The sequence below is a fragment of the Photobacterium panuliri genome, assembly GCF_059920555.1.
Genome location: NZ_CP197192.1, coordinates 228,217 through 285,189 on the forward strand (window position 1 = coordinate 228,217; position 56,973 = coordinate 285,189).

Annotated in this window: 57 protein-coding genes (2 of these 57 cut by a window edge); 21 read left to right on the plus strand and 36 right to left on the minus strand. The window is 56.8% G+C overall.

All coding sequences use genetic code 11. The features are described from left to right. The 4 genes from ACSF8X_RS01180 to waaA form a co-directional block, all read left to right on the plus strand. Positions 1-688: the 3' portion of an O-antigen ligase family protein gene (locus ACSF8X_RS01180; RefSeq protein ID WP_500850514.1), read on the plus strand. Its footprint begins 563 nt before the window's first position; only the last 688 of its 1,251 coding nucleotides appear in the window; its start codon lies off the left edge, out of view; it ends in the stop codon at positions 686-688. After that, positions 685-1,713 (plus strand): lipopolysaccharide heptosyltransferase II, encoded by a 1,029-nt coding sequence (gene waaF, locus ACSF8X_RS01185; protein WP_500850515.1) that lies wholly within the window; start codon positions 685-687, stop codon positions 1,711-1,713. The genes ACSF8X_RS01180 and waaF overlap by 4 nt, the downstream gene beginning before the upstream one ends. A 4-nt stretch (positions 1,714-1,717) precedes the next feature. Further along, the gene (locus tag ACSF8X_RS01190) at positions 1,718-2,755 is read left to right on the plus strand and encodes a glycosyltransferase family 9 protein (RefSeq protein ID WP_500850516.1); all 1,038 of its coding nucleotides are present in this window, start codon (positions 1,718-1,720) and stop codon (positions 2,753-2,755) included. 111 nt (positions 2,756-2,866) lie between these two features. Next, positions 2,867-4,138, plus strand: a complete 1,272-nt coding sequence (gene waaA, locus ACSF8X_RS01195) for a lipid IV(A) 3-deoxy-D-manno-octulosonic acid transferase (protein ID WP_500850517.1) — start codon at positions 2,867-2,869, stop codon at positions 4,136-4,138. An 89-nt stretch (positions 4,139-4,227) separates the two neighbouring features. On the opposite strand, the gene ACSF8X_RS01200 is transcribed toward waaA, so the two are convergent. Continuing rightward, positions 4,228-5,289 (minus strand): polysaccharide pyruvyl transferase family protein, encoded by a 1,062-nt coding sequence (locus tag ACSF8X_RS01200; protein WP_500850518.1) that lies wholly within the window; start codon positions 5,287-5,289, stop codon positions 4,228-4,230. Between the two features lie 23 nt (positions 5,290-5,312). Further along, positions 5,313-6,341 (minus strand): glycosyltransferase family 9 protein, encoded by a 1,029-nt coding sequence (locus ACSF8X_RS01205; protein WP_500850519.1) that lies wholly within the window; start codon positions 6,339-6,341, stop codon positions 5,313-5,315. Positions 6,342-6,775: 434 nt separating this feature from the next. Here ACSF8X_RS01205 and gmk point away from each other — a divergent pair, with 434 nt between their 5' ends. The 6 genes from gmk (at position 6,776) to ACSF8X_RS01235 (ending at position 14,374) form a co-directional block, all read left to right on the plus strand. Then, a complete protein-coding gene (gene gmk, locus ACSF8X_RS01210; RefSeq protein WP_047877764.1) occupies positions 6,776-7,399 on the plus strand; it encodes a guanylate kinase in 624 nt (207 codons plus the stop codon). A gap of 57 nt (positions 7,400-7,456) precedes the next feature. Continuing rightward, positions 7,457-7,732, plus strand: a complete 276-nt coding sequence (rpoZ, locus tag ACSF8X_RS01215) for a DNA-directed RNA polymerase subunit omega (protein ID WP_007469460.1) — start codon at positions 7,457-7,459, stop codon at positions 7,730-7,732. A gap of 18 nt (positions 7,733-7,750) precedes the next feature. Next, the gene (gene spoT / locus ACSF8X_RS01220; RefSeq protein WP_500850520.1) at positions 7,751-9,856 is read left to right on the plus strand and encodes a bifunctional GTP diphosphokinase/guanosine-3',5'-bis pyrophosphate 3'-pyrophosphohydrolase; all 2,106 of its coding nucleotides are present in this window, start codon (positions 7,751-7,753) and stop codon (positions 9,854-9,856) included. A gap of 78 nt (positions 9,857-9,934) precedes the next feature. Next, positions 9,935-10,639, plus strand: a complete 705-nt coding sequence (gene trmH / locus ACSF8X_RS01225) for a tRNA (guanosine(18)-2'-O)-methyltransferase TrmH (protein ID WP_500850521.1) — start codon at positions 9,935-9,937, stop codon at positions 10,637-10,639. A 21-nt stretch (positions 10,640-10,660) separates the two neighbouring features. Beyond that, a complete protein-coding gene (recG, locus tag ACSF8X_RS01230; RefSeq protein WP_500850522.1) occupies positions 10,661-12,742 on the plus strand; it encodes an ATP-dependent DNA helicase RecG in 2,082 nt (693 codons plus the stop codon). A gap of 261 nt (positions 12,743-13,003) precedes the next feature. Beyond that, entirely contained in the window at positions 13,004-14,374 is a 1,371-nt protein-coding gene (locus tag ACSF8X_RS01235) for a uracil-xanthine permease family protein (protein ID WP_500850523.1), read from the plus strand. A 73-nt stretch (positions 14,375-14,447) separates the two neighbouring features. On the opposite strand, the gene envZ is transcribed toward ACSF8X_RS01235, so the two are convergent. Beyond that, entirely contained in the window at positions 14,448-15,797 is a 1,350-nt protein-coding gene (gene envZ, locus ACSF8X_RS01240) for a two-component system sensor histidine kinase EnvZ (protein ID WP_047877759.1), read from the minus strand. 3 nt (positions 15,798-15,800) lie between these two features. Continuing rightward, a complete protein-coding gene (gene ompR, locus ACSF8X_RS01245) occupies positions 15,801-16,520 on the minus strand; it encodes an osmolarity response regulator transcription factor OmpR (RefSeq protein WP_047877758.1) in 720 nt (239 codons plus the stop codon). 359 nt (positions 16,521-16,879) lie between these two features. On the opposite strand from ompR, the gene greB reads away from it, so the two are divergent. Then, the gene (gene greB / locus ACSF8X_RS01250) at positions 16,880-17,350 is read left to right on the plus strand and encodes a transcription elongation factor GreB (protein WP_047877757.1); all 471 of its coding nucleotides are present in this window, start codon (positions 16,880-16,882) and stop codon (positions 17,348-17,350) included. 83 nt (positions 17,351-17,433) lie between these two features. Then, positions 17,434-19,764 carry a Tex family protein gene (locus ACSF8X_RS01255; protein ID WP_500850524.1) on the plus strand — a complete coding sequence of 777 codons (2,331 nt, stop codon included), beginning with the start codon at positions 17,434-17,436 and terminating at the stop codon, positions 19,762-19,764. A 78-nt stretch (positions 19,765-19,842) separates the two neighbouring features. Here the strand turns inward: ACSF8X_RS01255 and ACSF8X_RS01260 are convergent, their stop codons facing one another. Together ACSF8X_RS01260 and bioH are read right to left on the minus strand one after the other, a co-directional pair. Then, complete coding sequence (locus ACSF8X_RS01260; protein ID WP_047877755.1) at positions 19,843-20,289, minus strand: hypothetical protein; 447 nt, start codon at positions 20,287-20,289, stop codon at positions 19,843-19,845. Between the two features lie 273 nt (positions 20,290-20,562). Next, the gene (gene bioH / locus ACSF8X_RS01265) at positions 20,563-21,342 is read right to left on the minus strand and encodes a pimeloyl-ACP methyl ester esterase BioH (RefSeq protein ID WP_500850525.1); all 780 of its coding nucleotides are present in this window, start codon (positions 21,340-21,342) and stop codon (positions 20,563-20,565) included. Between the two features lie 38 nt (positions 21,343-21,380). Between bioH and ACSF8X_RS01270 the strand changes: the two genes are divergently transcribed. Both ACSF8X_RS01270 and nfuA read left to right on the plus strand, forming a co-directional pair. After that, a complete protein-coding gene (locus ACSF8X_RS01270; protein ID WP_500850526.1) occupies positions 21,381-22,076 on the plus strand; it encodes a ComF family protein in 696 nt (231 codons plus the stop codon). Positions 22,077-22,208: 132 nt separating this feature from the next. After that, entirely contained in the window at positions 22,209-22,787 is a 579-nt protein-coding gene (gene nfuA, locus ACSF8X_RS01275) for a Fe-S biogenesis protein NfuA (protein ID WP_047877752.1), read from the plus strand. A gap of 204 nt (positions 22,788-22,991) precedes the next feature. Here the strand turns inward: nfuA and ACSF8X_RS01280 are convergent, their stop codons facing one another. The 6 genes from ACSF8X_RS01280 to ACSF8X_RS01305 form a co-directional block, all read right to left on the minus strand. Continuing rightward, a complete protein-coding gene (locus tag ACSF8X_RS01280) occupies positions 22,992-23,384 on the minus strand; it encodes a 3D domain-containing protein (RefSeq protein ID WP_047877751.1) in 393 nt (130 codons plus the stop codon). 117 nt (positions 23,385-23,501) lie between these two features. After that, on the minus strand, positions 23,502-24,839 hold the full coding sequence (gene dinF / locus ACSF8X_RS01285) for an MATE family efflux transporter DinF (protein WP_500850527.1): 1,338 nt from the start codon (positions 24,837-24,839) through the stop codon (positions 23,502-23,504). Between the two features lie 109 nt (positions 24,840-24,948). Then, positions 24,949-25,881 (minus strand): heme o synthase, encoded by a 933-nt coding sequence (cyoE, locus tag ACSF8X_RS01290; protein WP_500850528.1) that lies wholly within the window; start codon positions 25,879-25,881, stop codon positions 24,949-24,951. A 68-nt stretch (positions 25,882-25,949) separates the two neighbouring features. Next, positions 25,950-26,993: a COX15/CtaA family protein gene (locus tag ACSF8X_RS01295; RefSeq protein WP_500850529.1), complete on the minus strand. Its 1,044-nt coding sequence runs from the start codon at positions 26,991-26,993 to the stop codon at positions 25,950-25,952. Positions 26,994-27,012: 19 nt separating this feature from the next. After that, positions 27,013-27,558: a redox-active disulfide-containing membrane protein gene (locus ACSF8X_RS01300; RefSeq protein WP_500850530.1), complete on the minus strand. Its 546-nt coding sequence runs from the start codon at positions 27,556-27,558 to the stop codon at positions 27,013-27,015. A 12-nt stretch (positions 27,559-27,570) separates the two neighbouring features. Then, positions 27,571-28,290, minus strand: coding sequence for an SURF1 family protein (locus ACSF8X_RS01305; RefSeq protein ID WP_500850532.1), 720 nt, complete (start codon positions 28,288-28,290; stop codon positions 27,571-27,573). Positions 28,291-28,322: 32 nt separating this feature from the next. Between ACSF8X_RS01305 and ACSF8X_RS01310 the strand changes: the two genes are divergently transcribed. Continuing rightward, on the plus strand, positions 28,323-28,556 hold the full coding sequence (locus ACSF8X_RS01310) for a DUF2909 domain-containing protein (RefSeq protein WP_500850533.1): 234 nt from the start codon (positions 28,323-28,325) through the stop codon (positions 28,554-28,556). A 5-nt stretch (positions 28,557-28,561) separates the two neighbouring features. On the opposite strand, the gene ACSF8X_RS01315 is transcribed toward ACSF8X_RS01310, so the two are convergent. The 6 genes from ACSF8X_RS01315 to lexA all read right to left on the minus strand — a co-directional run bounded on the left by ACSF8X_RS01315 (position 28,562) and on the right by lexA (position 34,575). Then, positions 28,562-29,476, minus strand: a complete 915-nt coding sequence (locus ACSF8X_RS01315; protein ID WP_047877744.1) for a cytochrome c oxidase subunit 3 — start codon at positions 29,474-29,476, stop codon at positions 28,562-28,564. A 9-nt stretch (positions 29,477-29,485) separates the two neighbouring features. Next, on the minus strand, positions 29,486-30,040 hold the full coding sequence (locus ACSF8X_RS01320; RefSeq protein WP_047877743.1) for a cytochrome c oxidase assembly protein: 555 nt from the start codon (positions 30,038-30,040) through the stop codon (positions 29,486-29,488). A gap of 8 nt (positions 30,041-30,048) precedes the next feature. Further along, the gene (gene ctaD, locus ACSF8X_RS01325; RefSeq protein WP_047877742.1) at positions 30,049-31,656 is read right to left on the minus strand and encodes a cytochrome c oxidase subunit I; all 1,608 of its coding nucleotides are present in this window, start codon (positions 31,654-31,656) and stop codon (positions 30,049-30,051) included. A 12-nt stretch (positions 31,657-31,668) separates the two neighbouring features. Then, positions 31,669-32,772 (minus strand): cytochrome c oxidase subunit II, encoded by a 1,104-nt coding sequence (gene coxB / locus ACSF8X_RS01330; protein ID WP_500851123.1) that lies wholly within the window; start codon positions 32,770-32,772, stop codon positions 31,669-31,671. Positions 32,773-33,077: 305 nt separating this feature from the next. Continuing rightward, positions 33,078-33,878, minus strand: a complete 801-nt coding sequence (locus tag ACSF8X_RS01335; protein WP_500850534.1) for a class I SAM-dependent methyltransferase — start codon at positions 33,876-33,878, stop codon at positions 33,078-33,080. Positions 33,879-33,957: 79 nt separating this feature from the next. Beyond that, entirely contained in the window at positions 33,958-34,575 is a 618-nt protein-coding gene (gene lexA / locus ACSF8X_RS01340; protein ID WP_047877740.1) for a transcriptional repressor LexA, read from the minus strand. A gap of 293 nt (positions 34,576-34,868) precedes the next feature. On the opposite strand from lexA, the gene plsB reads away from it, so the two are divergent. Next, positions 34,869-37,319: a glycerol-3-phosphate 1-O-acyltransferase PlsB gene (gene plsB, locus ACSF8X_RS01345; protein ID WP_047877739.1), complete on the plus strand. Its 2,451-nt coding sequence runs from the start codon at positions 34,869-34,871 to the stop codon at positions 37,317-37,319. 115 nt (positions 37,320-37,434) lie between these two features. Here plsB and ubiA read toward each other — a convergent pair whose 3' ends face one another. Both ubiA and ACSF8X_RS01355 read right to left on the minus strand, forming a co-directional pair. Next, entirely contained in the window at positions 37,435-38,298 is an 864-nt protein-coding gene (gene ubiA, locus ACSF8X_RS01350; RefSeq protein ID WP_500850535.1) for a 4-hydroxybenzoate octaprenyltransferase, read from the minus strand. Beyond that, positions 38,289-38,834 carry a chorismate--pyruvate lyase family protein gene (locus ACSF8X_RS01355; protein ID WP_047877737.1) on the minus strand — a complete coding sequence of 182 codons (546 nt, stop codon included), beginning with the start codon at positions 38,832-38,834 and terminating at the stop codon, positions 38,289-38,291. The genes ubiA and ACSF8X_RS01355 overlap by 10 nt, the downstream gene beginning before the upstream one ends. Positions 38,835-39,001: 167 nt before the next feature. Here ACSF8X_RS01355 and ACSF8X_RS01360 point away from each other — a divergent pair, with 167 nt between their 5' ends. After that, entirely contained in the window at positions 39,002-39,436 is a 435-nt protein-coding gene (locus ACSF8X_RS01360; protein ID WP_500850536.1) for a flagellar basal body-associated protein FliL, read from the plus strand. A gap of 97 nt (positions 39,437-39,533) precedes the next feature. Here ACSF8X_RS01360 and glpD read toward each other — a convergent pair whose 3' ends face one another. The 9 genes from glpD to ftsY form a co-directional block, all read right to left on the minus strand. Continuing rightward, positions 39,534-41,042 carry a glycerol-3-phosphate dehydrogenase gene (glpD, locus tag ACSF8X_RS01365; RefSeq protein ID WP_500850537.1) on the minus strand — a complete coding sequence of 503 codons (1,509 nt, stop codon included), beginning with the start codon at positions 41,040-41,042 and terminating at the stop codon, positions 39,534-39,536. A gap of 193 nt (positions 41,043-41,235) precedes the next feature. Further along, a complete protein-coding gene (locus tag ACSF8X_RS01370; protein ID WP_047877876.1) occupies positions 41,236-41,994 on the minus strand; it encodes a DeoR/GlpR family transcriptional regulator in 759 nt (252 codons plus the stop codon). Positions 41,995-42,155: 161 nt separating this feature from the next. Beyond that, positions 42,156-43,526 (minus strand): glycerol-3-phosphate transporter, encoded by a 1,371-nt coding sequence (gene glpT / locus ACSF8X_RS01375; RefSeq protein ID WP_047877734.1) that lies wholly within the window; start codon positions 43,524-43,526, stop codon positions 42,156-42,158. Between the two features lie 269 nt (positions 43,527-43,795). Next, a complete protein-coding gene (glpG, locus tag ACSF8X_RS01380) occupies positions 43,796-44,632 on the minus strand; it encodes a rhomboid family intramembrane serine protease GlpG (RefSeq protein WP_047877733.1) in 837 nt (278 codons plus the stop codon). 79 nt (positions 44,633-44,711) lie between these two features. Further along, a complete protein-coding gene (gene glpE / locus ACSF8X_RS01385; protein WP_047877732.1) occupies positions 44,712-45,041 on the minus strand; it encodes a thiosulfate sulfurtransferase GlpE in 330 nt (109 codons plus the stop codon). A gap of 470 nt (positions 45,042-45,511) precedes the next feature. After that, complete coding sequence (gene rpoH / locus ACSF8X_RS01390; RefSeq protein ID WP_047877731.1) at positions 45,512-46,372, minus strand: RNA polymerase sigma factor RpoH; 861 nt, start codon at positions 46,370-46,372, stop codon at positions 45,512-45,514. A gap of 122 nt (positions 46,373-46,494) precedes the next feature. Beyond that, positions 46,495-47,421 carry a permease-like cell division protein FtsX gene (gene ftsX, locus ACSF8X_RS01395; protein WP_500850538.1) on the minus strand — a complete coding sequence of 309 codons (927 nt, stop codon included), beginning with the start codon at positions 47,419-47,421 and terminating at the stop codon, positions 46,495-46,497. After that, positions 47,411-48,079, minus strand: a complete 669-nt coding sequence (gene ftsE / locus ACSF8X_RS01400) for a cell division ATP-binding protein FtsE (protein ID WP_047877729.1) — start codon at positions 48,077-48,079, stop codon at positions 47,411-47,413. Before ftsE ends, ftsX begins: the two co-directional genes overlap by 11 nt. A 3-nt stretch (positions 48,080-48,082) precedes the next feature. Beyond that, positions 48,083-49,372 (minus strand): signal recognition particle-docking protein FtsY, encoded by a 1,290-nt coding sequence (gene ftsY, locus ACSF8X_RS01405; RefSeq protein ID WP_500850539.1) that lies wholly within the window; start codon positions 49,370-49,372, stop codon positions 48,083-48,085. Between the two features lie 122 nt (positions 49,373-49,494). Here ftsY and rsmD point away from each other — a divergent pair, with 122 nt between their 5' ends. Both rsmD and ACSF8X_RS01415 read left to right on the plus strand, forming a co-directional pair. After that, a complete protein-coding gene (rsmD, locus tag ACSF8X_RS01410; protein WP_047877727.1) occupies positions 49,495-50,103 on the plus strand; it encodes a 16S rRNA (guanine(966)-N(2))-methyltransferase RsmD in 609 nt (202 codons plus the stop codon). Continuing rightward, positions 50,100-50,366, plus strand: coding sequence for a DUF1145 domain-containing protein (locus ACSF8X_RS01415; protein WP_047877726.1), 267 nt, complete (start codon positions 50,100-50,102; stop codon positions 50,364-50,366). The genes rsmD and ACSF8X_RS01415 overlap by 4 nt, the downstream gene beginning before the upstream one ends. A gap of 65 nt (positions 50,367-50,431) precedes the next feature. On the opposite strand, the gene ACSF8X_RS01420 is transcribed toward ACSF8X_RS01415, so the two are convergent. From ACSF8X_RS01420 to ACSF8X_RS01440, 5 genes are all read right to left on the minus strand, one after another. Next, a complete protein-coding gene (locus ACSF8X_RS01420) occupies positions 50,432-51,019 on the minus strand; it encodes a YhgN family NAAT transporter (protein WP_047877725.1) in 588 nt (195 codons plus the stop codon). Between the two features lie 176 nt (positions 51,020-51,195). Beyond that, positions 51,196-51,435: a YecH family metal-binding protein gene (locus ACSF8X_RS01425; RefSeq protein WP_500850540.1), complete on the minus strand. Its 240-nt coding sequence runs from the start codon at positions 51,433-51,435 to the stop codon at positions 51,196-51,198. Positions 51,436-51,566: 131 nt separating this feature from the next. Further along, entirely contained in the window at positions 51,567-51,878 is a 312-nt protein-coding gene (locus ACSF8X_RS01430) for a putative signal transducing protein (protein WP_047877723.1), read from the minus strand. 25 nt (positions 51,879-51,903) lie between these two features. Further along, entirely contained in the window at positions 51,904-52,539 is a 636-nt protein-coding gene (locus tag ACSF8X_RS01435; RefSeq protein WP_500850541.1) for a lysoplasmalogenase, read from the minus strand. A gap of 895 nt (positions 52,540-53,434) precedes the next feature. After that, the gene (locus ACSF8X_RS01440) at positions 53,435-53,800 is read right to left on the minus strand and encodes a hypothetical protein (RefSeq protein WP_047877721.1); all 366 of its coding nucleotides are present in this window, start codon (positions 53,798-53,800) and stop codon (positions 53,435-53,437) included. 246 nt (positions 53,801-54,046) lie between these two features. On the opposite strand from ACSF8X_RS01440, the gene ACSF8X_RS01445 reads away from it, so the two are divergent. Further along, positions 54,047-54,376 (plus strand): DUF2500 domain-containing protein, encoded by a 330-nt coding sequence (locus ACSF8X_RS01445; protein WP_047877720.1) that lies wholly within the window; start codon positions 54,047-54,049, stop codon positions 54,374-54,376. Positions 54,377-54,390: 14 nt separating this feature from the next. Here ACSF8X_RS01445 and ACSF8X_RS01450 read toward each other — a convergent pair whose 3' ends face one another. Beyond that, positions 54,391-55,395, minus strand: coding sequence for an acyltransferase (locus tag ACSF8X_RS01450; RefSeq protein ID WP_047877719.1), 1,005 nt, complete (start codon positions 55,393-55,395; stop codon positions 54,391-54,393). A gap of 181 nt (positions 55,396-55,576) precedes the next feature. After that, complete coding sequence (locus ACSF8X_RS01455; protein WP_500850542.1) at positions 55,577-56,299, minus strand: SDR family oxidoreductase; 723 nt, start codon at positions 56,297-56,299, stop codon at positions 55,577-55,579. A 284-nt stretch (positions 56,300-56,583) separates the two neighbouring features. On the opposite strand from ACSF8X_RS01455, the gene ACSF8X_RS01460 reads away from it, so the two are divergent. Next, positions 56,584-56,973, plus strand: partial view of a LysR family transcriptional regulator gene (locus tag ACSF8X_RS01460; RefSeq protein WP_500850543.1) — the start only. The gene runs 444 nt beyond the window's last position; 390 of the gene's 834 nt are visible here — the first part of the coding sequence; it begins with the start codon at positions 56,584-56,586; its stop codon lies off the right edge, out of view.

The following is a 56,973-nucleotide window of genomic DNA, read 5'->3' on the forward strand; positions in this document are numbered from 1 at the left end:
GACCTTTACCCGCGGCGCGATTTTCGCCCTGCCGCTCCTGCTGTTCTTCGGTATTCTGATCTACTGGCAACGCACCAACTGGAAGCTACTGGTTATCGCGGCGCTGGCGGTGGTATTCACCTCGCTGGCGGCCTACCAGCTCTCGCCGAGCTTCAAAGAGCGGATGAATTTTACCTTGGTCGAATTTACCGATATCGCCACTGGCAAGGTTGCCGAGGCCACCTCGAGCGGTACCCGGCTCCTGCTGTGGCGGGCAGCCACTGACGCCTTCGAGCAGAGCCCGCTGATCGGCCTGCCGTACCATGACCGCGAGGCCCTGAACCACCAACTCTATGCCGAAGGCAAGGTCAACGCCTATATCCGCGATCTCAACCGTGGCCATGCCCACAGCCAGTACTTTGAAATGCTCGCCAGTACCGGCAGCCTGAGCTTCCTCGCTATCTTGATGATGCTGATCGTGCCCGCCGTGATTTTCCTGCGCCACTACCGATCGCACCGCAGCCAGTGGGGGTTCACCGCCACCGTATTCATTGCCGGATTCATGATTTACGGCCTGACCGAGGCCCTGCTGCAAGCCAACACCATCAGTGCCTTCTACGGCTTCATGCTGGCGGTGTTCTTTGCGCAGGTCAGCATCGAAAAGTACAATATAGACAATAGCATCGAGCAACCGAGCCACACTCAATGAAGATTCTGATTATCGGCCCGTCATGGGTCGGTGACATGGTGATGTCACAAAGCCTCTACACCACACTGAAGCAACAGCATCCCGAGGCCACCATCGACGTACTGGCCCCGGCTTGGTGCAAACCGATCCTCGAGCGCATGCCGGAAATCAACCAGGCACTGGAAATGCCAATCGGTCACGGCATGTTCAACCTGAGCGGCCGATGGAAGCTTGGCCGCAGCCTGGCCGGCAACGGCTACACCCATGCATTCGTACTGCCAAACTCGGCCAAATCGGCCCTGATCCCGCTGTTTGCCGGGGTCGCGTCCCGCACCGGATGGAAAGGCGAAATGCGTTACGGCCTACTCAATGACCTGCGCCCTGACCGCAAGGTATTCCAGTACATGGTCGAACGCTACGTCGCCCTCGCCTATCCCAAGGACAGCATGTTGCAGCAGGTCAAACTGGCCAACTGCCCGCGCCCGGCACTGAGCGTCGACCCGCAGGCACAACAGCAGGCACTGGCACGCCATAGCCTCTCAACCGACCGGCCGGCTATCGGCCTGTGCCCGGGGGCAGAGTTCGGCCCGGCCAAGCGCTGGCCGGAAAGGCACTATGCCGAGATTGCCCTGCGCCTAATCGAAAAAGGCCAGCAGATCTGGCTATTCGGCTCGGCCAAAGACCGCGAAGTTACCGAGGCTATCCGCAACACGCTCCCAGCGGAACTGCAGGCCCACTGTCACAACCTTGCCGGGGAAACGACCCTGATCGAGGCGGTTGACCTGTTGGCGGCCTGCCACACCGTGGTCAGCAACGACTCCGGCCTGATGCATGTCTCCGCCGCCGTTGGCTGCAATATCGTGGCAATTTATGGCTCTAGCTCACCAAAATACACCCCGCCGCTTGCTGATAGCGTGGAAATGGTTCACACAGATATCGAGTGCCGCCCGTGCTTCAAGCGCGAGTGCCCTCTGCAACACCTAGACTGTCTCAACAAGCTACCACCCTCAACGGTTCTGCAAGCCGTAGAAAAATTTATCGGATGAATGCATGCAACACCTATGGTTTGAACGCGGTGCCTATGCATCGAAACAGGCACGACGCTATATTGCCAACGATTTCTCCCCCGAGAAAATCCAAAAAATCGCGGTCTTTCGCCACGCGGCGCTGGGCGATCAGGTTATTGTCCGCCCGTTCCTGATCGAGGCGCGCAAGTTTTTCCCAAATGCCAAGATCACCTTGGTCGGGGTCTCGAACTACCAGTACGGGACGCCGTCGGATCTGGCCGACGAGACCCTGTTCATGCAGGGCAAGCACCGCAAGAACGAGCTGACCCTCAAAGAGCGTATCGCCGACTTCACCCAGCTTGAGGAGCAGGACATCATCTTCGATCTGGCCGGCACCAACCGCTCGTACTGGATGACCCTGTTCAGCAAGGCCAAGCTCAAGTTCGGTTTCCCCTACAAGCCGTACCTGTGCGGGACGCTGTACAATATCGCGGTATTCCGCTCCGACTACCAGCCGGAGCTGGAATGCATGCTCGACATGCTCAAGATGCTGGGCCACAACCCGCGGCGCCCGCTGGACTTCGGCTACCCTAGCCATCTCGACCTGTTTGACCAGCAGCAGTCAATGCCGAAGGTGCTTTACTTCAACGGTGCCTCGACCCAGTCGAAAATCCTGAGCAAGGAGCAAATGAAGGCGTTCATCGAGCAGGCCATCGTGCGCTTCCCCGACTACCACCATGTTTACCTAGAAGGCAAAAACACTTTTGAGAAGGGCGAGTTCCTGAGCGATCTGGAAACCAACGACAACTTCTCGATCCAACCCTGCCTGCCGCTAGAACAACTGGTGGAGCTCGTCGCCGAGGCCCGTCTGGTCGTCGCGCCGGATACCGGCGTGCGCAACGTTGCGATTTCGACCCACACCCCGACCGTCGGTATTTTTTACTCCACCGTGCCGTTCCGCTACACCCCGCTGGATGGCAACCACCAGATCGTGATGAATGCCGACGGCACCGTGCCTAGCAGCGAGCAAATCATCGCTGGCATGGAGGCGGCACTGGAGCCCCAAGCCGCATATTGCTAAACCAGACAATGGGAGAGCCGTCAGGTTCTCCCGTTTGTTTTCAGGCACACCCAAAGCAAGCTGGCTTATCACCCCGGTCAATTTCAACCATACACAACAGAAGGGAATACCGTGCTCATTCGCAGGCTTTACACTTTCGTCCTCGGCCTCGCCTCGCCATTCCTGATGTGGGGACTCTACAAGAAACGCGACGGCAAACCCGCTGTCGGTCGTCGCTGGAAAGAGCATTTCGGCCAGACACCACCGCTGGCTGCGGCCAAGGCCCCAATCTGGATCCATGCCGTATCCGTCGGGGAGACCATTGCCGTGACCCCGTTCGTCCGCGCCCTCAAGCAGCAGTACCCGGACCAGTCGATTGTCATTACCACCACCACGCCGACAGGGGCCGAGCAAGCAGCCAAGCTCTGCGACATAGCCGAGCACCGCTACATGCCTTTCGACTTCCCCTTTGCCGTCAAGGGATTTCTGGATAGCGTCCGCCCCAGCCAGCTGCTGATCATGGAAACCGAGTTGTGGCCCAACACCCTGCATACCGTGGCCAAAGCCGGCATCCAGATCACGGTGATCAACGCCCGCCTCTCCGAGCGCTCCTGCCAACGCTATGCCAAATTCCAGAGGGTCTTTGACCTGCTGGCAGGCAACCTCACCCGGGTGCTTTGCCAGTACCCCGACGATGCCGCGCGCTTTGTCCGGCTCGGGCTTTCTCCCGACAAGGTAGCGGTCACCGGATCGATCAAGTTCGATATCAGCCCCTCACCGGACGTCATCGAACAGGGCCTGCAACTGCGGCAGACATTGGGGCCGCAACGCCCGGTTTGGATCGCTGCCAGCACCCACCCCGGCGAAGACGAGCAGCTGCTCGAGGCCCATGCGCAGCTCCTGGCAACGAAACCGGATGCCCTGCTGATCCTCGTCCCCCGTCATCCCGAGCGGTTCAACGACGTATTCGCCCTTTGCCAAGCACGGTTTGCCTGCGAGCGCCGGACTGAATCCCGTGGGACTCTGGCACCAGAAACCCAGGTCTACCTCGCCGATACCATGGGCGAGATGCTCCAGCTGATCGGCGCGGCGGATCTCTGCTTCATGGGCGGAAGCCTCATCGGGGACAAGGTCGGCGGGCACAACGTCCTAGAGCCTGCGGCGCTGGGCACGCCGATCCTGACCGGCCCGAGCTACTACAACTTCGCCGACATCACCGAATCGCTGGCCGCAACCGGCGGGCTGGCCGTGGTAACAACCCCCGCAGAGATCGCCCACCGGCTGTGCCAGCTGTGGGACAGCCCAGAACAGATGTCCCGGCAGCACGACAGCCTTCTGGCCTTCGTCGAGGCCAACCGCGGAGCCAACCAGCGCACCTTGGACAGCATCATGCCCCCCCGCTGAAGCCTCGCCCAAAACGAAAAAAGGACGCACAATGCGTCCTTTTTTGTTCCTACCGCCTATCGGCCACGGTATGACTGGCTATCAACCTATTACTTGCAGTCTGCCAAGGCCGGGCGTAGCAGCTCCAAATAAGCCTGCTCGGTGGCAATACGGTGGGCGATCAGGCGCTCACTGCGGTCGGCAATCTCGTCGATCGCGGCATTGACCGTCGCCATGAAATCCTCGGTCGAGCAGTCAAGGTTGACCATATCGGCCAAGAAGCCCTTCACTGTGCTCGCACGCGGGTCATGGGCAATCATGATGCCCGGCGTACCCATCGAAGCACACATACCGATACCGTGTACCCGGTAGCCGACAATCAGATCATACTCGGCGAAGATATCGCGGTAGTCCTTGGCATCGAACGAATAACGCAGGGTGTGGCCCGGGAAGTCTTTCTTGAAATCAGACAGTTCATCGATGTAGTGGGCGATGAACTCAAATTCGTACTCGGGCGACAACTGCTCGATCATCGCCTTGTAATTACGCATCATGAACTGGTAAGTATCGTCAGACACGTTGTTACAGGCCACAGCACTGCTCGTACCGTACAAAATACCGATCTTCTTAACCTTAGTCACCTTGCGGTAGGTCGGGCTGGAGAACAGCGCCGGACACGGCAGGTGGTGGGCACCTAGTGACTGCAGCCCCGCATGGCAGACCTCGTCACGACAGGTGATCAGCTTGGCCTTCTCGAACACCGGCATTTCCGCCGCAGAGAAGTGCTCCGGCGAGAAAGAGAACGGGCCGCTAGTACCTAGACCTAGGAACACGGACGGCAGCTGGTAAGTATTGATCGACTCATACAGCTTGTTCATCCGGCGTCCGCGCCACTCAGGCGAACCGGCGAATACCACCATGTCGGCGTAATCCATTTCCGGACGGTCTTTTACCGAGTTATCCAAGAACTTTTCAACAAAATCTTTACCAACGAGGTTATCAATGGCCTTAATCAGGTCGAATTTTCTGGCTCTACGTGTTTGAGGGTTACGGTTATAAATAATTGGATTGTGCTTACCAATTACCTTTTCCATTAGGTACTGTGTCCCCATCAGGATAAATTCATCACCTGGGTTCCACTGTCTGGTAGTCGAGTACACGACGTTTTTCATTCAATTACCTTTCTAAATAACGGTCAAAGAGTAAAGTCAAAGCTATTAATATCTTCGTCAGAGATGATAACTTTGGATTTTGCTGAATTCGGGTGCCAGTTAGCAAAATTATCCTTATCGTCCCGATAGATCGCAATTTGGTTTTTGCCAAGCCCTGTAGCGATATGGACAATGGCAGTATCGACGCTAATCACCAACTCGGCCAACTCAACGGCGGCAATCGCGTCGTAAATCGACCCGCTCTGGTCGAAATGCACCACCCGCTCGGAATACTCCACTGGCAGGGCGGCAATCGCCTCTCGGCTATCCGGTGCCGACAGTATCACTACTGCCAGCTCGTCGTCATCCGCCTGCAAGGTACGGATGATCTGATTTATCTTCTCGGCATTCAATTTTCGCTCGTTGCCACTGCCATAAGGGTTCAGCAGCGCATAGCGTTCAATGCCTCGCTGGCGAAGAAAGGCCGATACCTTCTCCAGCGATGCCTGATGCAGCGGCACCATGTACGGTTCACAAGGCCCCTCAATACCCATCATGCTGGCCAGATGGTCAAACTTGTCGGCGAAGTGCACATCGCGGATCGCCTGCTGGATGTTGACGTTGACCAACTTGACCGCCGGGTCCAAGCCGACATTCAACTGCGACTTGAGCTGGCGCAGCAGGTAAATGTCCTTCATCTTCATATCTTGATTGAGCGACACCACCATATCAACCGGCCCTACGGCCTCGGCCACCTCGCGGATTTCACGATAGCTCGGGCGCTTACTAAGGTGCACCACTTGGTCAACACCGAAGTCGTCCTTGAACAGCGAAGCCATGCCAGCCGATGTCAGCACCGAAATTTTGACTTCGGGGCGGTATTTACGCAGCTTGCGGATCAAGCCTGACGACACAATCGCGTCACCGAGCTTGGCATCGTTGCGGACAAACAAGATACTGCGGGCCTGCCCCATCTCCATCGATACCGGTCGATTGGTATCAAACAGCATGATGCCCAGCTGGCGGCGCACCGTGTCCCTCCAACGCTGAATTCGACTAACTATCGCTTTCATAACCTGCAACTCTTGTTATCCCAAATACGCAAACATTGTAAAATCAGCCACAAAGCCAGATTAGCGCACAATATGACGTCCACACAGACGTTGGCATATCGCGGCAAGGGTCACAGTTTAACCTGAAGCCGTTCCAATCCTCTACGTTCGCCGCCCTTTTATCCTGCAAAACCGGCACATTTTGGCAAATCCTGACAAATCTCCGGATGCCAAACCTCCGGTACCGACGACGACGAGTAAGCAACCAGCGAAAACCAGCCTTTTAGAAGGGCTTGGGTATATACTTATCCAAGTAGCATCTGAGGGCGGCGATCCCGCGTATAACATGTGAAGCCGAAGATCAAAAAGATCAATTATCCAGCAATCAGCCAATTTCAATTGCCCGCAGTTCGTGATAATCTGCGCGCCCTTCTATCACTGAGTGAAAATAGGCAATGAGCAAAGGTACTCTATACATCGTGTCGGCACCAAGCGGCGCAGGCAAATCCAGTCTGATCAACGCCCTACTGGAAACTAACCCGACCTATGACATGAAAGTATCCGTGTCCCACACCACTCGCGGCATGCGCCCAGGCGAAGAACACGGTGTTCATTACAATTTCGTTCGCGTAGAAGAATTTCTTGAGCTTGTAGAACAAGGGTCATTCCTTGAGCATGCGGAAGTCTTCGGCAACTACTACGGCACCTCGCGCCTGTGGATTGAGCAGCAGCTGGACAAGGGAATCGACGTATTCCTGGATATCGACTGGCAAGGAGCGCGTCAAATCCGCAAGCAGATGCCAGCGGCCAAAAGCCTGTTCATCCTACCGCCATCGAAAGAAGAGCTTGAGCGCCGTCTCAATGCCCGCGGCCAGGACAGCGACACCGTAATTGCCCGTCGCATGCAAGAAGCCCGCTCGGAAATCTCCCATTACAACGAGTACGACTACGTGATCGTCAACGATGATTTCGACGTTGCCCTGATGGATTTAAAAGCCATTATCCGCGCCGAACGATTGAAGCAAGACAAGCAAGCTGCTAAATATAACAGCATGCTCACTGCCCTACTGGCAGAGTAGCCCGTATTTTTGTACAATTTTCCATCTTTCTTTATTTGTTAACCACTGGAGTCCTCCATGGCACGCGTAACCGTTCAAGACGCAGTTGATAAAATTGGTAACCGTTTCGATCTAATCCAAATTGCTGCACGCCGCGCTCGTCAAATGCAAACCGGCGGCAAGGATCCACTGGTTCCGGAAGAAAACGATAAGTACACCGTTATCGCGCTGCGCGAAATCGAAGAAGGCCTGATCACCAAAGACATCCTTGATGCCCGCGAGCGCCAGGAGCTTCAAGAGCAAGAAGCAGCTGAACTAGCCGCTGTCAGTGCCATTGCCGGCAACAACCGTTAATTCAGGGAACCGGGCGAATTGTATCTTTTTGATAGCCTGAAAGAAGTCGCAACTGACTACCTGCCTGAGTCTCAAATCGAGGCGCTCAGGCAGGCCTACCTTGTTGCGCGCGATGCCCACGAAGGGCAGACTCGCTCTAGCGGCGAGCCCTACATCATCCACCCCATTGCCGTAGCCCGTATCCTGGCCGAAATGCGCCTCGACTACGAGACCCTCATGGCCGCCCTGCTCCACGACGTCATCGAAGACACCGAGATCACCAAAGACGATCTCGACAGCCGTTTCGGTTCGACCGTTGCCGAGCTGGTTGACGGGGTATCCAAGCTGGACAAACTCAAGTTCCGCGACCGCAAAGAAGCGCAGGCGGAGAACTTCCGCAAGATGATCATGGCAATGGCCCATGATATCCGCGTTATCCTGATCAAGCTGGCAGACCGAACGCACAACATGCGTACCCTCGGTGCCCTGCGCCCTGACAAGCGCCGCCGCATTGCCCGCGAGACCCTGGAAATCTTCTCACCGCTCGCACACCGACTGGGTATCCACAATATCAAGACCGAGCTCGAAGAGCTGGGTTTCGAGGCGCTGTACCCTAACCGCTACCGTGTCCTCAAGGAAGTCGTGGCCTCCGCCCGCGGCAACCGCAAAGAAATGATTAACAAGATCCACGCCGAAATCGAGGGCCGCCTCTGTGACGCGGGGATCGAAGGTACCGTTCTGGGCCGCGAGAAGAACCTCTACTCCATCTACAACAAGATGAAGAACAAGGAGCAGCGCTTCCATTCGATCATGGATATCTACGCGTTCCGGGTTCTGGTCAAAGATCTAGATACCTGCTACCGGGTGCTGGGACAGGTCCACAACCTGTACAAGCCTCGCCCGAGCCGGATGAAAGACTATATCGCGATCCCGAAAGCCAACGGCTACCAGTCGCTGCACACCTCGCTGGTCGGCCCGCACGGTGTCCCTGTCGAAGTCCAGATCCGGACCGAGGACATGGACCAGATGGCCGACAAGGGCGTCGCGGCCCACTGGTCGTACAAAGACAATGAGAACTCAGGCACCACCGCCCAGGTCAAGGCCCAGCGCTGGATGCAGAGCCTGCTCGAGCTCCAGCAGAGTGCCGGCAGCTCGTTCGAGTTCATCGAGAACGTCAAATCCGATCTGTTCCCAGATGAGATTTACGTTTTTACCCCGAAAGGCCGAATCGTCGAACTGCCTGTCGGTGCAACCGCCGTGGACTTTGCCTATGCCGTGCATACCGATGTCGGCAACGCCTGTGTCGGTTCGCGTGTCGAGCGCCAGCCTTACCCGCTGAGCAAGCCGCTCAAGAACGGTCAGACCGTCGAGATCATCAGCGCGCCGGGTGCCCGCCCGAACGCGGCATGGCTCAACTTCGTGGTCACTTCGCGGGCACGCACCAAGATCCGCCAGGTCCTCAAGACCATGCGCCGCGAGGAATCTGTTGTCCTCGGCCGCCGCCTGCTCAACCATGCCCTTGGCGGACCAAAGCTCGACCAGATCAACCCGGACAACCTCCAGCAGGTACTGGCCGATCTGCGCTTGGCCAACACCGAGGATCTGCTGGCCGAAATCGGCCTTGGCGAGCTGATGAGCGTGGTCATCGCCCGACGCCTGCTGGGCAATGCCGACGAGCTCAACGATCTCGACGAGCACAGCAAGCGCCTGCCGATCCGTGGTGCCGATGGCATCCTGCTGACCTTTGCCAACTGCTGCCACCCGATCCACGGCGACCCGATCATGGCCCATGTCAGCCCGGGCAAGGGGCTGGTGATCCACCGCGAGGAATGTGCCAACATCCGCGGCTACCAGCGCGAGCCGGACAAGTACATGGCCGTCGAGTGGAGCGAGGACTTCGAGCAGGAGTTCGTCACCAACCTCAAGGTCGATATGCAGAACCACCAAGGTGCTCTGGCTGATCTGACCAACACCATTGCCGCGACCGGATCCAATATCCAAGGCCTGGCAACGGAGGAAAAGGACGGACGCCTGTACACCATCACGGTGCGCCTGACGACCAAAGGACGGATCCATCTGGCCAACATCATGCGCCGGATCCGGGTCATGCCGAACGTCGTCCGGGTATCTCGACAGAAAAACTGACACTGTGGTCTGCCGCTGCAGGCTCGCAAAGCAATACACAAACGCCCGCTAACGGGCGTTTTCTTTAGGTAGAAAACAATGACTCCAGAGCGATTCCAGCGTATCCACGAGGTACTTGCCACCCGCCAGCCCGACCTGACCGTGTGCATGGAGGAGGTCCACAAGCCCAACAACGTCTCGGCCATCATCCGTACCGCCGATGCCGTCGGGGTTCACAAAGTTCATGCCGTCTGGCCAAAATCAAACATGCGGGTACTCAGCAACACCTCGGCCGGCGCCCGCAACTGGGTCGAGCTCGATGTCCACGATTCCATGATCGACGCCGTAAGCAGCCTCAAGGCACAGGGCATGCAGGTACTGGCAACCAACCTGTCAGACACCGCGATTGATTTCCGCGAAGTCGACTACACCAAGCCAACGGCCATCATCCTCGGCGGCGAGAAGAACGGGATCACCCCGGAAGCATTGGCGATGGCCGATCAGGACATCATCATCCCGATGGTCGGCATGGTCCAGTCGCTCAATGTCTCGGTCGCCAGCGCACTGATCCTTTACGAAGCACAGCGCCAGCGGCAAAATGCTGGAATGTACCAGCGCGAGCGCACCCAATTGCCGGACGAGACCGTCCACCGAATCCTGTTCGAGCGCGGTCACCCGGTATTGGCCAAGGTCGCCAAGCGCAAGGGGCTAGCCTACCCGCCGCTGGATGCCGACGGCCAAATCGATGCCGACGAGCAGTGGTGGGCCGCAATCCAGGCCATCGAACCCAAAAAACGCAAGTAACCGACACGGACATCCCATAGCATGAGCGGACAACTACTCGATACCATCGCCCTGACCGAACTTTCCGGGGTCGGGGCCAAAATGGCAGAAAAACTGCACAAAATCGGTCTGGTGACGATTCAGGATCTCCTGTTCCACCTGCCGCTCCGCTATGAGGACCGTACCCGGATCTGGCCGATCGGCAGTGCGATGCCCGGCCAGTACCTGACCGTTCAAGGCGAGGTGCTCCACAGCAACATCAGCTTCGGCAAGCGCAAGATGCTGACCGTCAAAATCGGCGACCAGACCGGCACGGCGACCCTGCGTTTTTTCAATTTCAACGCCGCAATGAAAAATAGCCTTGCCGACGGCAAGCAGGTCAAGGCCTACGGCGAGCTCAAGCGCGGCCAGTACGGGCTGGAGATCATCCACCCCGATTACAAGGTCTTCTCTGAGCCAACCGAGCTCAGCGTCGAGGAGACCCTGACCCCGGTCTACCCGACCACCGACGGCCTGCGCCAGCTGACCCTGCGCAACCTCACCGATCAGGCCCTGCGCCTGCTCGACCGGGCCGCGGTGCGCGAACTGCTGCCGGAGGGGCTCTACGACCGCCAAATGACACTGGCCGAGGCGCTGCACATCATGCACCGCCCGACCCCGGACGTCTCCCTCGACCAGCTCGAGGCCGGCAAGCACCCCGCCCAGCAGCGCCTGATCCTCGAAGAGCTCTTGGCCCAGAACCTCTCGATGCTGGCAGTTCGCAGCAAGGGCCAGCAACATGCCGCTTGGCCTCTGGCAACCTCCGATAACCTAAAGCAGCAACTGCTCGGCAGCCTGCCGTTCAGCCCAACGGGAGCCCAGCAGCGGGTCGTGGCCGATATCGAACAGGATCTTGCCCGCCCCCATCCGATGATGCGGCTGGTGCAGGGTGACGTTGGCTCAGGCAAAACGCTGGTTGCGGCACTGGCGGCACTGCGCGCCATAGAACATGGCTTTCAGGTGGCCCTGATGGCCCCGACCGAACTGTTGGCCGAGCAGCATGCCAGCAACTTTGCCAGTTGGCTCAACCCGCTCGGGATCGAGGTCGGCTGGCTGGCCGGCAAGCTCAAGGGCAAGGCCCGCGACAGCGAGCTGGCCCGCATCGAAAGCGGCGAGGCCAAAATGGTGGTCGGCACCCACGCCCTGTTTCAGGAGCAGGTTGTCTTTGCCAACCTCGCACTGGTCATCATCGATGAACAACACCGCTTCGGCGTCCACCAGCGACTCGAGCTGCGCGAAAAAGGGGCCAACGAAGGCCGCTACCCGCACCAGCTGATCATGACCGCGACCCCGATCCCGCGCACGCTGGCGATGACCGCCTATGCCGATCTCGAAACCTCGGTCATTGACGAGCTGCCGCCGGGACGGACCCCGATCCAAACCGTGGCGCTGCCGGACTCACGCCGGGCGGACATCATCAACCGGATCCGTGCCGCCTGCCTCGACGAGGGCCGTCAGGCCTACTGGGTCTGCACCCTGATCGACGAGTCAGAAGTCTTAGAGGCCCAGGCCGCTTCCGATACTGCCGCCGAGCTCACCGCCCAGCTACCGGAGCTCAAGATCGGGCTGGTCCACGGCCGGATGAAACCGGCAGAAAAACAGACCATCATGCAGCAATTCAAAGACGGCGAGCTCCACTTGCTGGTCGCCACCACGGTGATCGAAGTCGGGGTCGACGTGCCCAATGCCAGCCTGATGGTCATTGAAAACCCGGAGCGGCTCGGCCTTGCCCAGCTCCACCAGCTCCGTGGCCGGGTCGGCCGAGGCAAGGTTGCCAGCCACTGTGTCCTGCTCTACCGCGCCCCGCTATCTAAAACGGCCCAGAAGCGCCTCGGCGTACTGCGCGAGAGCAGCGACGGCTTCGTGATTGCCCAGCGCGATCTGGAGATCCGTGGCCCGGGCGAGCTGCTGGGCACCAAACAGACCGGTATTGCCGAATTCAAGGTCGCCGATCTGGTTCGCGACCAACACCTGATCCCGCAGGTCCAGAAGCTGGCCCGCTACCTCCACGACCACTATCCGGCCAATGCCAAGGCGATTATCGACCGCTGGCTGGGCCAGCGCGAAAACTACTCCAACGCCTGATCCCCCTTATCAAGCCAGCTGCCTATGGCAGTTGGCTCTTCCGCACCTTCTTCGTGCTACTGATAAAAAACAGCGCAAACGTTTGCTTTTTGGTTGTGGATCACTAAAATAGCGGCCAACCCAACTAGCCACCGCCACTCTCGGTGCATCGCCCGGATCTGACTAACAGCAATCACAGAGCATTATCCGGCCTGCACACCCTACCGCCCATTCAGCGCGGATAGACGGGAATACCGGCGAACAATCAGGAAACCACCGGCCATGACACGCCAGCACAGTGCCATTGATACACCCCAGAAATCGGATCTGATCTACCGTCTCGAAGACCGCCCGCCGCTGCCACAGACCCTGTTTGCCGCCGCCCAGCACCTACTCGCGATGTTCGTCGCCGTGATCACCCCCTCGCTGATCATCTGCCAGGCCCTCGGCCTGCCAGCCAGCGATACCAACACCATCGTCAGCATGTCGCTGTTTGCCTCCGGCGTTGCCTCTTTCATCCAAATCCGAACCTTCGGCCCGGTCGGCTCGGGGCTGCTGTCCATCCAAGGAACCAGCTTCAATTTCCTCGGTCCGATTATCGGGGCTGGCCTCGCACTCAAGGCAGGCGGCGCGGATATCCCGACCATGATGGCGGCCATCTTCGGCACTATCCTGTTTGCCTCGCTGACCGAAGTGCTGATCTCTCGGGTTCTCCAGCATGCCCAGCGTGTCATCACCCCGCTGGTCTCGGGGATCGTGGTAACCCTGATCGGCCTGACCCTAATCCAAATCGGCCTGACATCGATGGGCGGCGGCTATGCTGCTATCGAGGGCGGCACCTTCGGCAGCCTCGACAACCTAATGCTGGCCGGCACCGTGCTCGGCCTGATTGTCCTGCTCAACCGGGTCAAGAACCCTTACCTGCGGGTCTCGTCGATTGTCATCGCGATGGCGGCAGGTACCCTACTGGCATCGCTCATGGGCATGGTAGACACCACCCGGATGGCCGAGTCCGATTTCATCGCTATCCCGCTGCCGATGCAGTACGGCCTCGGGTTTGACTGGGGCCTGCTGTTCCCGCTAATCATCGTCTTTGCCATCACCTCGCTCGAGGCTATCGGCGATATCACCGCGACCTCGGAAACCTCCGAGCAGCCAGTCGCCGGCCCGGTCTACATGAAACGGATCAAAGGCGGGGTACTGGCCGACGGCATCAACTCCGCCGTGGCCGCTATTCTCAACAGCTTCCCGAACTCCACCTTCAGCCAGAACAACGGCATCATCCAGCTGACCGGCGTCGCCAGCCGCTACATCGGCTACTTCGTCGCGGGCATGCTGGTACTGCTCGGCTTGTTCCCCGGGGTTGCCAATCTGGTCCAGCTGATCCCCGAGCCGGTACTGGGCGGAGCTACCATCGTGATGTTCGGCACCATTGCCGCCTCAGGCGTCCGCATTATCTCGCGCTGCAAGCTCGACCGCCGCGCCATCCTGATCATGGCCCTGTCGTTCTCGATGGGACTGGGGATCGCCCAGAAACCGGAAATCCTCCAGTTCATGCCGGATATCGTCAAGAGCATCCTATCTTCAGGGATGGCGGCCGGCGGCATCACCGCCATCATCCTCAACCTGATCTTGCCGAAAGAGCGCGACTAAGCGTGAATAACGGGCATAAAAAAACGGGAGCCGAGGCTCCCGTTTTTCATATCAGACAATGACTAGGTTCACGCTACTTGCGCACCAGCAACGGCAGGCTGATCTGGACCTTGAGCCCGCCCTCGCGCCGGTTGGAAACCTGTATCGTCCCTTCATGCTGGTCGATAATCCGCTTGACGATGGCCAAGCCCAGCCCGGTACCCTCGGTATCCGTCCCGCGCGCGGCATCGCCCCGGGTCAACGGCTGGAACATCTTGGCAACCTGAGACGGTTCGATCCCAGGGCCGTCATCCTCGACGCAGAACCACGCGCTTTTCCGGTCGGCCGTCGCACCGCTGGAAATCCTGACCCAGCCGTTGCCATAGCGAAGCGCATTGACCACCAGATTGGCCACCGAACGCTTTATCGATACGCCGTTGGCACATATCACCCCGGGAATATCGCCCAGAGCCAGATCGATTTCGCGCTCGTAGCCCCCCTCGGATTCCGCCACCTCCTGCAACAGGGCATTGAGAAAAATGTCTTCCTCGGCCTGCTTCTTGGTGGATTTGAGGTAGTCCATGAACTGGCTGATGATCTCGTTACACTCCTCGGTATCTTTGATCATGCTCTCGGCCAGATAGCCGTCCTCGGGCGACATCATCTCGGTCGCCAACCGGATCCGGGTCAACGGGGTACGCAAATCATGGCTGACCCCGGCCATCAGCAAAGCCCGGTCATCCTCAAGCTGCTTGATCCCCGCCGCCATCTTGTTGAACGCCTTGGTCACCGCACGGATTTCCGAGGCCCCGCGCTCGGGCAGCACCGGCGGGGTCTCGCCCCGGGCAACCTGCAAGGCCGCCTGCTCGAGGGCCACCAGCGGCCGGTTCTGGATCCGGATGAACAGCCAGCCACCGGCAATCACCATGAAGGCGATAATCAAGCTGTAGTGGAACAGCGGCGAGAAATCGTCCTCCTGCAACTCCGACAGCGGGATCCGCATCAAGTAGCCCGGTATCGCCTCGCTCTTGAGCCACAGCACGTAACTGTCGGTGCCCAACACCAGCCTGACCTGAGTCGGCGAGCCCAGCTCGCTGCTCATCTCTTCGCTAAGATACTCGACTTCCGTCGCCTTGGCGTACTCCCTGAGCTCCTCGTCATGGACCGGATCAGTGCCGTCCTCGGCATGCAGGGTCACCCCGAGCTGCTCGAGCAACTGGCGGCGCAGCGGGGTATCAAGGTGGAAAGTATTGCCATCGGCCAGCTCGACATCTTCCTTAAGCATCAGCCGGACTTCGTAGGCGAGGATCCGGTTGAACTGCTGCAGGCTGGGCAGCAGGGCGTAGTTCAAAACCGCAAGGTAGGAAAAAATCTGGCTTGCAATCAGCAAGCCAGCGAGAAGAATCAAAGTTCGGGTGAACGTACTGCGTGGAGATAGTCGCATGGCTTACGCCTCACTGCCATCCGGCACGAACACGTAACCCAAGCCCCAGACCGTCTGGATATAGCGCGGACGGCTCGGATCCTCCTCGACCATCCGGCGCAGACGGGAGATCTGGACATCGATGGAACGCTCCATCGCCGAATATTCTCGGCCACGAGCCATGTTCATCAGCTTGTCGCGCGACATCGGCTCGCGGGCGTTGGTCACCAGTGCCTTGAGCACGGCAAACTCACCCGAGGTCAACGGCATCGGCTCCTCGCCACGGAACATCTCGCGGGTGCCGAGGTTGAGGCGGAACTCGCCAAACTCAATCACCTTGCTCTCGACGCTCGGCGCACCCGGGGCTTCGACAGTCTGGCGACGCAGCACCGCACGGATACGGGCCAACAGCTCACGAGGATTGAACGGCTTTGGCAGGTAATCATCGGCACCGACTTCCAGCCCGACAATCCGGTCGACCTCGTCGCCCTTGGCTGTCAGCATCAGGATCGGCAGCATGTTGTTGGCATTGCGCAGGCGGCGGCAGATCGACAGGCCGTCTTCGCCCGGCAGCATCAGGTCAAGCACCATCAGGTGGAAGTTCTCCCGCGACAGCAGACGATCCATCTGCTCGCCGTTGGCTACACTGCGCACCTGAAAGCCCTGCTCGGACAGGTAACGCTCAAGCAGCGCGCGCAGGCGCATGTCATCATCCACAACCAGAATCTTATAATTTTCCTGCATAGTTCACCTTACTTGCATAGACAGGTTCTATCGAAACTGTCTCTGTTAAAACGGTATCTGTCAAAACTGTAGCTAGTGTACTTGAGCGACCCAGCGGGTAGCTGAATTTTGCCGCCAAAACAGAAGCAAAATTGTTACTGAGTATGTCCGTACCGAGGCTCTCGCCACATTGCCAAGCGGGGAAGCAGCGGGCCAAAAATCTTTCCTTTTCCCCATAAACTAACCTAAATTCAAAGAACTATCCAAAACAATACCGGATGTTAGCGTAAACCCTTGATCTTGGCCTCGTCCCGCAGGAGGATAACCGCCATGACCGAGCTGTTCAGCTTTCATCAACCTCTCAGGAGCCGGACCGAACCATGAAAACCAACCTGATCACCCGCGAAGGGTACGACAAGCTCAAGCAAGAGCTCGATTTCCTGTGGAAGGAAGATCGTCCGGAGGTGACCAAAAAGGTGACCTGGGCCGCCAGCCTGGGTGATCGTTCGGAGAATGCCGATTACCAGTACAACAAAAAACGCCTGCGCGAAATCGACCGGAGGGTGCGCTACCTGCGCAAGCGCCTCGAACAGGTTCAGGTCGTTGACTACTCGCCGCAGCAGGACGGCAAGGTGTTCTTCGGGGCCTGGGTCGAAATCGAAAACGATGCCGGCGATACCCTCCAGTTCCGCATCGTAGGGCCGGACGAGATCTACGGCCGCAATGACTATATCTCCATCGACTCGCCGATGGCCCGGGCCATGCTCAAAAAAGAAGTCGACGACGACTTCGTGGTCAACACCCCGGCCGGGCGCAAAGAATGGTTCGTCAACAGTATCCGCTACCGCTGACACAGTACTGACACCCAACACCTTGCCTATGCCCCGTTCCCCCGTAGAATGGGGCTATCAACGACAAAATGAGATACAACGGAATGAGCAACACGATCAACCAGACGATTGCCCAAGAACTGGCGGTGCGCCAGCAGCAAGTCACGGCAGCCATCACCCTGCTTGATGACGGCAACACGGTACCCTTCATCGCCCGTTACCGTAAAGAAGTAACCGGCGGGCTGGACGATACCCAGCTGCGTACCCTGGAATCACGCCTTGGCTACCTGCGCGAGATGGAAGACCGCCGTCAGGTGATCCTCAAATCGATTACCGAACAAGGCAAGCTGACTGCCGAGCTAGAAGCGGCAATCAACACCGCCGACAGCAAGACGCGCCTCGAAGATCTCTACCTGCCTTATAAACCCAAGCGCCGCACCAAGGGCCAGATCGCCATCGAGGCCGGCCTTGAGCCGCTGGCCGACAGCCTGTGGAACAACGCCGGCCAGCAGCCAGAGCACGCCGCCGATGCCTTTGTCGATGCCGACAAGGGCATCACCGATACCAAGGCAGCACTCGACGGCGCCCGGGCTATCCTGATGGAACGCTTTGCCGAAGATGCCGGACTGCTGGAAAAAATCCGCCGCCAGCTGCAGAACAATGCCGAACTGACCTCCCGCGTAGTGGCAGGCAAAGAAGAGGAAGGCGCCAAGTTCAAGGACTACTTCGAGTACAACGAAACCCTTAAGCGTATTCCCTCCCACCGTGCGCTGGCCCTGTTCCGCGGCCGCAACGAAGGAATTTTGCAGGTGTCGCTCAATGCCGACCCCGGCCAGGACGAAAATGTCCGCGGCTCCTACTGCGAGGTGATGATCGCCGAGCACTACGGCGTATCGCTGGGTACCCAGCCTGCCGACAGCTGGCGCAAGCAGGTGATCAGCTGGGCATGGCGGATCAAGATCCTGATGCACATGGAAACCGAGCTGATGGCCGCCCTGCGCGAGAAGGCCGAAGACGGCGCGATGCAGGTGTTTGCCGACAACCTGAAAGATCTGCTGATGGCCGCACCGGCGGGCCCACGTGTGACCCTTGCCCTTGACCCGGGCCTGCGGACAGGCTGTAAGGTCGCCGTGGTCGATGCCACCGGCAAGCTACTCGACACCGCGACGATCTACCCGCATACCGCCAAGGCGCGGGTGGCAGAGGCTGAGGCCACCGTACTGGCACTGCTCAACAAGCACCATGTCGATCTGATCGCCATCGGCAACGGCACGGCCTCGCGCGAGACCGACAGCTTCGTCGCCGCCCTGCTCAAGGCCAACAACCTGAAGATCCAGAGCGTGATGGTCAGCGAGGCCGGAGCCTCTGTTTATTCGGCTTCCGAGCTGGCCGCCAATGAATTCCCTAACCTCGACGTATCGCTGCGCGGGGCGGTGTCTATCGGCCGCCGCCTGCAGGATCCGCTGGCTGAGCTGGTGAAAATCGACCCGAAATCGATCGGGGTCGGCCAATACCAGCACGACGTCAGCCAGAGCATGCTGGCCAAGCGCCTCGATGCGGTGGTGGAAGACTGCGTGAACGCCGTCGGCGTTGACGTCAACACGGCCTCGCCGGCCCTGCTGACCCGCGTGGCAGGCCTCAACCCGACCATCGCCCAGAACATCGTTAACTACCGCGATGAAAACGGCCGCTTCGACAGCCGCACCACCCTCAAGAAAGTCTCGCGCCTTGGGCCAAAGGCCTTCGAACAGTGTGCCGGCTTCCTCCGGATCATGGGCGGCAAGAACCCGCTCGACAGCTCCGCGGTACACCCGGAATCCTATGCAGTGGTCAAGAACATCGCGGCAGCCAACGGCAAGCCGCTTGATGCGATTATCGGCAACAGCGAATTCCTGCGCGGCCTCAAGGCCGCCGACTATACCGACGAGCAATTCGGCCTGCCAACCGTGACCGATATTATCGGCGAGCTCGACAAGCCAGGCCGCGACCCGCGTCCCGAGTTCAAGACCGCGACCTTTGCCGATGGCGTCAACGAGGTGAAGGATCTGATCCCGGGCATGGTACTGGAAGGGGTGATCACCAACGTCACCAACTTCGGTGCCTTCGTCGATGTCGGCGTTCACCAAGATGGCCTAGTCCATATCTCGGCGCTGTCGGACAAGTTCGTCTCCGATCCGCGCGAGGTGGTCAAGGCGGGTGATATCGTCAAGGTGAAAGTGATGGAAGTGGATCTGCAGCGCAACCGCATCGGTATGTCCATGCGCCTTGGCGACGAGCCGGGACAGGACAAGCCAGCCCGCAAGGCCCAAGAGCCGCGTCCGGCAGCCGGCAGCAACCGTTCGCCACGCCAGAGCACTCCTCGCCAGCAGGACAACGGCGGCAATGCGATGGGCGGTGCCTTTGCCGCGGCCTTTGCCAATGCCAAGAAGAAATAACCGGGCGTAACTGAAGCCCAGAGACGAAAAAGCGAGTGCCTGGCACTCGCTTTTTTCTTGCTGGCTTTTCATCTCCGCTCAAATCACAACCACATAGTCATTCGGCGGATTGGGGATAGTCGACAGGGCATATTTATGGGTTACCACCCCTTTGGTCCGTTCGGCTTCGCTGATGGTGGCAAGCGCCTCGAGCAATTCTCGCGGCAGCTTGATGTGCATGCTATAGCCAAGGCTGGAGGACTCCGGCAGGTAACTTCCGGCAGAGAGCTGCTTGATGATCCGCTCCAGCTCTTCGCTGTAACGAATAACATGGCTGTTCCCCTTGGAATCGGCCAGCTCCTCTTTAATCGCCTGACGGCGGTTTTTCTCTTCACTGCCAAGCGGCCGCTGGCGGTTCGCCGCCACCATTTCGCTAGGCGGGGTGATCTTCTTCCGGACGCGATTATCCCGTGCCGCCTGCTCGGTGGGCGGATTGACCGACGGTGCCAAGTTGGGTGCACCTACGTGCGCGGGGGTTACCAGCATGTCACAGCCCTCCCCCCATGGTTAGCCACTACACCGAATGCCGTCAGGGATACGGGGGGAGAGCACACCGCTGCACAATGGCCGACAATACAGTTGCAACCGTTCCCACCGCAGATATGCTGCGGCAGACTCGTCAGGCTATCTGAGCCCCCCGAGGTGAGCTGTCCAATTGTCATGATGAATCTCTATCAGTAAGGGCAAATCCCGTCTTCAACTATATCGACAGAATGCACGTAAAGTTTAAACCTTACCATGCAATTTCCCGCTCATCTGCTACGCCGCGCGGCCCGTCACCAAAAATGGCAGCACAGCTTCCAAAAAGGCATCAGGGTGGGAAACAAACGGGGCATGGGATGCCTTGCCCAGCACATGGCTCTGTGACAACGGGGCCAGCAGATCGGTATCCGCCGCCACCTTAACCGGAACCAGACCGTCGAGGCGACCGTAAACCCGCAACCAGGGCTGCTTGACGTCCGCAACCCGAGCTCGCAGATCCTCGTCAGCCAAAATATTCAGCCCCCCGGCAAGGGCATCCGGGCACGGCGCCGGCCTTGACAGCACATGGTCCTTGAGCTGCTTGATATCACGTCTTGCCGACGGGCTGCCCATTGCCTGCAAAGCCATGAAGCGCTCGACCGTCCCCTTGAAATCGTCCCTCAGCTGATGGCGAAAATCCACCAGCACCTCGGGCTTGATCCCGCGCCACCCTTCCGAGGCAGCGAAACACGGGGAACTGGCGACCGTCACCAGCCGGCTCACACGCTCCGGGGCCTGCAGGGCGGCCTCGGTGGCAACAAGTCCCCCCAATGACCAGCCGAGCCAAGCGGCCGATGGCGGCGCCGATGCCAGCACGGTCTTGGCAATCTCAGGCAATGCTTGTGACGGGAAAGGCTGGCTATGGCCATAGCCGGGAAGATCCACCACATGAACCTTGTGATGCTCGGCCAATACAGGAAGCATCGATTGCCATACGGCCCCGTTCATCCCCCAACCGTGAATGAGAACCAGATCGGAACCCTGGCCGTAAGTTTCCCAATGTAGCTTGGCTGTCATTTACACTTCCTTCATGTCATTGCCGCAAGAGAACCAGAATGTTATCGCCATTCCCCGCCATCGCCAACTTTCTGCGCCAGTCGCACCGCTGCCAGCTCTGCCAATTGCCGACCCCGCCGCCGCACGCCTACTGGTGCCCAGACTGCCGGGCCCGGTTTGCCGAGCTCCCCTACTGCCAACACTGCGGGGCAACCCATCACCACACAACCCCCTATTGCGGCGCCTGCCTTCGCGATCCCCCGCCGTGGCAGCGCCTCTACCGGCTCGGCGAATACCGCTTCCCGCTCGACCAGCTGATCCGCCAGCTCAAATTCCGCCGCCACTTCTGGCTCGCCAAACCGCTGGCCTTGGCGCTGGCACCCCAAATTACCGCACCGGCCCCGGTTCTGCTCCCGGTACCGCTCCATCCCCTGCGCCACCTCAGCCGAGGCTTCAACCAAAGTACCCTGATCGCCCAGCCCCTTGCTAACACACTCGGCAGCCAGTGCCTCCCCGGGGCCATTCGCCGGATTCGCCATACCCCCTACCAACGCCTGCTGACCAAGACCGAGCGCCGCCACAACCTGAGCCACGCCTTTGCCCTGAACAATGCAAGGCTTCCACGCCACGTTGCCCTGGTCGACGACGTCGTCACCACCGGCAGTACCCTCTCGGCCCTTTGTGTTTTGCTGCGGGGCCAAGGCGTCGAGCGTATTGATATCTACTGCCTCTGCCACACCCCCGCCATCCGCTGAGGGAATATTGGTGAAAACTCACCTGAACCCGTACCAAAATCATAGTTACAACGATTAAGGGGTGATAGAAAGGCCATCTCAGAGTAGAATAAAATTAATCTTACTAATTAAGTCAGGTATTACGTCGTGTCTATGATTACTATTTCTGAAGCTGCTCAACAACACTTCGGCAAGCTTTTGGCCCAACAGCCGGAAGGCACCAATATCCGAGTGTTCGTGGTGAACCCTGGTACGCAAAACGCTGAGTGCGGTGTTTCCTACTGCCCGCCAGAAGCGGTAGAGGCCACGGACACAAAAATCGATTTCGACCTATTTTCAGCTTTTGTCGATGAGCTGAGCCTGCCGTTTCTGGCAGATGCGGAAATTGACTTCGTCACCGACAAGATGGGCTCGCAGCTGACCCTGAAAGCGCCAAATGCCAAAGTGCGCAAGGTCGCTGACGATGCACCGTTGATGGAACGTGTCGACTACGTGATTCAGACTCAGGTCAACCCACAGCTAGCTGGCCACGGCGGCCACGTTTCGCTGTCAGAAATCACCGAGGACGGTATTGCCATCCTTCAGTTCGGCGGCGGTTGCAACGGCTGTTCGATGGTTGACGTGACCCTGAAAGAAGGGATCGAAAAAGAGCTTCTGGCACAATTCCAGGGCGAGCTGACTGGCGTTCGTGACATTACCGAGCATGCCCGCGGCGAGCACTCTTACTACTAACGTCCGCCCAGCTATAACCACAAGAAACACAAACGGGAGCCTCGAGGCTCCCGTTTTTTATACCGCTGGGCATGAATAACATTCACGCCAAATACCAAAACACCCGCTCGAGGCGGGTGTCCGGTCAAACTGCAATCTGAAAATATAGCGACTCTTAGCACGCCAGAACTGACGCAAAGCCGTTATGTTTTCAGGTTCCCTTTGTCAGGCTTTCACCACCGTAATGGTCACATGACGGCGTCCCCAGTTACGGGCCGCCTGAACGTTTTTACCCATGTAGATATCAATTTTATTGCGCCAGCGCTTGTTCATTTTATCCAACACCACGTACTCACCCGGCAGCCCGGAAATCTTGACGCGGGTACCGCGTTTGAAGCCTCGTCCCAACAAATCACGGGAGACCGCAATGGCTTTCATCCCCGGCTTTAGCCGATCGCCCCAAGCCGCAATGCTCGGGTTGGAGTTGGTCTGGGCCCGCAACGAGTTATACGCTGTCGCGGTTACTTTGTAGCTCTTGCCCTGGATTCCCGCCGCTGCCGGCAGTGCCCAACTCAGTGTCATTACCGCGACAACAAATGCGATTATTGCCTTTTTCATCGACTCTCCCCTATTTCAAAGTGGTCGCAATTTAACCAGATCGATATAGGCTTGGGTAGTTTTTTTTGCCGAAAAAACCACCAGACATTAGGATAAAATCCTAACTCCCTGTTTGTACTAACAGGATTCAAGAAAAATATTTTTCTGCCATTGGTAAGCAAATATTACCGCCAGCGCCAGCCCCCTCATCGCCAAGAAACAAAGCATAGCCGCCCACAAGGCATGGTTCCCCCACTCTGAAAACAGCCACCAAACTATGAAGAAACAAGAGGTTGCAACAAACATGCTATTTCGCATCTCGCGTCCGCGAGTGGCACCGATAAACACCCCGTCAAGCAAGAAGCACCACATGGCCACCAGCGGCACTGCCGATAGCCACGGCAGGTAACGCGCGGCCTCTTCCCTGACGGCAGGAATATCGGAAATAAGGGCAATGATCTGGCTGCCGAACAGAACAAACACCAGCGTCATCAGCACGGATATCACCAGACTCCAGAACGTCGTGCCGATCAGGGTCCGGCCTAGCTCGCCGCGGCTGCGGGCACCGATTGCCTTACCGACCATCGCCTCCATCGCATAGGCAAAACCGTCCATCGCATAGGACACCAGCATCAGGAAACTCATGAGTACGGCATTGGCCGCCACGGTGTCGTCCCCCAGCGTTGCCCCTTGGAAGGTCATGAAGGTAAACGCCAATTGCAGGCACAAGCTGCGCAGGAAAATATCTCGGTTTAGGCGGAGCAGCCGCCCCATCCCATTGCTCACCGACCCCAGCTTCTCGCGCCAAGCCGGCAGGGCATGGGCCAGCCAATGCCGAGAAACGAACCACAGGCCCAAAATCAGGCCGCTGTATTCTGCCAGCACCGAGGCCAATGCCGCCCCCTGCACCTTCCAACCGAAACCGATCACGAACAGTATGTCCAGCACGATATTGGCGACGTTGGTGATAATGAGCAGCCACATCGGGCGTCTGGCATTCTGGGTGCCGAGCAACCACCCCATAATGACAAAATTGGCCAATGCCGCCGGGGCCCCCCAGATCCGGATAGAGAAATACTGGGAGGCATAGGTTTTGACCGCGTCGCTGGCCTCGCTGAACTGGAATATCCAGCCCGCCACCGGCTGATGGAAAGCCACCAGCAAAAGCGCCAACAGCCACGCCAGGGCCAGCCCTTGCACGAACACCCCGGCTTGGGCATCCTTGTCACCGGCACCGAATGCCTGGGCGCTCAAGCCCGTGGTCGCCATCCGCAAAAAGCCCAGCAGCCAGAACGTCACGTTGATCATGGTGCCGCCGACAGCCACCCCGCCGAGATACCATGCCGAATCCAGATGCCCAATCACTGCCGCATCAACCAATCCCAGCAGGGGGACGGTAATATTCGATAGCACCATCGGCAGCGCCAAGGCAAATACCTGACGGTGTAGTGTTCGGTCTCGCAAAGCAGTCAGCACAGTAACCTCATTCAGCTGGCAATCACACAATACGATTATCCGGCCTCACGGGGAAAATAAAAAGCCCCGGCAATCGAGCCGGGGCGAAGAGCGTAGGACGGCAAGCCTATCAGGGTCCAAGCAGGCCCATCAGCCAGTGGTCGGCCAACAACACCACAAACAACCCCAGCAAGTGCCAGATAGAATATTTGAACGTAGCCCAGGCATGGCCGGGCTGATCGGCAAATTTCAGTTTCAGGGCATAACCGACAAAGCCGACATTGAGCAAGGTACTGCCCGCCAGATACAGCCACCCGCTCATCCCGGTCAACCAGGGCAGCAGCCCGACCATCACCAGCATCACGGTATAGAGCAGCACCATGGTCTTGGTGAAGCCGATCCCGTGAGTAACCGGCAGCATCGGGATCCCAGCCTTGGCATAGTCATCCCTGCGGTGGATCGCCAACGCCCAGAAATGGGGGGGCGTCCAGGTGAACACCAGCATCACCAGCAGCAATGCATGCGGGTCGAGCTGCCCTGTGACCGCGGTCCAGCCCAACAGTGGCGGCGCGGCCCCGGCCAGTCCGCCGATCACGATATTCTGCGGCGTGGCATGCTTGAGCCACACCGTATAGACCAGCGCATACCCCACCAAACTGGCCAGTGTCAGCCAAGCGGTCAATGCGTTAAGCTGCCACAGCAGGGCAAAACCGGCCACCATCAGCACCGACGCGAACGCCACCGCCCGGCCGGTCGTTACCCGCCCCTTGGCCACGGGACGGTGGTGGGTACGGGCCATCTGGGCATCGAACCGGCGATCCAGCACATGGTTGAAGGCCGCCGCCGCCGCCGATTGCAGGCCGATCCCCAACAAGCCAAGCACCACCGCCTCGGCAGGCGGGATCCCCGGAACTGCCAGACACATCCCGACGAGCGCCGTAAGCAGAAGCATCGCCACGACCTTGGGCTTGGTCATGGTTAGGTAATCTTGCCAGATCCGTTTTCTCGCCACCCCGGACGACGATTTCATCCCGCCCTTGGCGGCCAGTGTCAATTTAGCCATTGCTCGCGCCCTCCCTTGCTTCCTATACCTTGTCAGCCCAGCCCCTTATGGGCCGGACAACACAGACTCTATCCCCGCCGCCCTATCGTCCCGACAGGACGCGGCCACGAGGCCCGGAGGGACCAGCGCGATCCCATCCGGTACAGCTGATAATTCGCCGCCACCAACAGCAGGACCAATGCCAGCCCGGTAACATTATGGGCAACGGCAACAGCCAATGGCAGGCTAGCCACCACATTGGTGATCCCGAGGGCAACCTGCAGCCCCAGCACCGCCACCAACGCCACGGACCAGCGCCGCAGGCTGGGGCGTCGCCATAACCCGGCGGCGAGCAGGAGCAGCACCGCCGCCGTCACCACCGCCCCGATCCGGTGGGTAACATGGATCGACACCCGCTGGGCGTAATCGAGCACCCCGTACTGGTAGCTGTCATGCTCTGGCTGGATCAGGCGGAAGGCCGTCACGTCGAATTGCTGCTGCCAGTCCACCTCGCAAAACGGCAGCTGGGTACACACCACCGCAGCGTAATTAGCCGCAGTCCAGCCTCCCAAGGCAACCTGACCCACCACAATCACCAACCCCAAAGCCGCCAGCAACTGTAGCCCCTTACCCGGGGCCGACGCAGACAGCATAGAGGGAACAGATCGGGGGGCCAGCCTGAGTCGCAACAGCAGCAGCAGGGAAGCCGTCGTAAAACCACCGAGCAAATGCCCCATAACCACCACAGGCATCAGCGCCATGGTCACCGTCCACATTCCCAGCACGGCCTGAAACACCACCAGCACCAGCAGCATTGCCGGCAAACGACGCGGCAACCCCGGTTGGCGCCAGGCCATGATATTGATAGCCAGAATCAGCAATCCCAAGGTGCCCGCAACATAGCGGTGGATCATCTCATTCCATGCCCTTGCCAAATCGATAGGGGCATCGGGAAAGCGAACCTGTGCCAATTGCTGATCGGCCGCAGTCTCCGGCACCCCGGCAAAACCGTAACAGCCGGGCCAGTCTGGGCACCCCAACCCAGCCTCTGTCAGGCGGGTGTATGCCCCGAGTGCAATGACCACCAAGGCGAGAAGAAAGGTGATACTCACCAAACGCTTGAATCCATCCATTGCCAATTCCTCCCCCCAGTCACCCTATCTTCGAGACTTTCAGCAGCCGCTTGAGATCGCGCAGCACGTCCTTGCCCTGTGCCAATATTTCTGCCTTGCCGCTCACCAACGGGTACGCCATCATCACATTACCAAGCGGATCTGCGATATAAATGGCCTCACCGCCAAATTCTAGATGGCGGAACACATCAAGCTGATCGTCCCGAGCCAGCTCAAGCCGCACCCCGGCCAACTGTTTCTGCTCCACGTCTGCCTGTGCTAATTCCAGTGAACCAACCAACAAGACGCTCCCTACCCGCGTCTTGCCGGCCCCCATCGCCTGTGGGATCTGCCGCAGGTTGAACAAGGCACCCTGGCAGCGCGCATCACACTGCTCCGGCATCAGGTAGACTAGCTTCCACTGCTCCGCCTCCGCCAACCATGCCGCACTCAGCGGCTGCTCGAGCAGGTGCCCGCGATTGGTCACCCCGCCCTGATACCAGTTCAAATCAAGGATCAACTTGGCCAGCCCCACCGGCAGGACAAATACCAGCAACATCAGCACCAAGGCTGTTTTTCCCTTCATTATTCGCTCCCTCTAGGTCTTGCCTCGCCGCAGCCACCACAGCGCCAGACCGCTCACGGCCACCGCCATCAAGAACCACTGCAAAGCATAGGCATAATGCTTGTGCGGCCCCATTACCACCGGCGTCCATGTCTGCTCCAAGGCCACCGGGCTCTGCGGGTCGATTTGCAATATCCAGGGCTGGAGCACCAGCCCCATGTGCATGCTAAGCGCCCCGGTATTGAGGTTCTGCACCCGCAACGGGTAACTGTCTTCCAATGTCTCGGGGGAGAGCTCAAGCAGGCTAGATGGCGGGGCGATAATTCCGCTCACCAGCACCTCCCCGTGGTGCTCGGGCAACACCGGCATCTGCTCGCGGTAGGCCGGTGCCGGGATCCACCCGAGGTTCACCAGCAACCATTGCCCCTCGACGTCAAACGGATAAAGGACATGGTAGCCGACCCGCCCCCGGTAGATCTGGTTATCGAGCAGCAGGGCACGGCTGTGATCGAAGTGCCCCCGCAAGGTAAGGCTGTACCAACGGGGGTCAGGCGGCAGACTGGCCAGGCTGTAGTACATCTGCTCACTACGAAAGTCCAAGGCATGCCCGAGGCTCTCCTTCTCCTGCGCCCTTGATATCTGCCACATCCCCAGCTTGACCAAGGTCGCCAGCACCGCCACCGTAAAGATCACAAAACCAATTCTGCGCATCCCTCTCCCCGTCGTTGCACCTACACTTCTAGTAACAACCATCCCCTCCGGAGTCGAACTATGGGAGTCGAACTATGCTGCTAAAAGCCCTGCTTGTGATCCTGCTTGCTTTTATCATCCTCAATCTGTTCCGCGCCTTGCCGATGATGCTCAAGAGCGGAAGCGACTCCGGCAGCAAGGCTGACCCCAAAACACCGAGGATGTCGCGCTATCTCGGCTGGCGGATTGCCATTTCCGTTGTCCTTTTTGCCCTGCTGCTATTGGCGCTGGCCAGCGGTTATATCACCCCGAACCCACGCCCATACTGAGTTCCTCACAGGATATAGACAAACACAAACAGGCCGAGCCACACCACGTCAACAAAGTGCCAGTACCACGCCCCGGCCTGAAAGGCGAAATGCTTCTCAGGGGTGAAGTGTCCGCGCAAAACCCGCAGCCAGATAATAAACAAAATCACTGTCCCCAAGGTCACATGAAGGCCGTGGAACCCCGTCAGCATGAAGAAGGTATTGCCGTACGTCCCCGCATCCAGCGTCAACCCCATGTCCCGGTAAGCATGGATATACTCCACCCCCTGCAGGTAGACAAACAGACTACCGAGCAGCACAGTCAGGAGCAGGAACAGCGTCAGCCGGGGCCGGTTGCCTTGCTCCAGCGCGGTATGGGCAATATGGATGGTGACCGAGGACGTCAGCAGGATCAGGGTGTTATACAACGGCAGCCCCAGCGGGCCCATCGCTTGCGTTTCACCACCGGCCGGGGTTTTGACCAAGGGCCAGTGGGCAATAAATTCCGGCCACAACACGGCCTGGGTCATCTCATTGTTACCGGCACCGCCCAACCAAGGCACGGCGATCATCCGAACATAGAACAGCGCCCCGAAAAAGGCGGCGAAAAACATGACCTCGGAGAAAATGAACCAGCTCATCCCCTGGCGGAAAGAGCGATCCATCTGCTGGCTGTACAGCCCCCCCATCGACTCATGGATGACGTCACGGAACCACCCCGCCAGCATAATCAGCAACAGGCCGACCCCGCCGAGCAGCAGCCAGGGGCCCTGCCCGCCAAACAAATTGCCCACGGTTGCCCCCGCCCCCATCGCGATCAGGAACAGCGCCACCGCTCCCACTATCGGCCAGGCACTCGCCTCGGGCACGTAGTAGGGCTCGGGGGCCGGATGCTGCTCGGGAGGAAGGGTCTGGTCATGCTCGGTATAAGGATTTGCCATGATTCAGCCTCATTGGGTTTTTACCGCGGGATCCGCCTTGGCGCTGTACAGGGTGTAAGCCAGCGTCAGGGTCGTGATATCGGACGGCAGTTCAGGGTCGACGTAAAAAATCAGTGGCAGCGAGGCGCTCTCGCCGCCCTCAAGCGGTTGGTGGTTAAAGCAGAAGCATTCGATCTTGTTGAAATACTGGGCTCCGAGCCCCGGACTGACCGACGGAACAGCCTGCCCAACGCTGCTGGCCTGCGACAGATTGCGAGCCCGGTAGTTAATCGTATGGGTCTGCCCCGGATGGACCACCAGCGTGGTCACCTCAGGCTCGAACTCCCATGACACCCCGGGGTTGATATAGGCGACGAACTCCACCGTGATCGCCCGGCTGCGATCGACACGCTCACTGGCGGCCGCCTCGGTATCCGCCGTCTTGCCGTTGATCCCCGTGATGTCACAAAACACGTCGTAGAGCGGGACCAAAGCAAAGGCAAAACCGAACATGGCAACCGATGCCAGAACCAGAGACCAGAAGGTCCGGCGGCCAGCGGGAGATTTGGGGGTCTGATCGGCCATATCGCCTCCTAGTCGACTTTGGGTGGTGTCGAGAACGTATGGTGCGGTGCCGGTGACGGCACGCTCCACTCCAGCCCCTCGGCACCATCCCACGGCTTGGCCGCGGCCTTCTCACCACCACGGACGCACTTGACCACCACCGCGAGGAATATCAGCTGGGACAGGCCGAACAGGAACCCGCCGATGCTGACCACCGCGTTGATATCGGCAAACTGCAGCGCATAGTCGGGGATCCGACGCGGCATCCCGGCCAGACCGAGGAAGTGCATAGGGAAGAAAAGGATGTTGACCGAGATCAGCGAGCACCAGAAATGCCACTTCGCCAGCTTTTCATCGAACATATGGCCGGTCCATTTCGGCAGCCAGTAATAGGCCGCGGCCATAATCGAGAAGATGGCGCCTGAAACCAGCACATAATGGAAGTGAGCCACCACAAAATAGGTGTCGTGGTACTGGAAATCGGCCGGCGTGATCGCCAGCATCAGCCCCGAGAAGCCGCCGATGGTGAACAGGACGATGAAGGCGATGGCAAACAGCATCGGCACCTCGAAGGTCAGCGATCCGCGCCACATGGTCGCCACCCAGTTGAACACCTTGACCCCGGTCGGCACCGAGATCAGCATGGTGCAGTACATGAAGAAGAGCTCGGCCGCCACCGGCATCCCAGTGGTGAACATATGGTGGGCCCAAACCAGAAAGCTCAAGCCGGCGATCGAGGCAGTGGCGTACACCATCGAGCTGTAACCGAAGAGCTTCTTGCGAGAAAATGCGGGGATAATAGCCGAAATAATACCGAAGCTCGGCAAAATCATAATGTAGACCTCGGGATGGCCGAAGAACCAGAAGATATGCTGGAACATCACCGGATCCCCGCCCCCGGCTGCGTCGAAGAAACTGGTACCGAAATATTTGTCCGTCAGCACCATGGTGACCGCACCGGCCAGCACCGGCATCACCGCGATCAGCAGGAAGGCCGTGATCAGCCAGGTCCAGACGAACAGCGGCATCTTCATGTAGGTCATTCCCGGCGCCCGCATATTGACGATGGTCACAATCACGTTGATCGCCCCCATTATCGAGCTAATCCCCATGATATGGATGGCAAACACGAACAGGCCGGTACTCTCCGGGCTGTAGGTGGTCGAGAGCGGTGCGTAGAAGGTCCAGCCGAAATTAGGGCCGCCGCCCTCCATGAACAGAGACATCAGCAGCATCGAGAAAGCAAAAGGCAGGATCCAGAAACTCCAGTTGTTCATCCGCGGCAGTGCCATATCCGGCGCACCGATCATCAGCGGCACCATCCAGTTGGCCAAACCGGTAAAGGCCGGCATCACCGCGCCGAAGACCATGATCAGACCGTGGACCGTCGTCATCTGATTGAAAAAGTTCGGCTCGACCAGCTGCAAGCCGGGCTGGAACAGCTCGGCACGGATCACCATCGCCATCGCCCCGCCAATCAAGAACATCGCGAAGCTGAACATCAAGTAGAGGGAGCCGATATCCTTGTGATTAGTGGTCAGCAGCCAGCGCCGCAATCCACTCGGGTGATGGGCATGATGATGCTCTTGCTCCGTGCCCGCCTCGTCAACCGTCTGCTCGCGCAACATATCCGTCATCGCTATTCTCCCCTATAGCTCTTCGCCATTCATCACCGCCTGGATCTCAGCTGCCTGCACGGCATCGCCGGTATTGTTGCCCCATGCATTGCGCTCATAGGTGATCACCGCCGCCAACTCCTTGAGACTCAGCTGCGGCCCGAACGCCTGCATTGCCGTCCCGGCCTGACCGTGAACAACAACGCTGATGTGCTCCAGCCGCGCCGCAGGATCCACCGACACCCCTTGGCCGGCCAATGCCGGGAAGGCCCCGGGCAGACCCTGTCCGTTGGCCTGATGGCACATAGCACAGCGGGTGGTATAAACCTTTTCGCCAAGCGCCATTAGCTCGTCCATCCCCATCTGCATATCAAGCAGGCGCTGCTCTTCCTCTCGCGCCTCGCGCTGGGCCGTCCGGGTGGTCTGTAGCCACTGGTCGTAGTCCGTCTGGGATTTGGCAATCACCACAATCGGCATAAATCCGTGGTCTTTCCCGCATAACTCAGCACACTGGCCACGGTAGATACCGGGCTCGTCAATCCGGGTCCACGCCTCATTGATAAAGCCGGGGTTGGCGTCCTTCTTCACCGCAAAATCGGGCACCCACCAGGAATGGATAACATCCTGCGAGGTGATCAAAAAACGCACTTTCTTACCGACCGGCAGCACCAGCGGGCGGTCGACCTCCAGCAAGTAGTTGTCGCGCTTGTCGCGCTCGTTGGCGATTTGCGCCGAGGTGGTTGCAAGGAGGGAGTAGAATTCGACCTCTTCGTCGAAGTAACGATAATGCCATTTCCATTGCGAACCCGTGACCTGTACCGTCATGTCAGGCTTGGAGGTGTCCTCCATCGCCAGCAGCGTTTTGGTGGCCGGAATCGCCATCAGGATCAGGATGACGAACGGGATCAAGGTCCAGACAATTTCCACCTTGGTACTTTCGTGGAAGGAAGCAGCCACTGCCCCCTTAGACTTACGATGGTGGATGATGGCCCAGAACATCACGCCGAAAACCACCACCCCGATCGCCACGCAGATATAAAATATCGTCATGTGCAGGTCGTAAACCTGCTGGCTCACCGCCGTGACCCCTTGGGTCATATTGAGCGGCATGGACTGGGTATCGGCCAGAGCCGGCATGGCTACCAGACAACACAGCAGAAAGCGGATCATCTCCCGGTTCCCTCCTCATCCTTTTCCTATATATAACTACCGATCCGTTGCGGAAATGGTTCAGATCAGCAGAAAAATACTGACACATCCAAAGCAGCAATCAGTTCCGCCAACCGTGCCATTAACAGTTTATTTACATTCAACTTAGGACAGAAATGCGACAAAGCGCAATAAAATTGCAGCAAAAAAATTGCCTTTTCATTCCGATGACACAGGAGATCACCAAGACTATCGACAAGGAAGGTAGCGGGGAAATGGAGGGGGCTGCGAATTCACAGCCGAATATGCAAGAGGACCGGGAGAAGGCGATATTTCACCCCGGGGAAACGGGAAAGGCAACGCTGCCACAACCGCCAGCGACGGCAGCCGGTGTCAAACGGACTGAACCGCCCGACAGGCTCAGCCCAAGGCAGCCATGCCAGCAGCTGCTGCTGAGGATCCCGCAGGGCATGGCCGTAATGGCCCCTGACACCCAGCCGATCAGCCAGCGGGCTGGCGCACCAGTCACCAGCTAACACCAAACACATTTCAAGTCGGCCAAAATGACAGGCCGCCGACTGGAGGAAGCCGGAAATCACCGGGGCGGAATAAGCCAGCATCGCCTGATCGCACACCAGCATCACCGGCGAGCCGGACATGGCCGGCAGCAACTGAAGCCAATCAAGCTCCTCTAGCGAGCCTGGCAGCATCCGATAGCGTTCGCTGCGGTGAAACAAGCGCTGGCGCCACAACAGATGCTCGGTAACGTCGATATCGAACCAGCGGCAACGGCCATTATCAATGCGATAGAAACGGGTATCTAGCCCCCCACCCAGATTGAGGATCACCCCGTTGGGATGACGGCGCAGAAAATCCTGCACCCGGCGATCCCCTTGCAGGGTCAAGCTGGCATGCAGCAACTGTTGCTCGGTCACATTACCGCGCAGGCATTCGGGGGTCAGGGTACATTGGCTGCAGGCGACAGCAGCGACGGGATCATAAAGCAGGCGATCATCAGCCAAGCTTTCTCGGCTACGAAGCCAAAGCGGCTGAAGCAGCTCGGACGGAATATCAAAGCGGGATGGGCCAGTCATTATCACCTCCAGAAACCTACAAGGAGATGATAATAACTCTCATTAGCAGTTGCAAACCTTGACGGAAAATAATTCCGGTTTACATCCAGTCGCTACTGCGGATAACCCCAACAGCCAAACCTTCGATGGTCAGGTGCTGGCAGTTCAAATCCACGAGGATCGGCTCGAACTCTTCGTTTTCAGCATGAAGCAGAACCTGCGAGCCCTTGCGCTCGAGTCGCTTAACGGTTACGTCCTCATCGACTCGGGCCACGACAACCTGCCCGTTACGAACATCCTGCGTCTTGTGGACCGCCAGCAGGTCGCCATCCATGATACCGATGTCTTTCATGCTCATCCCGTTCACCCGCAGCAGGAAATCAGCACGCGGCTTGAACAAGGACGGATCAACATCGTAATGGGTCTCGACGTGCTCCTGAGCCAGAATCGGCTCTCCGGCAGCAACCTGTCCGATCAGCGGCAAGCCACTCACTTCGGGTTCTGCAGTCTGAATAAGACGGATACCGCGAGAGGCTCCCGGTATAATTTCAATCACTTCTTTACGAGCGAGCGCCTTGAGGTGCTCCTCGGCGGCATTGGCAGATCGGAAGCCGAGTTCACGGGCTATTTCAGCGCGTGTTGGCGGCATTCCAGTATCGTCAATTTTTGCTTTGATCAATTCAAAGACTTCTTGTTGGCGCGGCGTTAACGGCTTCATCACTTACCCTGTCTTTTTATACAGTCTACTGTGAGTATATCCAGTGTCAACGCGGTTGAAAAGGCTATTGCCTAGGAAAACAACAATTTTGCCGCTAAATCGCCACTCTGATGTAGGCTCTGACCTACACTTTGATCGCCACTCGGCGCCGAGCAAGCCCTAACATTCAGGAAATGCAGCAAAAACACAATAAAAATGTCATGTAACTGCAAGTATGTGCTAATTCGCTGCTAATGGCAGGGGGTTTTCTGCTATCCTTGCCGCGCATTAAGAATTCGAGGCTAGTAAAAGATATGTCAAGTTGGCAGAAGATCTATCAAAAGTTACTGGATTTGCCGCTTTCTCTGCTGGTTAAAACCCATTCAATTCCGTCCAATCCGATTGCGGATCTGGAACTGGACCCGGAACGCCCGATTGTTTATATCCTGCCGTTCCGCTCCAATACCGATTTAATGACCCTGCGCAAGAGCACCGCGATGCTGGGGTTGCCCGACCCGCTGTCACCGTTGGAGATCAACGGCCAGTCATTCGTCCGCTACGTGTATATCTCCGACGGGCCGCGCCTGTTCGCCGAAAAAGGCGAGTTGCCGCAAGAGTCCATCGAGCTATTCACCGCCCTGCTCGAGCAGCATAAGCAAGACGGCGAGCTCGATATCCAGGTCGTTCCGGCATCGATCCTGTGGGGGCGCCAGCCGGGCAAGGAAGACAACCACCGCCCGATCCTGCGTCCGCTCAACGGGCCGGAGAAGTTCATCACCATCGTGGCCCACGGCCGCGATTGCATGGTACGCCTGAGCCCGGCGGTTTCGCTGCGCTACATGGCCGACCACCACGGTACCGACGACTCGATCGCCAACAAGCTGGCACGGGTTGCCCGTATTCACTTCTCGCGCCAGCAGCTTGCTGCGTCTGGGCCGAAGCTGCCTGACCGCCAAGCCCTGTTCAAGCGCCTGCTGGCCTCCAAGGCCATCGAGAAAGTTGTGGCCGAAGAAGCCGCCAGCCGTGATGTGCCGATCGAGAAGGTCCGCAAGGAAGCCGTCGACATGATGGAAGAGATCGCCGCCGATTTCTCCTACTCGCTGATCAAGCGGGGCGAGCGCTTCCTCGGCTGGTTGTGGAACAAGCTCTATCAGGGCCTGAACATCAACAACGCCAAGCAGGTACGTCGCCTAGCCCAAGACGGCCACGAAATCGTCTATGTTCCCTGCCACCGCAGCCACATGGACTACTTGCTGCTGTCCTACGTGCTGTACCGGGAAGGATTGGTTCCGCCGCACATCGCTGCCGGCATCAACCTCAACTTCTTCCCAGCCGGGCCGATTTTCCGCCGGGGCGGCGCGTTCTTCATTCGCCGTAGCTTCAAGGGCAACCGCCTCTACTCGACGGTATTTCGCGAGTACCTTGCCGAGCTGTTTGCCAAGGGCTATTCGGTCGAGTACTTCAGCGAAGGCGGCCGCTCCCGAACCGGCCGACTGCTACCGGCCAAAACCGGCATGCTGTCGATGACTATCCAGGCGATGCTGCGCGGGCTCAACCGACCTGTCACCCTGGTGCCTGTCTACATCGGCTACGAGCACGTCATGGAAGTGGCAACCTACGCCAAGGAGCTACGAGGCAAGCGCAAGGAAAAAGAAAACGTCGGCCAAGTGCTGCGAACCCTGCGCAAACTCCGCAACCTGGGCCAAGGCTACGTCAACTTCGGTGAACCAATCTCGCTGAACCAGTACCTCAACGAAAACGCGCCAGAGTGGCACAAGGACATCGACCCGATCGAACCACAACGCCCTGAATGGCTAAACCCGGTTGTGAACGGCTTGGCCAACAAGATGATGACCCACATCAACGATGCGGCGGCAACCAATGCCCTGACCCTGTGCGGTATGGCGCTGCTTGCCTCGCGCCAGCGTGCCCTGAGCCGTGAGGATCTCGAACAGCAACTCGAGTGCTACCTGCAGCTGCTGCGCAACGTACCGTACTCGCAGCAGTTCACCATTCCAGACAACAACGCCAAGGAAATGGTCGAGCATGCCCTCGAGATGGACAAGTTCCTGGTCGAGCGCGATAGCCTCGGGGAAATGGTCTCGCTCAACCGCGAGCAGGCGATCCTGATGACCTACTACCGCAACAACATCATCCACTTGTTTGCGCTGCCGTCGCTGATTGCCAATATCGTTATCCACCACCAGCAGCTCGATATCAGTGAAATTCAAGCCCAAGTCGCCCGCCTGTACCCGTTCCTCAAGGCCGAGTTGTTCTTGCGCTACAGCGATAATGAGCTGGCTGCGGTAGTCGATGCCCAGATCAACGAGCTGGTTCGCCAGCGCCTGATCCTGCGCGACGGCGATATCATCAGCCTCAACAACTCCCGGATTGGCCCGCTGCACCTCTTGGCACGCACCATTTCCGAGACGTTGCAGCGCTATGCCATCGCCCTGACCCTGCTCAACTCCGAGCCGCAGCTGATGAAGAGCGACCTCGAGCAGCAGAGCCAGATGATGGCCCAGCGCCTGAGCCGCCTGCACGGCATCAACGCGCCGGAGTTCTTCGACAAGGGCGTATTCGCCATTCTGGTCAAGACCCTGCGCGAGGAAGGCTACCTCAACGAGGACTGCCACGCGGTATCCAAGCCGGTCCAGATCCTGGCCGAGCAGCTCGCGGCCCAAGTCTCACCAGAGGTGAAGCTGACCATCCAAGCGGTAATGAACCGCGAAGAGCGTCAGGAAGACGAACCAGAAACAGCTTGATTCCCGCCCTTCCTTGAACAAAAAAGGCTGCCATGATGGCAGCCTTTTTCTTTGGCCTGATAGCACGAACAAAAAAAGCGCCCCAAGGCGCTTTTTTATCGGCACGTCGATAAATTTAACCAGCCAGACAAAGGCTGACGGTAATACCGACAAATACCAACATACCGACATAATTGTTGTTGAGGAACGCCTTGAAGCAGGGTTCACGCTCACGATTGCGGATCAGCATCTGCTGGTAGACAAACAGCGACGAGGCCAACAGCAAGAACCAGTAATACCATTGCGGCAAGGCCTTGAGTGCCCCGACCCCAATAAGCAGAACCAGAGTGCCGAGCTGAAGCAAGCCTATGCCCATTTTGTCATAGCGGCCCAGCAAAATAGCCGTCGACTTGATCCCAACCTTGAGGTCGTCGTCGCGATCAACCATCGCATACTGGGTATCGTAGGCCACCGTCCACAGAATATTGGCAACAAATAGCAACCAGGCAACGGCCGGAACCTCACCCGCCTGTGCCGCATAGGCCATCGGGATCGACCAACCGAACGCCACCCCGAGCACCAGTTGAGGCAAATGGGTATAACGTTTCATAAACGGATAGGCCGCCGCCAGCCCAAGGCCGACCACCGACATCATGATGGTCAGGCTGTTCATGGTCAGCACCAACAGGAAAGAGACCAGCACCAACAAGGCAAACAGCCCCAGCGCCTCTCGCTCGGAGACCTTGCCTGACGGCATCGGCCGCTGTGCGGTTCGCTTGACGTGGCCGTCAAAATTGCGGTCAGCAAAATCGTTGATCACACAACCTGCTGCACGCATGAAAATCACGCCCAAGACGAAAACCAGCATCACGCCGGGATCGGGCATGCCATCGGCTGCCAGGAACAACGCCCACAATGTCGGCCACAGCAGCAATAGGCTGCCGATCGGTCGGTCGAATCGGGCTAGCTGCCAAAAGGCCCTTGCTTTTGTCATCTCCACGCTTGGGTCTCCTTATACATCGGCGCATCCTGCAAAAATACTTCCGCCACCAGCAGCGGCTTGCCATTGAGCCACAACCGCGAACGGCGAGCCCATAATCCCGTTTCCCCGCCAGCAATACGCGCGATTTCCAACGCATCCCTCCGCGCACTGCGATCGGTAAACACCCGGAACCCGAGCGGCATCTCGCCCAATTCGGCCAAGTCGCGCTCCTGCCCGGTCAGGGTGGTCATCGGGATCAGGGTCCGGGCGTACACCCACGGCACCCCGTCTCCCAGCAGCACCACCTTGCGCTGGAGGCAATCCACATCACCAATCAGCGCCCGCTCGTTCGGCACCAAGCAAGAATGCTCCAGCATCCCCTGCTCAACCAGCGACACGGTAAAATGCTCGCAATGGCGCTCAAAACGGCGCGAGAGCGAGTCCAGTTCCAGCAACCAATGCCCAAACTCATTCCCTTCCAACTGCATGCTCTGGGCTGCCTGCCAATGGGCACTTTCTAGCAAGGGATTGTACAACTGATTGAATTTCGACATCTTTCCAATAAAAAACGACTACCTACCAAGGCAAAAGCTTGGTAGTTCAAGGTTAATTGATTACCATGAGGAAACACTATTGTAGCAAGCCGTAACCACGACGAATATCGTTACGATCGAAAGAAAACGATTATGCGGCTAAAAACTAATAACCCGTGAGTGTCACAATGAAACAGACCATCCCCGGCCTGCTGCTGTTATTGGCCATCATATTGGTGCCGTCTTCGGCCTTTGCCAATAACGATACCAATACCGAAACAGATACCAGCGCCGCTATGCCTGACTATACCTATTACACCCTTGCCCCCGATATCACCACCAACTATGTCACCCAGGGCAAACGACTCGGCTATCTGCGCCTCCAAGTCGACCTCATGCTACTTGACCCGTCGATGAGCAAGCTGGTCGAGCACCACGCGCCGCTGATCCGCGACGCCATCATCACCGTGATCGGCCAGCAGCCAGAAGCCCGGGTACAATCGTTAGCCGGACGCGAGGAAATCCGCCAAGCCTGCCTCGCCAAGGTCAACGAATTGCTGATCGCCGAAACCAACCAGAAGCTGGTTACCGAACTGCTGTTCACCAAATACCTCTTCCAATAAGCCTGTTTTATACCCGGCTATATATGAAAAAGGCGCCTTTCGGCGCCTTTTTCATCATGGGCAGAATAATGGCAATCCGCCTCTTTCGTTATCGCGCTCAGGCCGCATTGACCCGAACCGCGTACCATTGCGCAATATACTCCGCAACAGCCTGCTGCTGTGCCTGATCCAGATACAAGCCTAGCTTGCTGCGGCGCCACAAGGCATCACTCGCTTCACGTACAAACTCGTGCTCCAGCAAGTAATCAAGTTCACGGGCATAGAAACCGGCACCGAAATGCAGTCCCATATCGGCTTCCTTCTCAACCCCACCCATAATCCGCTCAACCCGGTTGCCGTAATTAGTGGCCATCCGCAACGCACTGGCGGCAGGCAGCCAAGTGTAACGTCCCGTCAGCGCATCGGCCTGCTGGGTCGGATTAAATCCCGCCTCGCCACCAGGCAAGTAGCTATCAGCCGTCCATGGTGCCCCCATCGCGGGGAAAAACGGAGCCAGCTTGGCCATCGCAGCCTCGGCCAGCTTGCGGTAGGTTGTCAGCTTGCCGCCGAAAATCGACAACAACGGCGGCTGATTGCCTTCCTGCTCCAGCTCCAGCGTGTAATCGCGGGTAATCGCCTGCGGCGAGTCGGACTCGTCATCACACAGTGGACGCACGCCACTGTAAGTCCATACCACGTCGTCACGCCCCAGCTTGCGAACAAAATGCTGGTTGTAGACATCAAGCAAGTAGCCAATCTCCGGCTCGTCGATGGCCACCTCGCGCGGATCGCCCCGGTACTCGACGTCTGTGGTACCGATGATCGAGAACTTATCGAGATAAGGGATCACGAATACGATTCGATTGTCGCTGTTTTGCAGAATATAGGCCTGCTCCTGATCATGCACCCGCGGCACGACAATATGCGACCCCTTGATCAGGCGGATATTGCGCGGCGATGGACAGTTGAGGCTCTGATCATAAAAGGCTTTGACCCAAGGGCCGGCGGCGTTAACCAAGGCATGGCAACGGCGCTCGAACACGTCACCGCTTAGCGTATCGCGGATGCTCACCCGCCAGATATCTTGCTCCCGCACCGCTTTTTCGACCCGGCAGTGGTTACGTACTTCACCCCCCCGCTCGGCCACCTCCATCGCGTTGAGGATCACCAGACGGGCATCATCCACCCAGCAATCGGAGTACTCGAACCCCTTGGTGATCTCCGGTACTAGCACGGATTCTTCGCCAAAGCGCAGGCTGCGGCTTGCAGGAAGCGTTGTTCGCTTGCCTAGGTGATCATAGAGAAACAGGCCGGCACGGATCATCCAGGCCGGACGCAGGTGCGGACGATGCGGGAGGCGAAAGCGCATCGGCTTGGCGATATGGGGGATCTTGCGCAACAACACCTCGCGCTCGGCCAGCGCTTCCCCCACCAAACGAAACTCGTAGTGTTCAAGGTAACGCAAACCACCATGAATCAGCTTCGAGCTCGCCGACGATGTCGCACTGGCAAAATCCGCCGCCTCATATAGGCCGACCGTCAGCCCGCGCCCCGCTGCATCGGCCGCGATACCCGCCCCGTTGATCCCGCCACCCACAACAATTACATCCAGTACTGCTTCTGCCATATCACCACCCTACCCACGCTAATTTAAATGTTCGTATTCGAGCACTAACGCTCGAATACGAACATAATAGACAAAGACTTGATCAAGATCATCACAAATATATTCGAATTCGATGATTTTATGATCGCGTCAGCAATATGGCATAAAAAAAGCTGCCTGATGGCAGCTTTACGAAAAACAGATAGGGTACAGGCTAGATGATTTCGATATGCAAATCATACTCGGTCAGTTTCTTCGCCAACGAGTCCGGCGGCATATGGTTGGTAAACAGCATATCAACCTGACTTATGTCACCCAGATTGACCATCGCATTGCGACCAAACTTAGTATGGTCAACGCCGAGCATCACGCAACGGCTGTTTTCGATAATCGCCTGCTTGACCCGAACTTCGTGGTAATCGAAATCAAGCAGCGAGCCGTCAAGGTCAATACCGCTGATACCGAGGATCCCAAAATCAAGCCGGAACTGGGAAATGAAATCCAATGTAGCTTCGCCGACGATACCGCCATCGCGGTTGCGCACTTCTCCCCCAGCGAGGATCACCCGAAAGTCATCTTTCCCGGTCAGGATACTGGCCACATTGAGGTTATTGGTGACGATACGCAGGTCGTGGTGCTCAAGCAACGCCCGAGCCACGGCTTCCGGCGTGGTGCCGATATCGATAAACAGGGTTGCGCCGTCCGGGATATGCTGAACCATCGCCTGGGCAATCTTGTCCTTCTCGGCCAGCTGCATCACCTTACGGGTACTGTAGGAGGCGTTAACTGAGCTCGACGGTATGGTTGCCCCACCGTGATGGCGGCGGATTTTGTTGTCGGCGGCCAGTTCATTGAGATCCCGGCGGATAGTTTGCGGGCTGACATTGAACCGCTCAACCAGATCGTCAGTGCTGACGTAGCCCTGGGTTTTAACGAGATCGATGATCTCCTGGTGTCGTTTGCTTTGCTTCACTGCTGACGAGGCTCCTATATCACCTTCAACAAGCTGACGCAGGCTCAGGCTGTGCGGGCTGCGGCGTGCGGTCAAGCTTAATAAACAACAAGGCCCCGCCGATGCGGGGCCTTGTCATATTACCTAGGCTCTAGCCAAGATGCCAATGATGGCGATCCCAATCAAGCCGTCTCGGCAGCCTTTTGCTCCATCCGCTCGCGGTGCAGCTTGCTCTCGCCAATCAGCGCAAGGGTCAGGAAGAAGATAGACAGGCCACAAGATGCCGTCAGGACAATGAAGCCGCCGTCCCAACCGAAGTGGTCAACGGTGTAGCCCAAGATGGCATTCGCCGCAACCGCACCGCCGAGGTAGCCGAACAGGCCAGTCAGACCTGCTGCAGTACCTGCCGCTTTCTTCGGAGCCAATTCAAGGGCATACAAGCCGATCAGCATTACCGGGCCGTAGATCAGGAAGCCGATGGCAACCAGTGCCGCCATATCCACAGTCGGGTTGCCCGCTGGGTTGAACCAGTAAACCAGCACAGCCACGGTAACCAAAGCCATGAACAAGATACCAGCCGGCGCACGGCGGCCCTTGAAGAATTTATCCGACATCCAACCACACAGCAGGGTACCAGGGATACCGGCCCACTCGTACAGGAAGTACGCCCAAGATGATTTGTCTACGGTGAAATCCTTCACTTCGCTCAGGTAAACCGGAGCCCAGTCAAGCACGCCGTAGCGGATCAGGTATACGAAGGCGTTGGCAATCGCGATGAACCATAGCAATTTGTTGCTGAATACATACTTGAAGAAGATCTCCTTGGCCGTCATCTCCTTCTCATGCGAACCGTCGTAGCTATCAGGATAATCGTTCTTGTGCTCTTCGATTGAAGGCAGGCCGCATGACTGCGGTGTATCGCGCATGGTCAGCAGGGTAAACGCCGCCACCATCAGGGCGAAGAATGCAGGCACGTAGAAAGCCGAACGCCAGTCGTCATTGAACGCCCACAGACCCAGCAGGAATAGTGGACCAATCAAGCCGCCACCCACGTTGTGGGCCACGTTCCATACCGACACGATCTCGCCGCGTTCCTTGCGCGACCACCAGTGCACCATGGTCCGGCCACAAGCAGGCCAGCCCATACCCTGGAACCAACCGTTCAGGAACAGCAAGATGAACATTGCCGCGATGCTGCCCGTTGCCCACGGCATAAAGCCGAAGCAGAGCATCACAATGGCCGACATACTCAAGCCGGCGGCAAGGAAATACCGCGGGTTGGAGCGGTCTGAAACGTTACCCATCAAGAACTTGGACAGGCCGTACGCAATCGAAACGGCAGCCAGCGCGACACCAAGATCACCGCGGCTGTAGCCGTATTCTTCAATCAGGTAAGGCATTGCCAGGCTAAAGTTTTTACGAACAAGGTAGTAACCGGCATAACCAATAAAAATACCGGCAAACAACTGCCAGCGGAGACGTTGGTAGACGCTATCAACCTGCCCGTCGGGCAAGCGCTCGCGATGCGGCGCGGGTTTGAACAGACCAAACATAAAATGTTCCTTTTTAATTAGTTTTTAGCAATGGTATGGGTACAAACGAATACAGAACGCGCGAAACTAATCCATTTCGCTCAAAGTATGCAAATTATTGCTCTAAAACTGGTAATAAAATGTGAATGAAATCGAATTGGCGGGTTTTATTTCGATATTGAGCCGAAAATGCGCTACTTTTTACCGAAAATAAGAATTAGATAGGTATATCAACAAAAAAGGTGAACACCCAAATAGCGTCCACCTTTTGCATCAGGAGGGTCTTGAATTTACTTGGCCGAACCCAGCTTGGCGTCAAACAGGGCAAGGGCACAGCCGGTCAGCAGGCCGAACAAATGAGCCATATTGGCCACCGACATTCCCACGATATCGGCGAACCCCAGCACTAACCAAACGAGCATAAAGACCACATAGGATTTCGGAATCGCCAATCCCCGTTCAGGAGCCAGCCATCCCATCCACCAGATATAGCCCATCAGGGCATAGACGACCCCCGACAATCCCCCGAAATTCGGGCCGTAGAACCAGAACTGGGCAAAACCCGACACCAAGGCCGACACCAAAAATAGCTGCACCAGCTTGCTACTGCCGCGCTGCAGCTCCAGCTGGCCGCCGAGCAGCCACCACCACAGGCAGTTGAAAATAATATGCACCGCCGAGAAATGGATCAGTGCATGGCTGAAGAAACGCCATAGCTGCCACTGATCGCCATCCATCAGCGGGAAATGGGCGGCCGAAAACACCTCCTGCTGCATGCCGAGCAACCACAAGATATAGATCCCTATGGTTACCCCCATCACCAGCAAGGTGAACGGGCCGGCCTGTGCCTTGACCATCTTGATCAGGCTCGGATTACGGTAGCTGAAACGGGCCGTACGCGTATCGGCAACCTGCCAAGAGGCAGCCTGGTACTTGGGATCATAGGGATTGGCAAGGAAATGGTTGAGCTCTGCCTCCGCCTCGACCTGATACTGGATATCTTCCAGCCACAACGCAAAACGCCCCTCGGGCTCCGGTGCCAGCACCAACTCGATACCCCGTGAGGCCATATAATCAATAAAGGCCTGTGCCTGACGCGGATTCGCCAACCCGGCTAAACGATACATTTTCGTCTCCTCATCCAATGGTTGCCATTTGCCTTGATGATCCGCCGGGCCGGGCAACGATATGGCAACCCTTCAGCAACTAGGCGGTTTGGATGCAGGGGTAAGACTCGCGGCGCCACGCCTCGAACCCTCCGTCAAGGCTATAGACACAATCAAAGCCTTGATGGATAAGGTACTGCGCGGCCCCCTGACTACTGATGCCGTGATAGCACATGACAATCACCGGCTGGTCAGGATCTACCTGCTCCATGAATTGAACCATTGTATCATTGGTAAGGTGAAATGCGCCTTCCGGGTGCGCCAAGGCATGGGATTGCGGATCACGAATATCCACCAACACCGCCCCACTGTCCTGCTCAAACAGCAACTGATAGGCCTGCTCGACCGAAATATGCTCAAACTGATCCATCTGCACTCTACTCTCTCTATTATGATCATTGAATAGGATCATCGGCAGGCACAAAAATGTGACGATCGTCCGTTTTCGACAACATCGGTACCGCCGATCCCTATCCGGCCATTGTAACCCATGCGGTTACCCACAGCCCCATAGAAAAAGTACGGGTATAAGCCCGCGCTATGGCATGAGCAAAGCCAGTGCCAGCAAGGGCTCACACCATACACACTCTCACCCCACACCAGCAGGCGGTCAAAAAACGACCTTCTGTGGAAAAAGCTGTGAATTGCGTTGATAATGTGCCTGGAGAAAATAGGATCCACTATATGTAGTTCGGATCCTATAAAAAGCTGTGGATAACATTCGTGGATAACGCTTAAAAGGCCATTTTTTTAGAGCTATCTCTCAGATTTATTGCACAAAAAAACCAGCCAATGGCTGGTTTTTCCAAAATCAATTTTGTGGATATTTTCTCAGGATCCTCAGGCAACGTCGCCGACGGCATCTTTGAGCTTTTTCATCGCATTTTTTTCCAACTGACGGATCCTTTCGGCCGAGACATTGTAATAGTCGGCCAGCTCCTGCAAGGTCATCTTCTCGTCATCCAGCCAACGGGCACGGACGATATGCTGGCTACGCTCATCCAGTCCGGACAGGGCAGAAGAAAGACGATTGTTGGCATAGCTTTCCCAGTTATTGTCTTCATAACTGCGGGCCAAATCCGATGACTTATCCTCAAGGTAATAGACCGGAGCACTGTAGCCACCATCGCGATCGTCGTCTTCAGGCTGCAGTTCGAATGCCGCATCCTGAGCGGCCAGGCGCGATTCCATCTCGCGGACCTCGCTGGCATCAACACCCAATTGCTCGGCAACCATGTTGACTTCATCGTTATTGAACCAGCCAAGACGCTTTTTGGCCTTGCGCAAGTTGAAGAACAGTTTCCGCTGGGCCTTAGTGGTCGCGACTTTGACAATACGCCAGTTGCGCAGTACATATTCGTGGATCTCTGCTTTGATCCAGTGCACAGCAAACGATACCAGCCGCACCCCAACTTCGGGGTTGAAACGTTTGACCGCCTTCATCAGGCCCACGTTGCCTTCTTGCACCAAATCTGCCATTGGCAGGCCGTAGCCTGAATAGCCGCGAGCAATGTGAACAACAAAACGCAGGTGCGACATAACCAACGCCTTTGCAGCATTGATATCACCTTCGAAGTGAAGACGCTCAGCTAACTCGCGCTCCTGCTCCGCCGACAGCATCGGATAGCTGTTGACGCTCTGGACATAACTGTCCAGGCTGTCTGCAGAAACCAGAGCCATTGATGTCATCTCTTGTGCCATTCAACAAACCTCGTGTATTTTTTGTACCAATGGGAAATCGCCTGAACCTGCAATAATGCCCAAAAAGCAGCCTCGTTTGCAAGCAAGTTGGCAAATTTACATTATTTGTAGACTCAAAAACGTCACACAGGTTCAATTTCTTTCAAATGGCGACCAGCCGAAAGCTTGGCGGCCAGCAAACCGATAAAGGCCGCGAGCATCAGCAGCAGCAGACTTTCGTCCCAGCCCAGCCCAACCAGACTGAAGCTGCTATCATACAGCCCCGCCAAGTGCGCTACGGCGCTATCAAGCAATACCGTGATCAGTGCTGTCAGGATCCAAGCCGACACCGCACTGATAATTCCGTACCAGACCCCGGTATATAGGAACGGGCGCAGAATAAAACTGTCTGTCGCACCGACCAGCTTCATCACCTGAATTTCGTCACGCTGATTGAGCACTTGCAACCGCAATGTGTTGCCGACAATCAAAAACACCGCCACCAGCATCAGTCCGGAGACCACACTGGCCAACGCCAGTACCAATTGTTTTATCGCATCCAACCGCTGGATCCAGTCGCTGTCGAGGCGAACCTCTTCGACCGCACTTTGCCCGCGTAGCTTGGCCGCGAGCATGCCGGCCTGACCGGCCTCCTGCCACCCGGCCTTTGGCACCAACACCAACACCGGCGGCAGCGGGTTATCGTCGAGCAGGCTCACCGCCTGATCGAACCCGGCTTGCTGACGAAGTTCATCGAGACCTTGCTCGGGAGAAATATAGTCTAATTTGGCCACTTCCGGCCAACCGGCCAGCTCTTCGCGCAGCGTATCTGTCACCGCCTTCGATGTCGAAGGCTCGAGATAGACGGTCAGCTGGGTCGGGGTCTGCCAAGCCTGGGCCGCGAGGGCGATATTCTTGGCAAACAGATAAAACGTCGCGGGCAGGGTCAAGGCAAAAGCCAAAACCGCCAAGGTCAGCACATTCCCCAGCGGGCGTCGCATCAGATCAGTGAGTGCCTGCTTACATTGCTGCTTGTGGATTGCAAAAAATCCCGTTTTATTACGCGCCATGACCAAGCTCCCTCAGTTGTCCCAGATGCAAGTCCAACCGGCGGTAGTCTCGAGAGTTGAGCAACGAGGTATCGTGGGTAGCCATCAACACCGTCACCCCGACCCGATTGAACTCCTCGAACAGATTCATGATCTGCTGTGACAGGGCGGCATCGAGGTTACCGGTCGGCTCATCGGCCAACAACAGCAACGGCTTATTGACGATCGCACGGGCAATACCCACCCGCTGCTGCTCGCCGCCGGAAAGCTGGATCGGCAAACAGAGTGCCTTGTCGAGCAACCCCACCTTGTCGAGCGCCGCCGATACCCGGCGCTTGATCTCGTTTTCCGTTGCCTGCTCGACCCGCAGCGGCAGCGCGACATTGTCGAAGATACTGCGGTCCATCAGCAACTTGTGGTCTTGGAAAATGATCCCGATATTGCGGCGCAAAAACGGGATCTGCTTGCTGTCGATACGTGAGATATCATGGCCGTTGAACCACACCTTGCCATCGCTCGGCCGCTCCATGGCGCAGATCAGTTTCAGCAAGGTACTTTTACCTGCCCCGGAGTGCCCGGTCAAAAACGCCATTTCTGCTGGCTGCAGATGGAAATCAACCTTTTGCAGGGCTTGGCGCCCACCCCGATAGGCCTTACTTACCTGCTGAAACCTGATCACGTATTATTCCTCGTCGCTAAACAGTGCCGAAATAAACTCATCAGCGGCAAACGGGCGCAAATCCTCAATACCCTCGCCGATACCAATGTAGCGGATTGGAATATTGAACTGATCGGCAATGGCGAAGATCACCCCGCCCTTCGCGGTACCGTCAAGCTTGGTCAGGGTAATACCGGTTACCGGTGCGACTTCACTGAACAGCTTGGCCTGACTGATAGCATTCTGACCGGTACCGGCATCCAGCGTCAGCATGATTTCATGCGGCGCATGCGGATCGACCTTCTTCATTACCCGGACAATTTTGCGCAGCTCTTCCATCAGGTTGCCTTTGTTCTGCAGACGGCCTGCCGTATCGGCAATCACCACATCCACATTCTTGGCCTTGGCTGACTCGATGGCATCATAAATTACCGAAGCACTGTCGGCACCGGTGTGCTGTGCCACTACCGGCACATTATTGCGCTCACCCCAAACCTGTAGCTGCTCCACCGCCGCGGCACGGAAAGTATCGCCGGCAGCCAGCATCACGGATTTGCCCTCGTTCTGGAACTGCTTGGCCAGCTTACCGATGGTAGTCGTCTTGCCCACCCCGTTCACGCCAACCATCAGGATCACGTAAGGCTTCTTGGCCTCGTCAATGACCAGCGGTTGCTCGACCTTGACCAGCATCTCGCTGAGCTCTTCGCGCAACAAGCCGAACAATGCCTCGCCGTCTTTCAAGTCTTTGCGCTCGGCCTTGTCTGTCAGGTTCTCGATGATCTTGAGCGTGGTGTCCATACCGACATCGGCCACCAGCAACTGTTCCTCGAGCTCTTCGAACAGATCCTCATCAATTTTCTTGCCGCTGAACAGGCCGAAGAACCCCGCACCGAAATTGGTCTTGGTCTTTTTCAAGCCACGCATCAAACGGGCAAAGAAACCCTCGCTTTTCGGCTTTTCCTGTACCAGCTGTGCTTCCGCCTCAATGGCGGCTTTCGCTTGCGCTTCTGCCTCTGCCGCAGCTTCAGCAGCCGCTTTGGCCTCTGCCTCTGCCGCAGCTTCAGCGGCAGCTTTGGCTTCTGCCTCTGCCGCAGCTTCGGCGGCCGCTTTGGCCTCTGCCTCTGCCGCAGCTTCGGCGGCCGCTTTGGCTTCTGCCTCTGCCGCAGCTTCGGCGGCAGCTTTGGCTTCTGCCTCTGCGGCCTTGTCTTGCTCCTCACCAGTGACGGCTGAGGATTTTTGTTCTACTTGCTCGGCAGGCTCTTCCGAACCAAAGCCCAGCCACGAAAATAATCCGCGTTTCTTTTTTTCTGCCATTGGCAAATCCTAGAGCTTGATTGGTACAATTTGCAGCTTGATCATCCTACCCTGCCAGGTTTACAAACATAATTGGCAGGGGTTTGGTTATACTATCATTTTCTCAACGGTCGAAGAAATCTATGTCAAGACGCAGACAACAATCAGGGCAAAAAATGCCATCTACCCGCCGCGAAGGCTTTGTCCGGATCATCAGTGGCCGTTGGCGGGGTCGCAAACTGCCCGTTCACGACGTTGAAGGGCTGCGCCCAACCACCGACCGTGTCAAGGAAACCGTCTTCAACTGGCTGGCCCAAGACATTATTGATGCCAACTGCCTTGATCTGTTCACCGGTAGCGGCAGCCTCAGTTTCGAAGCCCTGTCTCGCGGTGCCCGCCACGTCACCATGCTCGAACTCGACCGCACGGCGGCCCAGCAACTGGAGAAAAATCGCCAGACCATTGGTGCCGACAACGCCACCATTCATAACTCAGACAGCCTGATGTTCCTGAAACAGCAGCCAGCGACACCATTCGATGTGGTATTTATCGACCCGCCATTTCGCAAAGAGCTGCTTCAGCAAGTGATCAGCCTGCTGGAGCAAAACCAGTGGCTAGCCCCCCATGCCGTCATTTATATTGAAGCAGAAAAAGAGCTGGGCACACCGGATACCCCCGCAGACTGGCATCTGCACCGGGAGAAAACCGCGGGGCAGGTATGCTACCGGCTGTACACAAGGGAGGACGCATGAATATTCTGATCAAATTAGCCAAAGCCGCCATCGGGTTCGTGTGGTTGGTATTGCTGCTTAACATTTTCTACCCCTTCCCCGGGGTTGCCGCAATAGCGCTCTACATTATGACCGGCTTCTTGTTTATGATGCACGGCCTACAAATGCTGATCTTCCTAGGGGCCTTCGGCGACAAGATCACAATGAGCCGCTGGGAAAAATGGTCTATTCTGATCTTCGGCATCTTTGCCCTGCTCGATATTCGACGCAAACACATGATGTAATTGGGTTTTACAACCACAAAAAAAGCGAGGATATACCTCGCTTTTTTTATCTTCCGATTTCGTGCCTAGAACTGGAAAAACTTCCGAATACCGTCAAGGAACATCTGGGTCGATATCATGATCAGCAGCAAGCCCATCAAACGCTCTACGGCTTTCAAGCCCTTCTCGCCCAATAGCCGGTTAAACACTTCATAGAACATCAAAATGATGAACGAGGCACCCCAGGCCAACAAAACGGCAATCACCCAGTCTCCGGTGCGCCCCGGCTCCTGATTGGCCAACAATAACAAGGAAGCCAACACTGACGGGCCAGCAATCATAGGTATTGCCATCGGCACAATAAACGGCTCTTCACCGGCAGCCAATCCCGACACCCCGCCCGGTTGCGGGAAAATCATCCTGATAGCGATCAGGAATAGGATAATCCCCCCCGAAATACTGACAGTTTCTGTCGACACGTGCAGAAAATTCAGCATTTTCTGGCCGCAGAACAGGAACAACAACAGAATCACCAATGCAATCAGCAATTCACGGATCATAATGAAGCGGCGACGCTTCGGATCGATATGTCGCAAAATAGACAAAATGACCGGCAAATTGCCGAGCGGATCCATGATCAGAAAAAGCATGACCGCCGCAGAAATAATTTCCACAGAGCAGACCTCAGAAAGTGTATATAAAGAAAGATATATCGAGAATTAGGATGATCGACCAGACTGTCGACCAGAGACGAGAGAGTATAACAAACGAACAATCAGGTGGCGATAATTTTGCCACCTGATAAGCAAAATAATTCAATGCCAATAGGCTAGTGTTTACCCGTTGCCAATCAGTGATTACACATCCGATCGCGGTTAGTAACAACATGCTCACCGTCGATGACAACTTTCTGTTTTGACAGTAGGAAATCCATCAATGCATCAAACGTCAAATCTTGCTGGCTGCAGGTATGAAAGCGCACCTCATCACCATACTCAGCCAGCACCGCCTTGCGCAGGCTATCCAAAGTATAAGGCGTGCTCGCCTCAAGTAACTTATTCAATACATTATGGGCATGGACTTGGCTCATGGTCGACCTCAGATACGTTAGTTAACTGCCGCCATATTACCGTGCTCTTCACCGCCCGCCTTGACGCAAAACAAATAATATATTTTTAATACACCTTTTAGCCAAGATACCCCGAAACACCCCACCCCACCTCACGGGGATTCCCGCCCGCAGTGCCAGCATATCTCAAATGATCCTTCGTTCCGTTCACTGCATTCAGGGCAAAACCATGGCGGATGAGCAACCTGCTCGTAATCAGCCAATAGCTGTCTTGCCAGCCCAAATTGAGACGAGGCGACCCAAATCGTCACTTCCACCACGTCAGCAGACAACTCCCCGACCGCGGCCAGCAGCCCCTCTCCACGCAGGCATACCTCGATATTCTCGGCCTCCAGCATCCCTTTCAGGCTATGCGCCTCCAAGGCGTTCGCCGCCTTGTAGACTTCGAGCCAACTCTCAGTCATATCGCCTCCCTCCCGGCAATCGCCCCTAGCGAACCACACCGGTAGCCAATGTCGCCACAAACAGTCCTTGTGCCAAGAAATAACTTCCCATGATCCAGGCTGTCGCCGAGCGAAACGCCCCCCGGAAACGATTGAAGGCTAGGCACAGATCCGAAAACATAAACACCAGAGCACCGACAAATGCCAGCAAAGCCGGCATATCCGAAGCTGTAAGCCAATACTCACCAGCCGCCCAGGACATCTGGCAAATCACCGCTATATAGACCGCAACCGGAAGTACCAACCGCCCCAGCCCGGGTAGCAACAGTAGCAGCGCTATCACCCCAGCGGCTGCCAACAAGGCGGGCAACCACCACACCATGCCGCCACCAAACTGAGACCAAAACGCAGCCGAGTAGGCAATATGAGCCAAGAGAAAGCTTGTCAGCCCCGCGATGAAACGCTCATTGGGCAGCATCAGGAAAACATCCCCAACCAGCGACAAGGCCAGGCCGACCATGATGGTCCAATGGTACGCATCGCCTGAGCCAGACTGCCAAGCCAGCACCAATAGCAAAACAAGGGTAAAGGGCTTAAAAAAGTAAAACTGCCAACGAGGACCACTATAAGCCGCCGAGATATGCAACAACGCAGAAAGAGCAATAGCTAACCAGACCCACATCACATCACCGCCACTATTATTAACATAGCTGAAATTAGTTATTTTTGAGGCCAACCCAGTTTAGGGGGATACCCATAATTGTCTAGCAAGCCAAGCCAATAACCCATCCGCGGTCATGTTAATCCTTGCCACCCCACACATAAGCACAAAAGCAATCGTTTGGCATCAAATTCCACCACCAACTCCCTCCCCTGAATCACTCACGAAGATAAATACCCCCATAAACATTGATGAACACAATCCAGAAATCGATAAAAACACAATACAAAACAATTAATTAGTTAAGATATACATGAAAAACAAGCCTAATATCGCCACTGAATAGCCACGACCCTCTAGCAGCCTCAAAAATATCAACTCATGCCCTGTATTGAGGGCGGGGTGACACAAAGGAAGCCATCGGCCATCAATTTGGTGATAAAAACAATATTTAACTTAGCAAAACCAACCTTACAGACAGGAAACCACCAAAATACAAACTTCTAGAAAAGCTCAATAAAAACACACCAAAATCACATTTAAAAGCCAATAAAAACATCAAGTTAAACCATTGAGAGTTATATTTGAACAGCGTGGGTGTTTTTCACCCCATGAGAAAACAACATTCAAAACATCAAAAACAACCATTTATGGCTCAATAAAATTCATTTATTACCAAGATTTGACAATGTTGCTTGAATAACCACCAAAAACAATGCTATTCTAAATCCATACCTTAACAAGCAGCTACCAAGGAGCCTTACTATGTTCACCTCTTCTCAAAAACAAGGCCTAATGATGATCGCCGTAATTGTCGGTCTCATGACGCTGCCTGTTATCTACTAAGCCTAAGGGCTATAAAAAATTTCCATAAAAAAAGGTGCCCTCAGGCACCTTTTTTTGTTTGTTGATATCACTACGGCATCAGGTTGATACGGTGCCAGTGGATCGAATAGAACCAGATGGCAAGGGCCGTGGCACCCAGCACCAGCAGAACAGCAATGGTCCAGACAAACCGACCGCTCCGAGGGGTCAGCTCTTTTTCGCACGCTTTGCAGGCTGCAATGAACCCTTTTTTGTCATCGAGCCGATAGCCGTCTTCATGTACCGTTTTGTTTCGCACCGAAGCAATAAACCGCAATTTGGGGATGATCTCATGAGGCAAGCGCTCCTCGCTGCTCGTGATCAGCTGGTGCAGTCCCTTGCCCTCGGCATGGTAATGCTCTCGCAGCAAGCGCTCAATCCGTCGCGAGCGGGTCACCACTAATTCAATATTCGCCATACAGCTTCATTCCTCTACCGACATCCTTTCTAACTTACCGTGACTAGGCCAAGAAGCAAAGTACACCGACCCCGTTTTCCGTCAAGCCGCTAAAATACAATGCCACAAGGGCATATTGCGCATCGCCACTCAACCGAGATCACGAAATATAGCCATCCCCATACGCAGGCAAGCGAGATTGTGAATAATAAGAACCCACTATCATTACATTCGCCTTTCTCCCGTCACAGCCAAGGAAGACCCAACATGCCAATCTGGATCCCAGCATTGATGCTGCTGTTACTCGCTGTCGCCATTGCCAGCTTCGCCCGCATCTACCGCCAGCATATGCTCGGCGAAAGCGCCAAAGAGCGCAAAATTGACGTCACTGTGCTCGACAAGCAAAGCGTGCCAGTGATCGGGGCACAGCCCGGCCAGGACGATCAGGAATACTGGATTTACGTCCAACCTACCCGCGGCGGCCCCAAGCGCGAATTCATGGTCGGTATCCACTACTATCATGCCCTCAATCCCGGGGACAGCGGTACCCTGACCTATCAGGGATTGAAGTTCCTCCACTTCGCGCTCCAGCGCTGAACCCACCGCTGGGCTCAAGGGACCAACCAGGCCGTTTTCGAACTTTTGCCCAGAAGCCAGCTGGCCCACAGGGCCAGCCCGGTGGCCACTACCGTCCATAGGGGGATCATGAACAACGGCGGCAGGAAATACCAATCAAAGGCCCGTACCGGCCAGAGAAACAGGGGATGGAGCAGATAGATCCCCAAGCTATAGCGGCTCATAAAGGCCAACCTCCCCAGCCACTCCTCATTCATCCTGTCGGCCAGATAACGGCCTAGGGCAAAGATCATCGCGGCTATCAGGGCGGTATTGAGGGTCTTGTAGGACAACCAGCGCCCGACGGTATACTCGCCGGCAGCGAAACTGTTACTGAGCACCATGTAATCGGTCAGCAACAGACAGCCGCCGCCCAACAGCAGCAACCATCCCCATGACGGCCACTGCCATTGAAATACCACGTACCCCAACAAAAGATAACCGCTATAGAGCACCAGTTCATGACTCCACGGCCCGTCGATCCGAAACAGGAACAAGGCGGTCAGCCCCAGCCACAGCCCCGTCAGGGCTATCACCGCCTTGCGGTCGTAATGCTGGACGAAATAGCGCAGGAAAGGCACGACAAAATAGAGCGGGATAAAGTAATAGAAGAACCCTAAGTGGTAATACGTTTCATGGATAGGCAAGGCCAGCAGGGTATCCAAGGCCAGCGTTTGGTCATACCCGCCAGCGCTCAAGCCGCTCAGGCCGGCATAAAAGCAGGACCACACCAAAAACGGCACCAGCACCTTGCCCAGCCGGCGCCGGACATAATAGCCCAACTCGAATGGCCGCCGATCGCTGAGCATCAATGCTCCGGAAATCATGATAAATACCGGCACTGCCCAGCGGCTGAAGCTGTTGAAAGAGATCGCGACAATCCAACTGCCATCGCTGATCTGGCCAAGCTGCTCCCGGTACGGCCCCAGCACATGGATCACCACCACGGCCACCGCCGCCATACAGCGCAGCACATCAAAAAATTGGATTTTCTCTCTCACCTGTCCTCCCTGCCGCCAAACCGGCGCTGTGAATAGCACTGCGCAATAATACAAAAGCGGGCCTCCCGGTGGGATGGCCCGCTTTGACTATAGCAGCCTGCCGTTATTTAGACACTCGACAACAGGATGCAACTTGCCTTTCTTATTCAGTACATTGCCTGCAAACCGGCGATTACCTGGCTTAAGGCTGCTGACGCGTTGCTGCCAGCACGATCTCACGGATACACAGGTGCTGTGGCTGCTGGTAAGCATAGCTAATCGCATTGGCGATATCCTGCGGCGCAATCACCCCGCCCATACCCTCTTTCCACTCCTCGTAGCCGGCCTTGATCGCCTCGCTGGTCGTGTGGCTCAGCAGTTCGGTATCCACGGCACCTGGAGCGATAGTAATAAAGCGAACGTTGTCGTCGGCGACTTCCTCGCGGATGTTTTCTGTGATCGCATGAACGGCAAACTTGGTGCCGCAGTATGCCGCGTGGTTAGGGAACGTCTTGCGACCGGCAATCGAGCTGATATTGATAACCGTACCGTGCTGGCGGGCCTTCATCTTGGCCAGAACCGCATGAATACCGTTTAGCAGTCCCATCACGTTAACGTCAAACATCGTCTTCCATTCGGCAGGATCCTGCTCGTGGGCCAGCCCCAGCAACATCACCCCGGCATTGTTGACCAAGCAGTCTACCGGACCGTACAACGCCTCGGCCTCGTCAATCGCAGCCTTGACCGCTTCGCCATCTGTCACGTCAACCTGGCGACAAAGGGTATCAGGCAGGCCAAGCGCGGTCAGACGATCAACACGACGGGCCAGCAACAACAACGGATGGCCCTGCGCAGACAGGTTACGGGCAGTAGCCTCACCAATGCCCGAACTTGCACCAGTGATCACAACAAGAGACTTTGACATAACATTCACCTATGTATTGGAAAAAGAGATCACGTTGAAACCCTTTCCCGTGATTCTAGACAAAATCAGCGGCCGACTGATGATGGCTGTCACTATAACGAGCCAGCCCTGCTATGAAAAATACCGTTTACCTCTGCTTATCATAAGTTTTAGCTATGGATAAACACTCACTACCCGTCCCCCACAGTGTCAAAAAGCAAGGTCATCTGCCCGGCTTTTCCTTTCCTTTCTCTACATGGCGGGCCATCATAGCGCCTCGTTTCCACTCCCTCGGATACCTGATTATGGATCTGCGCCTCCTGCGTTTCTTCGTCGCTGTCTACGAAGAGAAGAACATCACCCTTGCGGCCGAACGCTGCTTTGTCTCACAACCATCCATTTCAAGCGCCATCAAAAAATTGGAAATCGAATTGGGTACCCCATTGTTCGAGCGCCACAAAAAAGGCGTCACCCTTACCGACGAGGCCCATTACCTCTACCCGCTTGCCATCCGCCTACTGGCAGACATCAACCGCCTGCCGTCGCTATTTCAGGCCCGCACCGAATGCCTGCCGCTCCGGCTCGGCAACTTCCCTGACCTAAGCCAAACCGCACTGGCCAACGTACTGCGCACGCTCAAAACGGCAATACCCAACCTGCTTTTGGAGTTGGTGGATCACGACGGCGAGTATGAT

Excerpts from the sequence above, each read along its gene's own strand:
- waaF (WP_500850515.1), top strand. The coding sequence starts at position 685 with ATGAAGATTCTGATTATCGGCCCGTCATGGGTCGGTGACATGGTGATG.
- ACSF8X_RS01190 (WP_500850516.1), top strand. The coding sequence starts at position 1,718 with ATGCAACACCTATGGTTTGAACGCGGTGCCTATGCATCGAAACAGGCA.
- ACSF8X_RS01200 (WP_500850518.1), bottom strand. The coding sequence starts at position 5,289 with ATGAAAAACGTCGTGTACTCGACTACCAGACAGTGGAACCCAGGTGAT.
- ACSF8X_RS01205 (WP_500850519.1), bottom strand. The coding sequence starts at position 6,341 with ATGAAAGCGATAGTTAGTCGAATTCAGCGTTGGAGGGACACGGTGCGC.
- gmk (WP_047877764.1), top strand. The coding sequence starts at position 6,776 with ATGAGCAAAGGTACTCTATACATCGTGTCGGCACCAAGCGGCGCAGGC.
- rpoZ (WP_007469460.1), top strand. The coding sequence starts at position 7,457 with ATGGCACGCGTAACCGTTCAAGACGCAGTTGATAAAATTGGTAACCGT.
- trmH (WP_500850521.1), top strand. The coding sequence starts at position 9,935 with ATGACTCCAGAGCGATTCCAGCGTATCCACGAGGTACTTGCCACCCGC.
- recG (WP_500850522.1), top strand. The coding sequence starts at position 10,661 with ATGAGCGGACAACTACTCGATACCATCGCCCTGACCGAACTTTCCGGG.
- ACSF8X_RS01235 (WP_500850523.1), top strand. The coding sequence starts at position 13,004 with ATGACACGCCAGCACAGTGCCATTGATACACCCCAGAAATCGGATCTG.
- envZ (WP_047877759.1), bottom strand. The coding sequence starts at position 15,797 with ATGCGACTATCTCCACGCAGTACGTTCACCCGAACTTTGATTCTTCTC.
- ompR (WP_047877758.1), bottom strand. The coding sequence starts at position 16,520 with ATGCAGGAAAATTATAAGATTCTGGTTGTGGATGATGACATGCGCCTG.
- greB (WP_047877757.1), top strand. The coding sequence starts at position 16,880 with ATGAAAACCAACCTGATCACCCGCGAAGGGTACGACAAGCTCAAGCAA.
- ACSF8X_RS01255 (WP_500850524.1), top strand. The coding sequence starts at position 17,434 with ATGAGCAACACGATCAACCAGACGATTGCCCAAGAACTGGCGGTGCGC.
- ACSF8X_RS01260 (WP_047877755.1), bottom strand. The coding sequence starts at position 20,289 with ATGCTGGTAACCCCCGCGCACGTAGGTGCACCCAACTTGGCACCGTCG.
- bioH (WP_500850525.1), bottom strand. The coding sequence starts at position 21,342 with ATGACAGCCAAGCTACATTGGGAAACTTACGGCCAGGGTTCCGATCTG.
- ACSF8X_RS01270 (WP_500850526.1), top strand. The coding sequence starts at position 21,381 with ATGTTATCGCCATTCCCCGCCATCGCCAACTTTCTGCGCCAGTCGCAC.
- nfuA (WP_047877752.1), top strand. The coding sequence starts at position 22,209 with ATGATTACTATTTCTGAAGCTGCTCAACAACACTTCGGCAAGCTTTTG.
- ACSF8X_RS01280 (WP_047877751.1), bottom strand. The coding sequence starts at position 23,384 with ATGAAAAAGGCAATAATCGCATTTGTTGTCGCGGTAATGACACTGAGT.
- cyoE (WP_500850528.1), bottom strand. The coding sequence starts at position 25,881 with ATGGCTAAATTGACACTGGCCGCCAAGGGCGGGATGAAATCGTCGTCC.
- ACSF8X_RS01295 (WP_500850529.1), bottom strand. The coding sequence starts at position 26,993 with ATGGATGGATTCAAGCGTTTGGTGAGTATCACCTTTCTTCTCGCCTTG.
- ACSF8X_RS01300 (WP_500850530.1), bottom strand. The coding sequence starts at position 27,558 with ATGAAGGGAAAAACAGCCTTGGTGCTGATGTTGCTGGTATTTGTCCTG.
- ACSF8X_RS01305 (WP_500850532.1), bottom strand. The coding sequence starts at position 28,290 with ATGGTTGTTACTAGAAGTGTAGGTGCAACGACGGGGAGAGGGATGCGC.
- ACSF8X_RS01310 (WP_500850533.1), top strand. The coding sequence starts at position 28,323 with ATGCTGCTAAAAGCCCTGCTTGTGATCCTGCTTGCTTTTATCATCCTC.
- ACSF8X_RS01315 (WP_047877744.1), bottom strand. The coding sequence starts at position 29,476 with ATGGCAAATCCTTATACCGAGCATGACCAGACCCTTCCTCCCGAGCAG.
- ACSF8X_RS01320 (WP_047877743.1), bottom strand. The coding sequence starts at position 30,040 with ATGGCCGATCAGACCCCCAAATCTCCCGCTGGCCGCCGGACCTTCTGG.
- ctaD (WP_047877742.1), bottom strand. The coding sequence starts at position 31,656 with ATGACGGATATGTTGCGCGAGCAGACGGTTGACGAGGCGGGCACGGAG.
- coxB (WP_500851123.1), bottom strand. The coding sequence starts at position 32,772 with ATGCCGGCTCTGGCCGATACCCAGTCCATGCCGCTCAATATGACCCAA.
- ACSF8X_RS01335 (WP_500850534.1), bottom strand. The coding sequence starts at position 33,878 with ATGACTGGCCCATCCCGCTTTGATATTCCGTCCGAGCTGCTTCAGCCG.
- lexA (WP_047877740.1), bottom strand. The coding sequence starts at position 34,575 with ATGAAGCCGTTAACGCCGCGCCAACAAGAAGTCTTTGAATTGATCAAA.
- plsB (WP_047877739.1), top strand. The coding sequence starts at position 34,869 with ATGTCAAGTTGGCAGAAGATCTATCAAAAGTTACTGGATTTGCCGCTT.
- ACSF8X_RS01355 (WP_047877737.1), bottom strand. The coding sequence starts at position 38,834 with ATGTCGAAATTCAATCAGTTGTACAATCCCTTGCTAGAAAGTGCCCAT.
- ACSF8X_RS01360 (WP_500850536.1), top strand. The coding sequence starts at position 39,002 with ATGAAACAGACCATCCCCGGCCTGCTGCTGTTATTGGCCATCATATTG.
- glpD (WP_500850537.1), bottom strand. The coding sequence starts at position 41,042 with ATGGCAGAAGCAGTACTGGATGTAATTGTTGTGGGTGGCGGGATCAAC.
- glpT (WP_047877734.1), bottom strand. The coding sequence starts at position 43,526 with ATGTTTGGTCTGTTCAAACCCGCGCCGCATCGCGAGCGCTTGCCCGAC.
- glpG (WP_047877733.1), bottom strand. The coding sequence starts at position 44,632 with ATGTATCGTTTAGCCGGGTTGGCGAATCCGCGTCAGGCACAGGCCTTT.
- glpE (WP_047877732.1), bottom strand. The coding sequence starts at position 45,041 with ATGGATCAGTTTGAGCATATTTCGGTCGAGCAGGCCTATCAGTTGCTG.
- rpoH (WP_047877731.1), bottom strand. The coding sequence starts at position 46,372 with ATGGCACAAGAGATGACATCAATGGCTCTGGTTTCTGCAGACAGCCTG.
- ftsX (WP_500850538.1), bottom strand. The coding sequence starts at position 47,421 with ATGGCGCGTAATAAAACGGGATTTTTTGCAATCCACAAGCAGCAATGT.
- ftsY (WP_500850539.1), bottom strand. The coding sequence starts at position 49,372 with ATGGCAGAAAAAAAGAAACGCGGATTATTTTCGTGGCTGGGCTTTGGT.
- rsmD (WP_047877727.1), top strand. The coding sequence starts at position 49,495 with ATGTCAAGACGCAGACAACAATCAGGGCAAAAAATGCCATCTACCCGC.
- ACSF8X_RS01415 (WP_047877726.1), top strand. The coding sequence starts at position 50,100 with ATGAATATTCTGATCAAATTAGCCAAAGCCGCCATCGGGTTCGTGTGG.
- ACSF8X_RS01425 (WP_500850540.1), bottom strand. The coding sequence starts at position 51,435 with ATGAGCCAAGTCCATGCCCATAATGTATTGAATAAGTTACTTGAGGCG.
- ACSF8X_RS01430 (WP_047877723.1), bottom strand. The coding sequence starts at position 51,878 with ATGACTGAGAGTTGGCTCGAAGTCTACAAGGCGGCGAACGCCTTGGAG.
- ACSF8X_RS01435 (WP_500850541.1), bottom strand. The coding sequence starts at position 52,539 with ATGTGGGTCTGGTTAGCTATTGCTCTTTCTGCGTTGTTGCATATCTCG.
- ACSF8X_RS01440 (WP_047877721.1), bottom strand. The coding sequence starts at position 53,800 with ATGGCGAATATTGAATTAGTGGTGACCCGCTCGCGACGGATTGAGCGC.
- ACSF8X_RS01445 (WP_047877720.1), top strand. The coding sequence starts at position 54,047 with ATGCCAATCTGGATCCCAGCATTGATGCTGCTGTTACTCGCTGTCGCC.
- ACSF8X_RS01455 (WP_500850542.1), bottom strand. The coding sequence starts at position 56,299 with ATGTCAAAGTCTCTTGTTGTGATCACTGGTGCAAGTTCGGGCATTGGT.